This window comes from Streptomyces sp. NPDC041940, assembly GCF_055589465.1.
In genome coordinates, this window is sequence record NZ_JBVJBP010000001.1 from 851,380 (window position 1) to 907,019 (window position 55,640).

Annotated in this window: 54 protein-coding genes and 1 pseudogene (2 of these 55 only partly in view); 27 read left to right on the top strand and 28 right to left on the bottom strand. The window is 71.5% G+C overall.

Translation table 11 applies throughout. From position 1 onward, the window contains the following. Positions 1-186: the start of an RNA-binding S4 domain-containing protein gene (locus tag ACZ6I3_RS03680; protein WP_469411326.1), read on the bottom strand. It extends 339 nt beyond the left edge of the window; the window shows 186 of its 525 coding nt (coding positions 1-186); the start codon lies at positions 184-186; the stop codon falls past the left edge of the window. A gap of 122 nt (positions 187-308) precedes the next feature. Between ACZ6I3_RS03680 and ACZ6I3_RS03685 the strand changes: the two genes are divergently transcribed. The 3 genes from ACZ6I3_RS03685 to ACZ6I3_RS03695 are packed head-to-tail and all read left to right on the top strand — an operon-like array spanning position 309 to position 3,057. Further along, positions 309-1,022, top strand: coding sequence for a helix-turn-helix domain-containing protein (locus tag ACZ6I3_RS03685; protein WP_469411328.1), 714 nt, complete (start codon positions 309-311; stop codon positions 1,020-1,022). After that, positions 1,019-2,353, top strand: coding sequence for an MFS transporter (locus ACZ6I3_RS03690; protein ID WP_469411331.1), 1,335 nt, complete (start codon positions 1,019-1,021; stop codon positions 2,351-2,353). The genes ACZ6I3_RS03685 and ACZ6I3_RS03690 overlap by 4 nt, the downstream gene beginning before the upstream one ends. Further along, a complete protein-coding gene (locus tag ACZ6I3_RS03695; RefSeq protein WP_469411332.1) occupies positions 2,353-3,057 on the top strand; it encodes a uracil-DNA glycosylase in 705 nt (234 codons plus the stop codon). Before ACZ6I3_RS03690 ends, ACZ6I3_RS03695 begins: the two co-directional genes overlap by 1 nt. On the opposite strand, the gene ACZ6I3_RS03700 is transcribed toward ACZ6I3_RS03695, so the two are convergent. After that, positions 3,054-3,707, bottom strand: coding sequence for a GntR family transcriptional regulator (locus ACZ6I3_RS03700; protein ID WP_469411334.1), 654 nt, complete (start codon positions 3,705-3,707; stop codon positions 3,054-3,056). The genes ACZ6I3_RS03695 and ACZ6I3_RS03700 overlap by 4 nt on opposite strands. Positions 3,708-3,892: 185 nt before the next feature. Between ACZ6I3_RS03700 and ACZ6I3_RS03705 the strand changes: the two genes are divergently transcribed. Then, positions 3,893-5,368, top strand: coding sequence for an NCS1 family nucleobase:cation symporter-1 (locus tag ACZ6I3_RS03705; protein ID WP_469411336.1), 1,476 nt, complete (start codon positions 3,893-3,895; stop codon positions 5,366-5,368). A gap of 5 nt (positions 5,369-5,373) precedes the next feature. After that, positions 5,374-6,102: an aspartate/glutamate racemase family protein gene (locus ACZ6I3_RS03710; protein ID WP_469411338.1), complete on the top strand. Its 729-nt coding sequence runs from the start codon at positions 5,374-5,376 to the stop codon at positions 6,100-6,102. On the opposite strand, the gene ACZ6I3_RS03715 is transcribed toward ACZ6I3_RS03710, so the two are convergent. Together ACZ6I3_RS03715 and ACZ6I3_RS03720 are read right to left on the bottom strand one after the other, a co-directional pair. Next, the gene (locus ACZ6I3_RS03715; RefSeq protein WP_469411339.1) at positions 6,097-6,702 is read right to left on the bottom strand and encodes a gamma carbonic anhydrase family protein; all 606 of its coding nucleotides are present in this window, start codon (positions 6,700-6,702) and stop codon (positions 6,097-6,099) included. The two genes, ACZ6I3_RS03710 and ACZ6I3_RS03715, sit on opposite strands and share 6 nt — an antisense overlap. Positions 6,703-6,712: 10 nt before the next feature. Continuing rightward, positions 6,713-7,126 carry a RidA family protein gene (locus ACZ6I3_RS03720; RefSeq protein WP_469411341.1) on the bottom strand — a complete coding sequence of 138 codons (414 nt, stop codon included), beginning with the start codon at positions 7,124-7,126 and terminating at the stop codon, positions 6,713-6,715. A gap of 175 nt (positions 7,127-7,301) precedes the next feature. Between ACZ6I3_RS03720 and ACZ6I3_RS03725 the strand changes: the two are divergent. From ACZ6I3_RS03725 to ACZ6I3_RS03735, 3 genes and pseudogenes are all read left to right on the top strand, one after another. Beyond that, a pseudogene (locus ACZ6I3_RS03725) lies at positions 7,302-7,850 on the top strand (nucleotidyltransferase domain-containing protein); the annotation flags it as partial. A 165-nt stretch (positions 7,851-8,015) separates the two neighbouring features. Further along, positions 8,016-9,914 carry an FUSC family protein gene (locus ACZ6I3_RS03730; RefSeq protein WP_469411343.1) on the top strand — a complete coding sequence of 633 codons (1,899 nt, stop codon included), beginning with the start codon at positions 8,016-8,018 and terminating at the stop codon, positions 9,912-9,914. A gap of 244 nt (positions 9,915-10,158) precedes the next feature. Further along, positions 10,159-10,341: a hypothetical protein gene (locus tag ACZ6I3_RS03735; protein ID WP_189728827.1), complete on the top strand. Its 183-nt coding sequence runs from the start codon at positions 10,159-10,161 to the stop codon at positions 10,339-10,341. A 25-nt stretch (positions 10,342-10,366) separates the two neighbouring features. Here the strand turns inward: ACZ6I3_RS03735 and ACZ6I3_RS03740 are convergent, their stop codons facing one another. The 3 genes from ACZ6I3_RS03740 to ACZ6I3_RS03750 form a co-directional block, all read right to left on the bottom strand. Further along, on the bottom strand, positions 10,367-12,322 hold the full coding sequence (locus ACZ6I3_RS03740) for an ABC transporter ATP-binding protein (RefSeq protein ID WP_469411345.1): 1,956 nt from the start codon (positions 12,320-12,322) through the stop codon (positions 10,367-10,369). A 515-nt stretch (positions 12,323-12,837) separates the two neighbouring features. After that, positions 12,838-13,272, bottom strand: a complete 435-nt coding sequence (locus tag ACZ6I3_RS03745; protein ID WP_469411347.1) for a hypothetical protein — start codon at positions 13,270-13,272, stop codon at positions 12,838-12,840. Continuing rightward, positions 13,269-13,928 (bottom strand): ATP-binding protein, encoded by a 660-nt coding sequence (locus tag ACZ6I3_RS03750; RefSeq protein WP_469411349.1) that lies wholly within the window; start codon positions 13,926-13,928, stop codon positions 13,269-13,271. The genes ACZ6I3_RS03745 and ACZ6I3_RS03750 overlap by 4 nt, the downstream gene beginning before the upstream one ends. A 245-nt stretch (positions 13,929-14,173) precedes the next feature. Between ACZ6I3_RS03750 and ACZ6I3_RS03755 the strand changes: the two genes are divergently transcribed. From ACZ6I3_RS03755 to ACZ6I3_RS03765, 3 genes are all read left to right on the top strand, one after another. Then, entirely contained in the window at positions 14,174-15,034 is an 861-nt protein-coding gene (locus tag ACZ6I3_RS03755; RefSeq protein WP_469411351.1) for a helix-turn-helix domain-containing protein, read from the top strand. Then, positions 15,035-15,289, top strand: a complete 255-nt coding sequence (locus ACZ6I3_RS03760; protein WP_184596785.1) for a DUF397 domain-containing protein — start codon at positions 15,035-15,037, stop codon at positions 15,287-15,289. It abuts the gene before it with no gap. A gap of 107 nt (positions 15,290-15,396) precedes the next feature. Beyond that, positions 15,397-16,209 (top strand): SAM-dependent methyltransferase, encoded by an 813-nt coding sequence (locus ACZ6I3_RS03765; protein ID WP_469411353.1) that lies wholly within the window; start codon positions 15,397-15,399, stop codon positions 16,207-16,209. Between the two features lie 19 nt (positions 16,210-16,228). Here ACZ6I3_RS03765 and pdxR read toward each other — a convergent pair whose 3' ends face one another. Then, positions 16,229-17,641 (bottom strand): MocR-like pyridoxine biosynthesis transcription factor PdxR, encoded by a 1,413-nt coding sequence (gene pdxR, locus ACZ6I3_RS03770; RefSeq protein WP_469411355.1) that lies wholly within the window; start codon positions 17,639-17,641, stop codon positions 16,229-16,231. Positions 17,642-17,688: 47 nt separating this feature from the next. On the opposite strand from pdxR, the gene ACZ6I3_RS03775 reads away from it, so the two are divergent. After that, positions 17,689-18,189, top strand: a complete 501-nt coding sequence (locus tag ACZ6I3_RS03775; RefSeq protein ID WP_469411357.1) for a carboxymuconolactone decarboxylase family protein — start codon at positions 17,689-17,691, stop codon at positions 18,187-18,189. A 47-nt stretch (positions 18,190-18,236) separates the two neighbouring features. Here ACZ6I3_RS03775 and ACZ6I3_RS03780 read toward each other — a convergent pair whose 3' ends face one another. From ACZ6I3_RS03780 to ACZ6I3_RS03790, 3 genes are all read right to left on the bottom strand, one after another. Then, positions 18,237-19,727, bottom strand: coding sequence for a glutamate synthase subunit beta (locus tag ACZ6I3_RS03780; protein ID WP_469411359.1), 1,491 nt, complete (start codon positions 19,725-19,727; stop codon positions 18,237-18,239). 105 nt (positions 19,728-19,832) lie between these two features. Next, positions 19,833-20,312 (bottom strand): anthrone oxygenase family protein, encoded by a 480-nt coding sequence (locus tag ACZ6I3_RS03785; protein WP_469411360.1) that lies wholly within the window; start codon positions 20,310-20,312, stop codon positions 19,833-19,835. A 182-nt stretch (positions 20,313-20,494) separates the two neighbouring features. Next, positions 20,495-21,178 carry a DUF2293 domain-containing protein gene (locus tag ACZ6I3_RS03790; RefSeq protein WP_469411362.1) on the bottom strand — a complete coding sequence of 228 codons (684 nt, stop codon included), beginning with the start codon at positions 21,176-21,178 and terminating at the stop codon, positions 20,495-20,497. A 159-nt stretch (positions 21,179-21,337) separates the two neighbouring features. Here ACZ6I3_RS03790 and ACZ6I3_RS03795 point away from each other — a divergent pair, with 159 nt between their 5' ends. Together ACZ6I3_RS03795 and ACZ6I3_RS03800 are read left to right on the top strand one after the other, a co-directional pair. Beyond that, on the top strand, positions 21,338-21,979 hold the full coding sequence (locus tag ACZ6I3_RS03795) for a nucleoside/nucleotide kinase family protein (RefSeq protein ID WP_469411364.1): 642 nt from the start codon (positions 21,338-21,340) through the stop codon (positions 21,977-21,979). A 150-nt stretch (positions 21,980-22,129) separates the two neighbouring features. Then, positions 22,130-22,555: a CBS domain-containing protein gene (locus ACZ6I3_RS03800; RefSeq protein ID WP_469411366.1), complete on the top strand. Its 426-nt coding sequence runs from the start codon at positions 22,130-22,132 to the stop codon at positions 22,553-22,555. 15 nt (positions 22,556-22,570) lie between these two features. Here the strand turns inward: ACZ6I3_RS03800 and ACZ6I3_RS03805 are convergent, their stop codons facing one another. Next, entirely contained in the window at positions 22,571-23,698 is a 1,128-nt protein-coding gene (locus tag ACZ6I3_RS03805; RefSeq protein WP_469411367.1) for a magnesium and cobalt transport protein CorA, read from the bottom strand. Between the two features lie 240 nt (positions 23,699-23,938). On the opposite strand from ACZ6I3_RS03805, the gene ACZ6I3_RS03810 reads away from it, so the two are divergent. Then, on the top strand, positions 23,939-24,733 hold the full coding sequence (locus ACZ6I3_RS03810; RefSeq protein WP_469411369.1) for a methyltransferase domain-containing protein: 795 nt from the start codon (positions 23,939-23,941) through the stop codon (positions 24,731-24,733). Positions 24,734-24,816: 83 nt separating this feature from the next. Here ACZ6I3_RS03810 and ACZ6I3_RS03815 read toward each other — a convergent pair whose 3' ends face one another. Both ACZ6I3_RS03815 and ACZ6I3_RS03820 read right to left on the bottom strand, forming a co-directional pair. After that, the gene (locus tag ACZ6I3_RS03815) at positions 24,817-25,770 is read right to left on the bottom strand and encodes a carbohydrate kinase family protein (protein WP_469411371.1); all 954 of its coding nucleotides are present in this window, start codon (positions 25,768-25,770) and stop codon (positions 24,817-24,819) included. After that, the gene (locus ACZ6I3_RS03820; RefSeq protein ID WP_469411374.1) at positions 25,767-26,675 is read right to left on the bottom strand and encodes a pseudouridine-5'-phosphate glycosidase; all 909 of its coding nucleotides are present in this window, start codon (positions 26,673-26,675) and stop codon (positions 25,767-25,769) included. The genes ACZ6I3_RS03815 and ACZ6I3_RS03820 overlap by 4 nt, the downstream gene beginning before the upstream one ends. Before the next feature lie 99 nt (positions 26,676-26,774). Here ACZ6I3_RS03820 and ACZ6I3_RS03825 point away from each other — a divergent pair, with 99 nt between their 5' ends. Next, positions 26,775-27,203, top strand: a complete 429-nt coding sequence (locus ACZ6I3_RS03825; protein ID WP_469411375.1) for a VOC family protein — start codon at positions 26,775-26,777, stop codon at positions 27,201-27,203. 39 nt (positions 27,204-27,242) lie between these two features. On the opposite strand, the gene ACZ6I3_RS03830 is transcribed toward ACZ6I3_RS03825, so the two are convergent. Together ACZ6I3_RS03830 and ACZ6I3_RS03835 are read right to left on the bottom strand one after the other, a co-directional pair. After that, positions 27,243-27,797 (bottom strand): methylated-DNA--[protein]-cysteine S-methyltransferase, encoded by a 555-nt coding sequence (locus tag ACZ6I3_RS03830; RefSeq protein WP_469411377.1) that lies wholly within the window; start codon positions 27,795-27,797, stop codon positions 27,243-27,245. 74 nt (positions 27,798-27,871) lie between these two features. Next, complete coding sequence (locus tag ACZ6I3_RS03835) at positions 27,872-28,744, bottom strand: glycerophosphodiester phosphodiesterase (RefSeq protein ID WP_469411379.1); 873 nt, start codon at positions 28,742-28,744, stop codon at positions 27,872-27,874. A 285-nt stretch (positions 28,745-29,029) separates the two neighbouring features. Between ACZ6I3_RS03835 and ACZ6I3_RS03840 the strand changes: the two genes are divergently transcribed. The 6 genes from ACZ6I3_RS03840 to ACZ6I3_RS03865 all read left to right on the top strand — a co-directional run bounded on the left by ACZ6I3_RS03840 (position 29,030) and on the right by ACZ6I3_RS03865 (position 37,406). Beyond that, positions 29,030-29,902, top strand: a complete 873-nt coding sequence (locus tag ACZ6I3_RS03840) for an MHYT domain-containing protein (protein WP_469411380.1) — start codon at positions 29,030-29,032, stop codon at positions 29,900-29,902. A 40-nt stretch (positions 29,903-29,942) separates the two neighbouring features. After that, on the top strand, positions 29,943-32,090 hold the full coding sequence (gene uvrB / locus ACZ6I3_RS03845; protein ID WP_469411381.1) for an excinuclease ABC subunit UvrB: 2,148 nt from the start codon (positions 29,943-29,945) through the stop codon (positions 32,088-32,090). 139 nt (positions 32,091-32,229) lie between these two features. Beyond that, positions 32,230-32,808: a TerD family protein gene (locus ACZ6I3_RS03850; RefSeq protein WP_215122167.1), complete on the top strand. Its 579-nt coding sequence runs from the start codon at positions 32,230-32,232 to the stop codon at positions 32,806-32,808. Between the two features lie 76 nt (positions 32,809-32,884). Beyond that, positions 32,885-34,900, top strand: coding sequence for a TerD family protein (locus tag ACZ6I3_RS03855; protein ID WP_469411383.1), 2,016 nt, complete (start codon positions 32,885-32,887; stop codon positions 34,898-34,900). Between the two features lie 230 nt (positions 34,901-35,130). Beyond that, on the top strand, positions 35,131-36,132 hold the full coding sequence (locus ACZ6I3_RS03860; RefSeq protein WP_469411385.1) for a TerC/Alx family metal homeostasis membrane protein: 1,002 nt from the start codon (positions 35,131-35,133) through the stop codon (positions 36,130-36,132). 173 nt (positions 36,133-36,305) lie between these two features. Next, positions 36,306-37,406: a calcium:cation antiporter gene (locus ACZ6I3_RS03865; protein WP_469411387.1), complete on the top strand. Its 1,101-nt coding sequence runs from the start codon at positions 36,306-36,308 to the stop codon at positions 37,404-37,406. Here the strand turns inward: ACZ6I3_RS03865 and ACZ6I3_RS03870 are convergent. Next, entirely contained in the window at positions 37,396-38,694 is a 1,299-nt protein-coding gene (locus tag ACZ6I3_RS03870) for an MFS transporter (protein WP_469411388.1), read from the bottom strand. The genes ACZ6I3_RS03865 and ACZ6I3_RS03870 overlap by 11 nt on opposite strands. Before the next feature lie 93 nt (positions 38,695-38,787). After that, a complete protein-coding gene (locus ACZ6I3_RS03875) occupies positions 38,788-39,834 on the bottom strand; it encodes a S66 family peptidase (RefSeq protein WP_469411390.1) in 1,047 nt (348 codons plus the stop codon). 103 nt (positions 39,835-39,937) lie between these two features. On the opposite strand from ACZ6I3_RS03875, the gene aroQ reads away from it, so the two are divergent. Further along, positions 39,938-40,411 (top strand): type II 3-dehydroquinate dehydratase, encoded by a 474-nt coding sequence (gene aroQ / locus ACZ6I3_RS03880; RefSeq protein WP_469411391.1) that lies wholly within the window; start codon positions 39,938-39,940, stop codon positions 40,409-40,411. 85 nt (positions 40,412-40,496) lie between these two features. Here the strand turns inward: aroQ and ACZ6I3_RS03885 are convergent, their stop codons facing one another. From ACZ6I3_RS03885 to ACZ6I3_RS03905, 5 genes are all read right to left on the bottom strand, one after another. Next, the gene (locus ACZ6I3_RS03885; protein ID WP_469411392.1) at positions 40,497-41,249 is read right to left on the bottom strand and encodes an amino acid ABC transporter ATP-binding protein; all 753 of its coding nucleotides are present in this window, start codon (positions 41,247-41,249) and stop codon (positions 40,497-40,499) included. Further along, positions 41,246-42,148 carry an amino acid ABC transporter permease gene (locus ACZ6I3_RS03890; RefSeq protein WP_469411394.1) on the bottom strand — a complete coding sequence of 301 codons (903 nt, stop codon included), beginning with the start codon at positions 42,146-42,148 and terminating at the stop codon, positions 41,246-41,248. The genes ACZ6I3_RS03885 and ACZ6I3_RS03890 overlap by 4 nt, the downstream gene beginning before the upstream one ends. Continuing rightward, positions 42,145-43,017, bottom strand: a complete 873-nt coding sequence (locus ACZ6I3_RS03895; RefSeq protein ID WP_469411395.1) for an ABC transporter substrate-binding protein — start codon at positions 43,015-43,017, stop codon at positions 42,145-42,147. Before ACZ6I3_RS03895 ends, ACZ6I3_RS03890 begins: the two co-directional genes overlap by 4 nt. A 279-nt stretch (positions 43,018-43,296) precedes the next feature. After that, positions 43,297-43,953 carry an MBL fold metallo-hydrolase gene (locus tag ACZ6I3_RS03900; protein WP_469411397.1) on the bottom strand — a complete coding sequence of 219 codons (657 nt, stop codon included), beginning with the start codon at positions 43,951-43,953 and terminating at the stop codon, positions 43,297-43,299. A 50-nt stretch (positions 43,954-44,003) separates the two neighbouring features. Then, positions 44,004-44,693, bottom strand: a complete 690-nt coding sequence (locus ACZ6I3_RS03905) for a maleylpyruvate isomerase family mycothiol-dependent enzyme (protein ID WP_469411400.1) — start codon at positions 44,691-44,693, stop codon at positions 44,004-44,006. 222 nt (positions 44,694-44,915) lie between these two features. Between ACZ6I3_RS03905 and uvrA the strand changes: the two genes are divergently transcribed. Further along, positions 44,916-47,906, top strand: coding sequence for an excinuclease ABC subunit UvrA (gene uvrA / locus ACZ6I3_RS03910; RefSeq protein WP_469411401.1), 2,991 nt, complete (start codon positions 44,916-44,918; stop codon positions 47,904-47,906). Positions 47,907-47,991: 85 nt separating this feature from the next. Here uvrA and ACZ6I3_RS03915 read toward each other — a convergent pair whose 3' ends face one another. After that, complete coding sequence (locus tag ACZ6I3_RS03915) at positions 47,992-48,549, bottom strand: YceI family protein (RefSeq protein WP_469411403.1); 558 nt, start codon at positions 48,547-48,549, stop codon at positions 47,992-47,994. 101 nt (positions 48,550-48,650) lie between these two features. Here ACZ6I3_RS03915 and ACZ6I3_RS03920 point away from each other — a divergent pair, with 101 nt between their 5' ends. Next, positions 48,651-49,514, top strand: a complete 864-nt coding sequence (locus ACZ6I3_RS03920) for a helix-turn-helix domain-containing protein (protein WP_469411405.1) — start codon at positions 48,651-48,653, stop codon at positions 49,512-49,514. A 6-nt stretch (positions 49,515-49,520) separates the two neighbouring features. Here ACZ6I3_RS03920 and ACZ6I3_RS03925 read toward each other — a convergent pair whose 3' ends face one another. From ACZ6I3_RS03925 to ACZ6I3_RS03940, 4 genes are all read right to left on the bottom strand, one after another. Continuing rightward, the gene (locus ACZ6I3_RS03925; RefSeq protein ID WP_469411408.1) at positions 49,521-50,429 is read right to left on the bottom strand and encodes a carbohydrate kinase family protein; all 909 of its coding nucleotides are present in this window, start codon (positions 50,427-50,429) and stop codon (positions 49,521-49,523) included. Next, positions 50,426-51,505 carry a LacI family DNA-binding transcriptional regulator gene (locus ACZ6I3_RS03930; RefSeq protein WP_469411410.1) on the bottom strand — a complete coding sequence of 360 codons (1,080 nt, stop codon included), beginning with the start codon at positions 51,503-51,505 and terminating at the stop codon, positions 50,426-50,428. Before ACZ6I3_RS03930 ends, ACZ6I3_RS03925 begins: the two co-directional genes overlap by 4 nt. Before the next feature lie 139 nt (positions 51,506-51,644). Continuing rightward, positions 51,645-52,592: a hypothetical protein gene (locus ACZ6I3_RS03935; protein ID WP_469411412.1), complete on the bottom strand. Its 948-nt coding sequence runs from the start codon at positions 52,590-52,592 to the stop codon at positions 51,645-51,647. Between the two features lie 247 nt (positions 52,593-52,839). Further along, entirely contained in the window at positions 52,840-52,992 is a 153-nt protein-coding gene (locus ACZ6I3_RS03940; RefSeq protein WP_184597020.1) for a hypothetical protein, read from the bottom strand. Positions 52,993-53,256: 264 nt separating this feature from the next. On the opposite strand from ACZ6I3_RS03940, the gene uvrC reads away from it, so the two are divergent. Both uvrC and rapZ read left to right on the top strand, forming a co-directional pair. After that, positions 53,257-55,371, top strand: coding sequence for an excinuclease ABC subunit UvrC (gene uvrC / locus ACZ6I3_RS03945; protein ID WP_469411414.1), 2,115 nt, complete (start codon positions 53,257-53,259; stop codon positions 55,369-55,371). Then, positions 55,368-55,640 carry the beginning of an RNase adapter RapZ gene (rapZ, locus tag ACZ6I3_RS03950; RefSeq protein WP_469411416.1) on the top strand. The gene runs 687 nt beyond the window's last position, so the window shows 273 of its 960 coding nt (coding positions 1-273); the start codon lies at positions 55,368-55,370; its stop codon lies off the right edge, out of view. The genes uvrC and rapZ overlap by 4 nt, the downstream gene beginning before the upstream one ends.

Consider the following 55,640-nt stretch of genomic DNA (forward strand, 5'->3'; position numbering starts at 1 on the left):
GCAGGCGGTGGCTCCCATGGAACGGGTCTTGACGAGACGTACGGACCAGATCCAGCTGTCGACGCGGACGGTCTCGCCGCTCTGCGGCCCGGCCGCGTCGGCGGCGGCGATCGCCTCGGCGACCTTCGGGTCGAGGGCCTTCGCCTCTCCGTCGCCGGTGTTGTTCGCCGCACCTTGTGAAGCCATGTCCCCGACCCTAGTCCTCCGAGTGGTCCGATCAGGTGGGGAATTCTCCTCCGACGGCATCTACAAAACAAGTTTTGCAAAATGTCTTTTGCTGAATGCCCGCGGCGGCCTACCCTCCCGGCATGGACAGCGACGAGCACAATCGCGTACTCGACCCCGAGCACGACACCGCCGCCCTGAAGGCCCTCACCCACCCCCTGCGCATTCGGCTGCTCGGGCTGCTGCGACAGGACGGGCCCGCCACGGCCAGTGAGCTCGCCGTGCGGACGGGGGAGTCGTCGGCGTCGGCCAGTTACCACCTGAGGGTGCTGGCGAAGTACGCCTTCATCGCCGAGGCCGAGCATCGTGACGGGCGGGAGCGGCGCTGGCGGGCGCTGCACACCGTGACGTCCTGGAGCAACGAGGCGATGGAGTCCTCCGAGGCGGGCCGGGCCTTCGTCAGCCTGGCGCGGCGGCGGCAGTTGGAGCACCTGGAGTCGTCCCTCGCCCGGCACGAGGCGGACATGGCCGGCGGGCGACTCGGTCAGGAGTGGGTGGAGGCGTCCGGGATCAGCGACCTCATGCCCCGCCTGACGGCCGGGTCGCTCACCGAACTGTGGGAAACGATCGCCGGGAAGCTGGAGGAACTGACCGCCCGGGACGCGGACGACCCGCGCGCCGAACACGTGGTGCTCCTCACCGCCGGCTTGCCGCTCGCCCCGCACGACCGTGAAGACGTAGACCCGCACGACCGTGAGGACGCAGGCCCGCACGACCGTGAGGACGCAGGCCGGCAAGGCCGTGCGGATGCAGACCGGCAAGGCCCTGCGGGCGGGGCCCGCGAGGGCACCTCATGACGCATCTCGTTGCCGAGGTGCCCGGGATACGGGCCGCTCGTCGCCGTTACGCCACCGTCTGCGCGCTCTTATGGCTGCCGCCGGGCCTCGGTATGGCCTCGATGGTCCTCCTGTTCAGCGAGCGCGGGATGTCCCTCGCCGCGGTGGCGGGCCTCTTCGCCGTTCACTCACTGACCGTGGCCGTGCTGGAGCTGCCCACCGGCGGGCTCTCCGACGTCCTCGGGCGGCGGCCGGTCCTGGCCGTGGCCGGTGTGCTCAACCTCGTCGCCGCGCTCCTGGTCGGCCTCGGCACCACCGCCTGGGTGCTCACCGCCGGCATGGTGCTCATGGGCGTGGCCCGGGCCTTGGCCAGCGGTACCGCGGAGGCCTGGTACGTCGACACCGTGCAGGAGGTGTCCGGCCCCGACGCCGAGCTGCGGACGGGGCTGGCCCGGGGCGGATCCGCGACCTCCGCCGCGCTCGCGGTCGGCCTGCTGCTCGGCGGGGCCCTGCCCTGGCTGCTCGGCATCGGACCCGACCTCGGTGCCAGGCTGAGCGGGGCGACCTCCGGGGCGGTGCCGCCCCTGGCCGTTCCCGTGCTGCTCGGAGCCGTGGTCAGGGTCGTCTTCGTCTTCTATGTGCTCGCCGTCCTGCGGGAGCCGCCGCGACCGCCGGCCACCCTGCGATCTGTGCTGCGCGGCGTGCCGGTCACCGTCCTGGGCGGGCTGCGGCTGGGCGGACGGGACGCGCTGGTCCGCCGGGTCGTGCTCAGCGCCGCGGCCGCCGGAAGTGCCCTGGCCGTCATCGAACTGCTCATACCGGGCCGTACCGTCGCGCTGACCGGGGCGACCGGGTCCGGGGCGCTGGTCTACGCCGTGCTCGCCTGTGCGGGTTTCGCCTGCTCCGGCGTCGGCAGCCACCTCGCCCCGCTCGCCGCCCGGGTCGCGGGCGGCGGCGAGCGGGCCGTGCTGGTCTGCCTCGGGGCGGCGGCGAGCGGCCTGCTCCTGCTCGGTGTCACCGCGTCCGCCGTACACCCGGTGGCCACGACCCTCGCGGTCGCCGGCTTCTGCCTGATCTACCTCGGTCTCGGCGCGGCGGGCCCCAACGAGAACGAACTGCTGCACCGGCGCGTCTCTAGCGAGGGCCGCGCCACCGCCCTGTCCGTCCAGTCCCTCGCCCAGCAACTGGTCGGCGCGCTCACCGGCCTCATCGTCGGGGTGATGCGGCCGGGCCCGCTGCCATGGCTCCTGACGGGGGCCGTGCTGCTCGCCGGGGCGCTGCTGTGGCTCCGCCGCGGAGAGGAGCGGGCCGCGCAGCTCACCACCACCCGCCCCGCGCCTACCGTGGAGTGATGGACTCCAGCGGCCTTCCCCTCCTCGACCGGCGCATCGCGGACTGCCGGGCCTGTCCGCGGCTGGTCTCCTGGCGTGAGGAGGTGGCCCGTGCCAAGCGGGCCGCCTACGCGGACTGGACGTACTGGGGCCGGCCGGTGCCCGGGTTCGGGCCGGCGGACGCCCGGCTGCTGATCGTAGGGCTCGCCCCCGCCGCCCACGGCGGCAACCGCACCGGGCGGATGTTCACCGGCGACCGCTCCGGGGACGTCCTGTACGAGGCGCTGTACGACGTCGGTCTCGCCTCGCAGCCCACGGCCGTGCACGCCCACGACGGCCTGGAGCTGTACGGCGTACGTGTCACCTCGCCCGTGCACTGCGCCCCGCCCGCCAACAAGCCCACTCCCGAGGAGCGGGACACCTGCCGTCCCTGGCTCGTGCGGGAACTGGAGCTGCTGCGTCCGACCCTGCGTGCCGTCGTCGTGCTCGGCGCCTTCGGCTGGCAGGCCGCGCTGCCGGCGTTCGCCGAGGCGGGCTGGTCCGTGCCCCGGCCCCGCCCCGCCTTCGCCCACGGGGCCCGCTATGACCTCGACGGCCTGGAACTCTTCGGCTGCTTCCACGTCAGCCAGCGCAACACCTTCACGGGCCGGCTCACCCCCGCGATGCTGCGCGACGTCCTGCGAACGGCCGGGCAGGCGTCGGGCCTGCCCACCGACGGCGGCTAGGGAGCCTCTTCGCCGAACAGATGCCGCACCGTGGAGCGGTAGTTGGTGCGTACGTGCCTGAGCGCGTGCGCGCGGGCCCGGTCCGGGTCGCCCGAGGCGATCGCCTCGTACAACTCGCGGTGCTCGACGAGGAGCTGGGGCCACTCCTCGTTGCGCCGGGTCATCCAGCGCAGCCGGCCGGCGACCGGTTCCAGGGCCTCGGTCAGCAGGCTGTTGCCCGCCATCGCCATGATGCGGTCGTGCAGGCGGCTGTTGACGTCCGTGATCACCTCGGCGTCCTCGGCCTCGGTCGCGGCGGCGGCGCGGTCGATCAGTTCCTGGACCTCGGCCAGGTCCTGCGGGGTCGCGCGGGACGCGGCCAGTCCGGCGGCGTAGACCTCCAGCGCCTCGCGCAGTTCGAACAGTTCCTTGACATCGGTCGGGGTGAGGCGGCGTACGACCGTACGGCGCGGGGTCTCGAAGTGGACGAAGCCCTCGGCGACGAGGGCCCGGATCGCCTCCCGTACCGGAACGCGCGAGACGCCGAAACGCTCCGCCAGCTCGCGTTCGACCAGGCGGTCGCCGGGGCGGAGGCTGCCCGCGATGATCTCCTGCCGCAGCTCGGAGGTGACGCGTTCGCGTACTGCGCCCAGGGGTTCGATCTTCGTCATGCAGCCCATCTTCGCCGAGGCGAGGTGTCTTTTACCCAGCGTTAACAACAGCGACATCGGTCAGAACGGTTGACGGGGAGACCATGACGCAGTTTGGTATACCAAACACCCGCCCGCTGAGCAGTTTCCACCGAACAGTTGCCATCGAGCAGCCCTCCGTCGTCCCCTTGCTCATGGAGGTCCCCGTGTCCCTCGCCGACCGTGCCGCAGAGACCGGCACCCCAGCGTTCGTCCCCGATCCCCGCCTCACCAACGAAGACCTCGCGCCCGCCAAGAAGCGCAACTGGAAGGTCTTCGACCTCTTCGCCATGTGGATGTCCGACGTCCACAACCTCGGCAACTACACCTTCGCCGCCGGACTGCTCTTCCTCGGCATGAACGTCTGGCAGATCTTCACGTCCCTGCTCGTCGGCTTCGTGATCATCTACATCGGCATGAACTGGATGGGGAAGATCGGGCAGCGCCACGGCGTCCCCTTCCCGGTGGTCAGCCGTATCGCCTTCGGTGTCTGGGGCGCCAACATCCCGGCGCTGATCAGGGCCGTGATCGCCATCATGTGGTACGGCATCCAGACCTATCTCGCCTCCGTCGCCGTCAACGTGATGCTGCTCGCGGCCTGGCCGGGCCTGCAGTCGTGGACGCACAACTCCTTCCTGGGCCTGGACGCACTGGGCTGGGTGTCCTTCGTCGCCCTGTGGCTGGTGCAGGCGGCGATCATCAGCCGGGGCATGGAGTCGGTCCGCAAGTTCCAGGACTTCTGCGGTCCGGCGATCTGGCTCGTGATGATCGCGCTGGCCGGGTGGATCCTCTACAAGGCCGGCTGGACGATCTCGCTCACCTCCACCCCGCACCCGGTCTCCGTGGGCGAGCAGTGGCGCCAGTGGTTCGGCGCGATCGGCCTGGTCCTCGCCACGTACGGCACCCTGATGCTCAACTTCTGCGACTTCTCCCGCTTCGCCCCCGACTACAAGTCGGTCAAGCGCGGCAACTTCTGGGGCCTGCCCATCAACTCCACGGCCTTCGTGATCGTCTCGGTCATCGTCACCGCGGGCGCCTACGAGGTCTTCGGCAAGGAGATCACCGACCCCGCCTACCTCGTCGCCGAGATCGGCAACACCTGGGTGCTGGTGCTGGGCGCGCTGACCTTCGCCATCGCCACCATGGGCGTCAACATCGTCGCCAACTTCGTCTCACCTGCGTACGACCTGGCCAACGTCTGGCCGCAGAAGATCACCTTCAAGGTCGGCGGCATGATCAGCACGGTCGCGGCCCTGCTCGTCACCCCGTGGAACCTCTTCTCCAACCCGACGGTCGTGAACTACTTCCTCGGCGGCCTCGGCGCCTTCCTCGGCCCGCTGTTCGGCGTGATCATGCTCGACTACTACTGGGTCAAGCGCGGCCGTGTGAACGTGGACGAACTGTTCGACGCGACCCCCGGCACCCGCTTCTACTACCGCAAGGGCGTCAACCCCAAGGCGCTGTGGGCGTTCCTGCCCGCGGCCGGTGTCGCAGCCATCCTCGCGCTGGTGAAGACCTTCAGCGATGTGGCGCCGTACTCCTGGTTCATCGGCACGGCACTCGCGGCCGGGCTGTACGCGGTCCTGTGCCGTAGCGAACGCACTGCCGAACCCACCGCCGAGCGCCCTGCCATGGAGGTCTGAGAGACGTGCGGATCGTCGTCACCAACTGCAACACCACGCAGGAGATGACCGAGGAGATCGTACGAGGTGCCCGGGCCGCCGCAGGCCCGGGCACCACCGTGACCGGACTGACCCCCGCCTGGGGGCCCGAGTCCGCGGAGGGCTGGCTCGACAGCTACCTGTCCGCCGCGGCCGTCCTGGACACGCTGCGGACCTACGACGGACCGCCGTACGACGCCGTGGTCATGGCCGGCTTCGGGGAGCACGGGCGGGAGGGCGTGCGGGAACTGGTGGACGTACCCGTCGTCGACATCACCGAGGCCGCCGCGCATCTCGCCTGCCTGCTGGGCCGCCGCTACGGCGTCGTCACCACCCTGGAGCGGTCGCGCGGCCAGATCGAGGACAGCCTGGAGACGGCGGGCGTCGCGCGGAACTGCGCCGCGGTCGTCGGCACGGGCCTGAACGTGCTCGACCTCGGCGACGACGAGCGCACGGAGACGGCGTTCCTCGCCGCCGCCGAACGGGCGTGTGCGGCCGGGGCGGAGGTGCTGGTGCTGGGCTGCGCGGGGATGACCGGGCTGCAGCGGGCGGTCGGGGAGAAGCTGGGCCTGCCGGTCGTCGACGGGGTCGCGGCGGCGGTCAAACTCGCGGAGTCGCTGGTGGCATTGGGGCTGACGACCAGTCGGGTGGGGAGCTATGCGGAGGCGCTGCCGAAGCGGAGGGTGTGGGGCGGCCCGAACGGCGGTGGCTCATGACGGGCCGTCGAGGGTGACGTCGTCGCGGTGAGCCCCGTAGAACGTCACCTGGCGGGCCATGACCTCCCGCATCGACGTGCCGCGCGGGATGCCGTACACCGTGCCGGGGAAGTCCAGCGCCTCCTGCATCTGCCACAGTTCGTCGTGCTCGCCGGGGGCGAAGAGCCGGGCGCGGGGCGCTCCCGCCGCGATCCAGCCGATGGGCAGGACCGTGCCGGGCGGCAGTACGGAGTTGACGTGCAGCACGCTGTGGATCCGCAGCTCGGAGCCGGTGCTCGCGACGGCCCCCGGGAAGACGCAGGCGCCGGTGGCCACGAAGACCTCGTCCTCCAGGGTCGCCCCGTTGACATGGGCGTGCGGGCCGACGAGCACGGCGTCACCGATCACGGCGGGGTGCCCGGCCCGCCCCCGCACCAGCGCGTTCTCCATCACGACCACGTCCGAGCCCACCCGTACCTCCCCGTCCTCGGCGGTGAGCACGGCCCCGTGCAGCACCCGGCTGCGCTCACCGAGGACGACCGCCCCGCACAGGACGGCCGTCGGAGCGACGTACGCGGACTCGGGGACGACGGGGCGCCGCCCGCGGTGCTCGATCAGCATGGAGTTCTCCTCAGGTCGGCGCCCCGTCGGGCACGACGGCTGTCGCCGTAATCTCCACCAGCTGCCCCGTGTATCCGAGGCACGCCACGCCGATCAGCGTCGACGAGTGCGGACCGGCGCTGAGCCCGGACGCCTCGACGACCTCCCACACGGAGGACAGCGCGGTCGGTTCACTGCCCACGACATACACGTCGGTCGCCACGACATGCGCCAGATCGCTCCCCACGGCGCTCAGTTGCTCCTTCAGGTTGGCGATCACCTGCTCGGCCTGCCGCACGGGATCTCCCGGACCGACGAGCTCACCCCGGGCATCCAGCGGCACGGCGCCGGCCAGGAACGCCAGTCTCGTGCCGGCTTCCACGACGGACGCGTGGGAGTAGGTGGGCGGCGGGAACAGGCTCGGGACGGTGACGCGCTGGATCACGGAGTCTTCCGATCTACGGTCGGCGACAGGACAACCCACCGATCATGCGAGGCCCCGGCAGGCGAGCGCACCCGTATTTCGTTTCACGACGCCCGAACGGTTCCCCTACGCTGCCCCAGCCCCGCACCCTCCGCCCGCCCTGGAGCCGTCTCGTGCCGCCCTTCCTCGACACCACCCGGCCGATCTCCGCGCGGTCGGCTGGGAGGGCGAGGTGTCCGCGATCGGCGCCTGGGGCGGCGGTGTCTTCAACGGAGGTGCCTGGCTGACGATCGACGGCAGGCGGGTGGACGTCCACTACCGGGATCTGGACCTGGCGGGCATCCCGACGTATCTGCTCGTCGCCGAACTCGCGGTCAACAAGGTGCTGCGAGGCGGCCTGCCCCGCGCCGGCACCTACCCACCGGCCCTGCGCGAGACCGCCCCGGCCCACTGGCACGGCATGGCCACCGCCACCCTTGCCTACGCCAGGGCCGGCCACGCGCCGAAGAGCGCCCTCACCCAGGTCGCGGGCGCGATCGCCCTCGCCACGACCCAGACCGCGCACGCGGTGCTGGCGGCGCGTGGGGAGTGGGTCACGAACGAGAAGGGGCTCGTCGCGCGGGCGGGTCTGCGTGACGTGGACGGGCTCGTAGGGAGCCTGACGGACGACCCGGCCGCGCTGGCCCGGACGATCACCGACGCGGAGACGGTCCTCGGGCGGGCCGTGGAGGCGGCGCGGAGCTGACCGCGGTCGCCGATTGCGTTCATAAAGAACCCGGCCCTCCCGCACTCCGTCACGTTCCGGAAACCTTTCCTCCAGGAACCCCGCTTACCGTGGACACCCACACCCCGCCCCGGCCACCGTCGCCCGAAGGCCCACCCCTGCCCTCGACGAGACGACAGGAGCCCTGTGTCCCGGTCCCGCCGTTTTCCCCTCGTGCTGCCGCCCTGGCTCGCGCACGCCCTGCGCGCTCAGCGGGGGCCGGTGCCCTGGAGCGCGGTGACGCGGGGGGCCCTGTCCGCCGGGCCGTTGTTGCTGGTGGCCGTGGAGACGGGGCGTACGTCGCTCGGTGTCGTCGCCGCCATCGCCGCCATGCTCGCCGGGATCAACGACCGGCCCGGGAGCCGGCGGGTCTCGGTCAAGCGGCTCGGCGTGCCCGCGCTGGGCGGTGCCCTGGGGCTGGTGATCGGGACGTATGCCGGGGACGAGACCGGCGCGGTCGTGCTGACCGTGGTCCTCACGCTCGTCGGGCTCGTCGCCGGTGGCATCAGTGCCATCGGGCCCGTGGCGTCCGCCGTCGGTACGCAACTGCTCGTCGGAGCGGCGATCGGCGCGGGGATGCCCCTGCCCGAGTCGGGGTGGCAGCGCGCGCTCGCCTTCCTCGCCGGGGCCGGCTGGCTGCTTGTGCTCCGGCTCGTGCTGCCCACGCCCGGCTCCCTCGCCGGTGACTTCCGCTTCGACGGGGAGCGGGCCGCGGTGGCCGGTGTGTACGACGCGGTCGCCGCGCTCCTCGACGCCGTCGGCGGGCCGGACGCCATCCGCCGCCGTGCCGCGCTCACCGCCGCCCTCGACCACGCCCAGGACGCGCTCGCCGGGCCACGGCTGCGGCGGTACGCCTCCTCCTCCACCGAGCGGCGGCTGCACGCGCAGTACGCAGCCGCGCTGCCCCTCGCCGAGGCCGCCACCGCGCTGGCCTGGGCCGAAGAGGCCGTTTCCGAACGGGCCTCCGAAGGCCCCCGGCGGCTCGCCGCCGCCGTACGCGACAACACCCACACCGGGCCGCTGCCCGCCCCCTCCCGCTCGGTGCCCGCCCTGCGCGCCCTCGACGACGCCCTGCTCCAGGCCGCCGAGGTGTTCGACCAGGGCGGGGGCGGCGATCTGCACACCCGGCCCCGTACCGCCAGGGACCGGCTGCGCGCCGCCTTCGGTACCGCCGGACGCGAGTACGGACTGCGCGTCGCCCTCTGCTTCGGGGTCAGTTCCGCGGTCGCCCAGGCCCTGCACCGGAGCCAGTGGTACGGGGAGCACGAGCACTGGTACTGGCTGCCCGCCACCGCCGTCTTCCTCGTCAAGCCCGACCTCGGGCCGCTGGCCTCACGGGTGCTGAACCGGGCCGCCGGGACCGTCCTCGGCGCTCTCCTCTTCGCCGGGCTCGCCATCGTCCTGCCCCGGCCGGAAGGGCTCATCGCGCTCGTCGCCCTCAGCGGGGCGCTGATACCCGTCGCCACCCGGCACTTCGCCGCCCAGACCGCCGTCGTCACCGTTCTCGTCCTCGCCCTGGTCATGGTCGGCGGCGAGGCACAGGCCTCCGCGGGCCGGATCGGCGAAACGCTGCTGGCCTGCGCGATCGTGCTGATCGTCGGGCATCTGCCGATGCCCGGCCGGCGCGGCGGGGGAGTGCACGCCCGGCTCGCGGCCGCGAGCCGAGCCGCGTACGCCTATCTCACCCACGTCCTCGACGAGGCCGACGCCCCGCGCATCGGCGGCTCCGGTACCCCCTCCGACCACCGCGCCACCCGCTGGACCCTGCGCCGCGAGGCCTACCGCACCCTCGCCGAGGCCCGCACGGCCATCTCCCTGTCCGCGCACGAACTGCCCGCCCTCGCCCGGCACACCGAGGGCGCGGACGAGGTGGCCGACCTCCTCGAACGCCTCGTCGACACCACCACCGCGTGTGCCGTGCACCTCGACGACACGGGCCGGATCGGCCCCCGCCACACGGAACGCCTCGCCGCGGTCCTCGACGAACTCACCGGCCCCGGCGAACGGGTGGGACTCCGACTGCCCCGGACACCCCTCGCCGGATAGCGCCCGCGCCGAGATGATCCGCGCCGGTGCCACCTGCTCGACGAGGAGTAGGCGAGCGCGTCCGCTATCACGACGAGTGCGACGAATGACACGCAAAGTGAACACATCCGCCAAGAGGCTGAGAGGTTGGTCACACTTGACGGTGAACGAGTGTCAACTACGTCTCAGAACCGTCACTTCGCGAGCCGTTCACCCCATGGTTGGCGTTTAACTCTACGAGTACAGCGCGACATGGAGGTGCAGGGTGAACGGGCGAACGGTGCTCGAGCGCTTTCCCGCCGGCGGGCCGCGTGGCTCCTGGCCGGCGGAGGAGTTCGCGCAGGCGCGGCGTCTGGAGGGCCTGCCTGCCGAGGTTGTCATGGACCTCGCGACGGACATGTTCCTGGTGATCGTGCGCAGCGGCGACAGCGCCGACGCCACGGCCTGACGGACGGCCCGGGGAAGGCGTGGGCTCAGCCCGCCTTCGGGGCCGGCACCTTCGCGACCGTCGTGGACGGCTTGGTGAACTGCTCCGCCTGGAGCGCGTACAGCTCGGCGTAGAGCCCGCCGGTGGCCAGCAGCTCGTCCGGCGTCCCGGACTCCACGAGCCGGCCCTGGTCCAGGACGTGCACCAGGTCGGCATGGCGTACGGACGCCAGCCGGTGCGTGATCAGTACGACCGTCTGGCCGCTGTCGGCCAGGGCGCGGATCCGCTCGAAGACCTCCAGCTCGGCCCGGGCGTCCAGGGCCGCCGTCGGCTCGTCCACGATCAGGATGCGGCCCCTGCGGTAGGCCGCCCGGGCGATGCCCAGTCGCTGCCACTGGCCGCCCGACAGCTCGTGCCCGCCGCTGAAGTTGCGGGCGAGCAGCGTGTCGAGACCGCGCGGCAGGTCCGCGACCACCGTCTCCGCTCCGGCCTCGGCGATCGACTCGGCCAGCCGCTCCTCGCACACGGGTGCCGACGTCCGTCCCAGGGCGACGTTCACCCGGGCCGTGAACGGCCACCGCTTGAAGTCCTGCGCCACCATCGCGATCCGCTCGGCCAGCAGGTGCCGGTCGGCGGTCGCCGCGTCCACGCCGTCCCACAGGATCCGCCCCCGCTCCGGGGTGTACAGCCCGGCGAGCAGCTTCACCAGGGTCGTCTTGCCGGAACCGTTCTCGCCGACCAGCGCCACGATCCGGCCCAGCGGGAGGGTGAGCGTCACGTCGTCGAGAGCGGGGCGGGCCGAGTCGCCCGGGTAGCGGAACGTGACGTTCTCGAAGCGGATCTCGCGCGGGTCCTCCGGCAGGGCCAGGCCGCCCGCCGGGATCGCGCGCTGCGCCGCCTCCGTGTACAGCCGTTGCAGGTCGCCGACGAAGAGCGCCTCCTCGTGCAGCGCGTTGACCTCCACCACGAGCGTGTCGAGGCTCTGCGAGCCGGTCCGGATCGCGATCACGGCCGTACCCGCCACCGACAGGGCCATCGAACCCGCCAGCAGCAGTCCGCCGAGCGTCGCGTACGTCGCCACCGTCGCCAGGCCCGTCCACGCCGCCGCGATCAGGCCGGTGCGGGCGGCGAGCCCGGCCAGGCGGGCCTGCTCGGCCTCGGCCGTCTCCGACATCGCGCGGAAGTGCCGCAGCAGGAACGCGCCCACGCCGTGCACCCGGATCTCGGGGGCCGCCTCGGGTTCGATCAGCAGGTTGCCCAGCAGCCGGCCCGCGCGGGCGTGCTGCACCCAGGCGTGGAAGGACTCGTAGCGCCGCCGGGCCACGGTCAGCGCGCTCCAGGCGCTCGGCAGCGTCATCGTCACCAGCAGCGGCAGCAGGGCCGGATGTAGCACGGTCAGTACGCCGGCCGCCGCGACCAGGGAGATCATCGCGTTGATCACACGCGTCCCGTACATGATCATCCGGCGGGCGGAGGCGGCGCCGTACTGCGCGGTGTCCAGCAGCTTGTGGAAGGCGTGGTCCTCGATCGCGGCCAGTTCCACGGTCGCGGCCCGCTCCAGGTACCGCTCGGTCGCCACCCGCTCCACCTTGGGCTCCAGGCGGCCGGTGGCGTAGGTGCTCGCGGCTCGCAGCAGTGCCGCGAGCAGCATCACGAGGGCCACCGTGACCAGTGCGGGGACGGCTCCGCGCAGCCGGTGGTCGATCGGCCCGCCGCCCATCAGCCGGGCCAGCACGCTGTTGACCGCGAGCAGGCTCACCGCCTGCGCCGCGCCCCGTCCCGCCTCGCAGGCCAGCACGATCCGCGCGGCGCTCCGGTCGGCCTGCCGGGCGAGCCGGAGGCTGGACGACAGCAGGGACGGCAACCGGGTGATCATGGCGCGGAAGTTCAGTTCCAGGAACGCGTCGGCGTGCTGGCTCCAGCCCATGTCGTAGCGCAGCGGCCCGCCGAAGAGCAGCCGCTCCGACTCGGACACCTCCGGCGCGGTCCGCTTCTTCCCCACCGTCGACCGACCTCCCCGCTCAGGCCCCGCTCGCGAACGAACGGCCACTATCGCGGCGGCGGAGCCCGCCCGGGCAGGGCGCAGCCCGGGGCGCCGGATGCGCGCGGGCGCACGACCGGACCGGGGGAGGTGTGGGGCGGCGCGGGGTGGTGGGGGTGGTGCGTGTGCCTCGACCGGGATGTGCTCGGCGGGTCCTGCGCGCGGGAGGGGGCACGAAGGGCTGCGCGTGCGTGTCGGTCGGGTGGTGCGTGATGGGTGCTGCGCGCCGGCTGGGTTGTGCCTGACGGTGCTGCGCGTCGGCTGGGTTGTGCCTGACGGTGCTGCGCGTCGGCCGGGTCGGGCTCGGCTGGCTCTGAGGGGCGGCCGGCGTGTGCTTCGAGAGGTGCTGTGCGTCGGCCGGGTCGCGCTTTACGGGTGCTGCGCGCCGGGCCTGGCCGTGCTTGGTGAGTGGTGCGTGCCGGGCCTGGCCGTGCATGGTGAGTGTTGCGTGCCGGCTGAGCGGTGCTCGACGGGTCCTACGCGCTGACCGGCCGCGACCAAGCCGGTGCCGTCCCCGTCACGCGGCACAGGGCCAGGTACAGCGGTATCGGCGGGGTGTACGGGAGCCTGCCGTCCGGGCGGTGGATCAGTTCGGGGAGTTCCGGGGCGTCCGGGACGACCGCGCCGGTGGCGTACCGCGCGGGAGCCGGCCACTCCAGGGCGTGGTCGGAGTCGGCCGGCACCAGCCACCACCAGTGCGTCCCGTCGGCGTAGACACAGCCCGCGCGGGGCAGCCGGGGCATCACCAGCCGGCCGAGACGGGCGGGAACCGCGACCGCGTCGCAGCCGAGCGGCGCGGTCATGCCGTCGGGTACGGGCAGGCGCAGGGCGGGACCCGGCGTACGCAGCCCGCGCCGGAGGCGGGCCAGTGTGTCCAGGTTCAGTACGCGGCCACCCTGGGCGGACGTCATGCCGCCCCCTGCTCTCGGCGTCGCCCCTGAGGGGGGACCTGCGGCGCGCTCCTCGTGTGACGCGCCTGGTGGGCTCCGTCCCCGTCGCCCGAGTCGTCGGACGGCCCCGGCTTCGGGCGGGCGCCCCAGCCCAGGTCGTTCCGGGGCTCCGGCGAGTCGCACGGGGTGTCCGCCGTGCGCGGCAGCTCGGCCCAGACCAGCAGCCCGAGGTCGTGCTCATGGGCACCCCAGGCCTCGCAGAGGGCGTCGACGAGAAGCAGTCCCCTCCCGTGCTCCTCCTCGGGCCGCGTCCGGCCGGCCGCGTGAGGCTGGCCAGGGGCGCAGCCTTCGTCACGCACCGCTATCCGCACCAGGTCGTCGCCGTCGTGCAGCTCGCACACTATGTGCGTGCTCGCCGTGTGCACGATGGCGTTGGTGACCAGCTCGGATACCACCAGGGCCGCGCTGTCGCACGTGTCCTCGCACACCGACCAGCCGGCCAGCCGGGCCCGCGTCAGGCGTCTGGCCTGTGCGGGGGAACCCGGATGTGCGGCCAGCTCGAAACGGAACCGGCGCTCGGCAGCGGCCCCGACGGGGCCGACTCCGGCGGCACCGAGGCCGAGAGGGCCTGCGGCGGCGTCTGTTCCTAAGGGCGCGGACGGAATCACGCTTGCCACTATCGCCCCGGCGTGAACACTTGGCAAGTGTCACTCTGAAAATTGCAGAGTGCGCTGTGACGGTCTGGAAGGCCGTGGCACACTGCATCGCAACAGCACCCCGCGCGGCGCCAGTTGAGATCGTCGAAGGTTCGTTCGAAACGTCAGTTCGGATCAGCTCTTCGAAAGGGTCTTCGCATGGCGCCGCCGGGCTGTCAGCGTTCTTTTCGTGGCCGGCTCGTCAGAATTCTTCGTGGAGGTGGAGCGTGAGCGAACCGCGGTCCGCGCCGACGGTCGGTCAGGTCGTCCTCGGCCGACGCCTGTTGGACCTGCGCGAGCGCGCCGGGATGAACCGCGAGGAGGCGGCCCGCATCCTCCGCGTCGCTCCCGCCACGGTCCGTCGTATGGAGATGGCCGAGGTCGCGCTCAAAATCCCGTATCTGCAACTGCTCCTGAAGGCCTACGGAATCTCCGACGAGGAGGCCGACGCCTTCGTCCAGCTGGCCGAGGACGCGAACAAGCCCGGCTGGTGGCAGCGTTTCCACGACATCCTGCCCGGCTGGTTCTCGATGTACGTGAGCCTGGAGGGCGCGGCCGGCGTCATCCGAAGCTACGAACCCCATTTCGTCCCCGGTCTGTTGCAGACCGGGGACTACGCGCGCGGAGTGCTCCGCTCCGGCGCCATCGGCCAGACCAGGCCCGACGACATCGAGCGCCATGTCGCCCTGCGCATGCGGCGCCAGGACCTGCTCACCCGCGAGGACGCGCCCCGGCTGTGGGTCGTGATGGACGAGACCGCGCTGCGGCGCCCGGTCGGCGGCCCGGAGGTGATGCGTGCCCAGATCGACAGACTGCTCGAGGCCACGAAGCTGCCCAACGTGACGCTCCAGGTCGCCCCGTTCGCCAATGGGCCGCACCCGGGCACATACGGGCCGTTCGTGCTGTTCCGGTTCGCCATGCCCGAACTGCCGGACATGGTCTACAGCGAGTACCTGACCGGCGCGGTCTATCTCGACGCGCGCGCCGAGGTGGCGACCCACCTCGAGGTCATGGACCGCATGGCGGCGCAGGCCGCTACGGCACATCGCACGAAGGAGATCCTCCGGGATCTCCGCAAGGAGCTGTGAATGGATCGCATCAAGCCGCGCAAACAGGTCTACAACGGCATGCCCGCGCGTGACTTGGGCAGCGAAGGCTGGCACAAACCGTGGAGCGGCGGGAACGGCGGGAACTGCCTGGAGGCGATGAAGCTCGCCGACGGCCGGATCGCCGTCCGCCAGTCCACCGACCCCGACGGTCCGGCGCTGATCTACACCACCGACGAGATGACGGCCTTCATCGAGGGGGCGAAGGCGGGGAAGGCGGACTTCCTGCTGTCCTGACGTGATCGCCTTTGCTGACGCTCGACTTCTGAAGCTTGGTTTTCTGAAGCTCAACTTTTTGACGCTGGTGCTGAATTGACCACCCTTTGCGCCTTACGGAGTGCCTCATGACCGGGCAGGACCCCATCACGGCCGTCCAGATCGACACGACCAGACCCCATCCGGCGCGGATGTACGACTGGTACCTCGGCGGCAAGGACAACTACCCGGTCGACGAGGAGATGGGCCGGCAGATGCTCACCCTCGACCCGAGGGTGCCGGTGATGGCGCGCGTCAACCGCGCCTTCATGCACCGCGCCACGCGCTGGCTGGCCCGGAACGGCGTACGGCAGTTCCTGGACATCGGCACCGGCATACCGACCGAGCCCAACCTCCACCAGGTCGCCCAGGAGATCGCCCCCGACGCCCGGGTCGTCTACTGCGACAACGACCCCATCGTCCTGGCCCACGCGGCGGCCCTGCTGCGCGGCACGGACGAGGGCGCCACCGAGTACCTCCAGGCCGACGTGCGCGACCCGGACGCCATCCTGGAGGGCGCGCGCAAGGTCCTGGACTTCTCCCGGCCCGTCGCGCTGTCGCTCATCGCGCTGCTGCACTTCGTCTCCGACGAGGACGGCGGGCACGACCTGGTCCGCCGGCTGCTCGCCGAACTGCCCTCCGGCAGCCACCTGGTGATCACCCACGCCACGGCCGACTTCACACCGGAGGAGTCCCGGGCGGCGACCGAGAAGCTCCGCGCCGCCGGCGTCACCCTGGCCCTGCGCTCCCGCGAGGAGTTCACCCGCTTCTTCGACGGCCTCGACCTCGTCGAACCCGGCGTCGAGGTGCCCCACCACTGGCACCCCGAGCTGGGCGAGCCCGTGCCCGGGCAGGACGACGGGGTGATTCCGGGATACGGGGCGGTGGCGCGCAAGCCCTGAGGGGCTTCCGGCGGGCCGGTCACGGCGGCGGCAGCGCACCGCAGAGCGCCTCCACGGCCGGCCCGTAGGCATGCTCGGAGGGAGTCGCGTATCCCACGACGAGGCCGTCGCTCACCGCCATGTCCGTGTCCGGGTGCCGGAACGCGCCGAGGCCGTCGAGGGCGATGCCCCGCCAGGCGGCGGCCTTGACCGCGGACGCCTCGGTGCCCGGCGGCAGCCGCAGCACCGCGTGCAGCCCGGCCGCGATGCCCGTGACCTCGATCTGCGGCGCGTGCTCGGCGAGCGCCGCGACGAGCCGGTCCCGGCGGCTCCGGTACCGCTGCCGCATCCGCCGTACATGACGGTCGTACGACCCGGAGACGACGAAGTCGGCGAGGCTCAGCTGGTCGAGGACGCTCACCCACGCCTCGCGCTCGCCCTTCACGGCGAGTACGTCCTCGACATACCGCTCCGGGAGCACCATCCAGCCCAGCCGCACCGCCGGTGACAGGCTCTTGCTGACCGAGCCGATGTGGATCACGCGCTCCGGGTCGAGCCCCTGGACGGCGCCGACCGGCCGACGGTCGTAGCGGAACTCCCCGTCGTAGTCGTCCTCCAGAACCAGTCCGCCACGCGCGCGTGCCCAGTCGATCACGGCGGCCCGGCGCGCGGGATGCAGCGGCCCGCCGGTCGGGAACTGGTGCGCCGGCGTGAGCAGCACGGCACGCTCCCGCCCCAACCGGTCGACCCGGGCGCCGTGTTCGTCGAGGGGCAGCGGCACGGTGCGCACCCCGGCGGCGGCGAGGACCTCCCGGTGGAATCCGAGCCCGTACGCCTCCACGGCCAGGGGCCCGCGCAGGACGCCGCCTCCGAACAGCAGCCGCAGCGCGTGCGCGAAGCCGGAGCAGATCACGATCCGGCCGGGCTCGGTCCGCACCCCACGCGCACGGGCCAGGTACTCGGTCAGCGCCTCCCGCAGTTCGGCCCGGCCGGCGGGGTCGCCCGGGCCGAACACCTCGTTGGGCGCTTGCTGGAGTGCCCTCCGGTAGGAGGCCAGCCAGGCCGCGCGCGGGAACGCCGAGACGTCCGGTGTGCCCTGCAGCAGGTTGTGCCGGGGGCCACGCGCGCGTGGGGGTGCCTTCTTGGGCACGCGAGCGGCGGGACGCAGCGGCTCGGCACGCTCCGCGACCCGGGTGCCCGAGCCCTGACGGGCGGTGAGCCAGCCCTCCGCGACGAGTTCCGCGTAGGCGTCGGCCACCGTGTTGCGGGCGACACCGAGGTCGGCCGCGAGGGAGCGGTACGGCGGCAGCCGCGTCCCCGGAGCGAGCCGCCCGTCGCGCACGGCCTCGCGCAGCGCCCGGATCAGCGCCGTGCGCCGGCCGCCCGGCCCGGACAGCTCCAGATGCAGGTCGGACCCGATCCGCTCCGCGGAATTGACCCACGAATTCGCCATGGAAATGCACCCTACAGCGGGTCTTTGTGCCTCGTAGGTTGGGGGACATGACGACGAACACGACCACGAACACGACCACGACGCAGGCCCACTCCACGGGAACGGCCCGGCTGGAGTTCGCCAAGTCCGCCCCGAAGGCCTTCCGGGCCCTCATCGCCTTCGACGCCGCCGCCCGCGAGGGCCTCGACCCGGCCCTCGTCGAACTGATCCAGATCCGCGCCTCGCACCTCAACCACTGCGCGTACTGCCTCCACATGCACACCAACGACGCCCGCAAGGCCGGCGAGAGCGAGGACCGGCTGCACCTGGTCGCCCTCTGGCGCGAGGCCCGCCACTTCTTCACCGAGCGGGAGCAGGCGGCCCTCGCCCTCACGGAGGCGATGACCCTCGTCGCCGACGCCGGCGTCCCGGACGACGTCTACGCGCGGGCCGCGTCCCTCTTCGAGGAGCGGGAACTGGCTCAGATCCTCGCCGTGATCTGCACGATCAACACATGGAACCGGGTGGCGCTGTCCACGGCGAAGGTGGCGGGCACGGACGAGCGGTGACCGCCTTCCGGGCGGTCGTCCCTCCAGACCACCATGGGCCGGTCTCTCTAGACCACCATGGGCCGGTCGTACGGCCCGATCGGTGACGGCAGCCGCGAACTGCCCGTCAGATGACGGTCCACCGCGGCTGCCACGGCCCGCCCCTCGGCGATCGCCCAGACGATGAGCGACTGCCCCCGGGCGGCGTCGCCCGCGGCGAACACGCCGGGCACGTTCGTGGCGAAACCGGCGTCACGCGTGACGGTGCCGCGGGGCTCCATCGCCAGCCCCAGCTGGTCGACGAGCCCGTCCTGCCGGTCGGGCCCGGAGAAGCCGAGGGCGAGCAGCACGAGGTCGGCGGGGAGCGTCCGCCCGGTGCCGTCCACCGGGCGGCGCCGCGCGTCCACCTCGACCAGGTGCAGCGACCGCACATGCCCCTCCGCGTCTCCCTCGAAGCGCAGCGTGGACGCCGCGAACAGCCGCGCGTCCGCGTCGGCGACCGGAGCGGTCCGCAGATCACGGGCTTCCTCGTGCGCGGCGGACAGCCGGTAGATCCGTATCGGATACGTCGGCCAGGGCTCGGCGTCCTCGTCGCGCCGCGCCTCCGGCAGCGCGTAGATGTCCAGCTGCGTCACCGACGCGGCGCCCTCCCTGACGGCCGTGCCCAGGCAGTCCGCCCCGGTGTCGCCGCCGCCGACGATGACGACGTGCTTCCCGGCGGCCGACAAGGGGGAGGCCTCCAGATCGCCCGCGCACACCCGGTTGGAGAGCGGCAGGTACTCCATCGCCTGATGAACCCCCGCCAGCTCCCGCCCCGGCACGGTCAGTTCACGCCAAGCGGTCGCCCCCGTGGCGAGCACCACGGCGTCGTACCGGGTCCGAAGCTCGTCGGCCCCGATGTCCCGTCCGACCGACGTCGACGTACGGAACTTGGTCCCCTCGGCCCGCATCTGCTCCAGCCGCCGCTCCAGATGGTGCTTCTCCATCTTGAACTCGGGGATGCCGTACCGCATCAGCCCGCCGGGCCGGTCGGCCCTCTCGTACACGGCGACCGTGTGCCCGGCCCGGGTCAGCTGCTGGGCCGCGGCCAGCCCGGTGGGCCCCGAACCGATCACCGCGACCGTCTTGCCGGACAGCCGCTCCGGCGGCCTCGGCGGCGCGAAGCCCTCCTCCCACACCCGGTCGGCGATCGCGCACTCGACGTTCTTGATCGTGACGGCCGGCTGGTTGATCGCCAGCACACACCCCGCCTCGCACGGCGCCGGGCACAGCCGGCCGGTGAACTCCGGGAAATTGTTCGTCGCGTGCAGCCGGTCGGCCGCCGCCCGCCAGTCCTCCCTCGACACCAGGTCGTTCCACTCGGGGATCAGGTTGCCCAGCGGACAGGCGTCGTGGCAGAAGGGGATGCCGCAGTCCATGCAGCGATCGGCCTGCTTGCTGATGATCGGCAGCAGCGCCCCGGGGACGTAGACCTCGTCCCAGTCCCGCACCCGCTCCTCGACCGGCCGCCGAGGCCAGTCCTGGCGGGGCGTGGTCATGAAACCCTTGGGATCGGCCATGGCCGTCTTCCTTGCGTGCGCGTGTGACAGGCCGTGCGTCGTCGGGCGGTACCCCTCCGGCCACGATACGTCCGCCTCCGGGCCGGTGCCTGTCGCCGCGGACCGTCACGTGAGGGCCAGCACGTACGCCACCGCCGCCCCGGCCGAGGCGGCCGTACGGACGTGGTTCCACATCGTCCACTCGCGCACATACGCCGGCCAGTACGCGGCCGCCTCCGAGGAGCCCGGCTCCAGCTTGAGCAGCGCGTCGTTGCGCGGCACGTTCGCGACCATGGTGAGCCCGAACGAGCCGAACAGATACAGGGCGCTGCCCACCAGCAGCTCCACCGTCCCCTCCTCCGGCCACAGCACGAACGTCACCACGGCGATCACCGCGCACAGCACCGCCGACCCGAGGAACACGACCATGAAGGGCGGTGTCACCGCGGCCACGTTGATCGCGTTCATCGCGGCGACCCCCTGCGCGGGCGGCAGCGTGGCCAGGCCCCGCATGACGAAGGTCGAGAAGCCGCAGAACACCCCGGCCACCAGACCGGTCCCGAGCACCCCCAGCACCGTCAGCACGAAATACGGTCCGTCGATCATGTCAGCCTCTCCCGCCCGTCGAGCCGGGATCCTGCCCGGCACCCTTCCTCACCACAAGTGAATTCCCGTACGAGCACAGTGACCATGGCCGAGCGGCGCGGGGCCATAAGCGAACGTCCACGATCCCCCGAACGGCCGTGTCCACCCGTCGACACGGGACTGCCGGCCGACGCCCGGCCGGGTCACCCGGCGGAATCGAGCCCCGCCTCGGTCCAGCCCGTCAGCACCGTCCGCACCGCCGCCGCGATCCGCCGCCGCGCCTCGTGTCTCGGCACCCCGCTCATCAGCAGCCGGTCGTACGGCGTGTCCAGATGCCGCACGGACGCCACGACCGCCGAGGTCACCGCCGCCTCGGTCAGCGCCCGTCCCGCAGCGCTGCGGCCCACCCGCCCGCTGCCCCGCTCAGAGGCGTGGGCGGCGATGGCGTGTGCGCGGCCGACGGGGCATCCGGGATACAGCCGCCGTATCTCCGCCGCGAACGTCAGAGCGAACAGCTCGTCCTGAGCCACCCGCCGCCGCGCGTCCCGCACCCGGCGCCGCCGCCGTGCCTCGGCGTCCGCGAGACACCGCTGCTCGGCCCTCGCCAGCGCCGCCTCCTCGATCAGGACGCCCTGCCGTTCGTAACGGCTCTTGCGCCGGTTGAACCGCACGACCACCGCCGACAGCGTGCTCTCCTCCCGCGATCTGCGCGTCAGCGCGGTGTCGCCGCTCGGCAGGAACACCAGATGCCCGAGGTCGGCACAGTCGAGGCAGCGCGGGCTGCCGTCCTCCAGGACGAGCAGGGGCAGCGGCCCTCGCCTGCACTCGGCGCAGTACCGGCGCTTGAGAGGCTGGAAGACGAGGAGCCCTGTGAAGGGCGGAAGCATCGCGCGGGGGACCATACGTGGTTCATTCCCCCTGAGGACGGGACGAACTGCGTCCGCCACGACCGACCCCGGCCCTCGCGACGCCTCCCTGCGGCCTGTCCCTCCCCGGCGTCCGAAGAACCCGCGGGCGTGACAGCTCCTGCCCCGGCCTGTCGCATCATGGGCCGTGTGCGACTCGAAGCGATCACCTGGGACCGGCTCGGCGACCTGCTCGCCGAGCGCCTCCTCGACCTGAAGCCCGCCGACGGCGCTCCCTGGCCCCGCATCGCCTTCGACGGCGCCCCGGCCGCCCGCCCCGGGGATCTCGCTCAGCGCGTCTGCGAGGCACTGCGCATACGCGGCCGCCCGTCGCTCGTCGTGGGCACGGAGGGCTTTCTGCGCCCCGCCTCGGTGCGGCTGGAGTACGGCCACCGGGACGTGGAGGCCTATTACAACGGCTGGTACGACACCGGCGCCCTGTGGCGCGAGGTGTTCGGCCCCCTCGAAGCCGACGGCGACGGCTGCGTCCTGCCCGACCTCTGGGACCCGGCCGCCGACCGTGCCACCCGCAGCCCCTACACCCAACTCCCGCCCGACGGCGTCCTGTTGCTGCACGGCCCCTTCCTCCTTCGGCACTGGTTCCCCTTCGACCTGAGCGTGCACGTCCTGCTCTCCCCGGGCGCCCTGCGCCGCCGCACCCCCGACACCGAGCACTGGACCCTCCCGGCCTTCGAGCGCTACGAGCACGAGACGGACCCGGCCGGCACGGCCGACGTCCTGGTGCGGGCCGACGATCCGCGCCATCCGGCCTGGAGCGGTTGAACCCGCCGCTCGCCGCCGGGCGGGCGCGGGCGCGTTCCGTGTCCGGCGGGTTCCGTGTGCGGGCATCCGGTGGCGCGGCGAGAATGAAGGGCGTCGGGACTCGCGGTGCGTCCCGCGCCGCGCCGGCCGTCCGGCCTCGGGAGGTACTTCATGACCACCGCCGGAGACATCATGCACCGCGGCGCCCAGTGGATCCCCGCCCACGAGACCCTCGACCGCGCCGCCCAGCTCATGCGCGAACTCAATGTCGGCGCCCTGCCCATCAGCGACGAGAACGAGCGGCTCTGCGGCATCCTCACCGACCGCGACATCGTCGTCGGCTGTGTCGCCATGGGGCACGACCCCGCCCGGATCACCGCGGGCGAGATGGCCAAGGGCACCCCGCGCTGGATCGACGCGAACGCCGATGTCGGCGAAGTGCTCCGCGAGATGCGGGAGCACCAGATCCGCAGGCTGCCCGTGATCCAGGAGAAGCGACTCGTCGGAATGATCAGCGAAGCCGACCTGGCCCGGCACCTGGCGGACGACCAGATCGCCTCCTGGGCCGGGAGCGTCTACTCCACCACCACACGCTGACCGTCACGGCCCGCGTCAGAGCCAGCCGCTGCGCCGGAACGCCCGGTGCAGCGTCACGCACGCGACGGATATGACGCCGATGACCATGCCGTAGCCGTACCGCCAGTGCAGCTCCGGCATGTGCTCGAAGTTCATGCCGTACACCCCGCAGACCATCGTCGGCACGGCGATGATCGCGGCCCAGGCGGTGATCTTCCGCATGTCCTCGTTCTGCGCGACCGTGACCTGCGCGAGGTGCGCCTGCAGGATGGAGTTGAGCAGTTCGTCGAAGGAGGCGATCTGCTCCTTCGCCCGCAGCAGATGGTCCGAGACGTCGCGGAAGTACGCCTGTATCTCCGGGTCGACCGCTCGGATCGGCCGGGTGGCGAGATCCTCCAGCGGGCGGCTGAGCGGAACCACGGCCCGCTTCAGCTCGAGGAGTTCACGCTTGAGCTGGTAGATGCGCCCCGGGTCGGCGCGCGCACCGGTCTCCGCGAAGACATCCGTCTCGACCTGGTCGATGTCCGCCTGCATCGAGTCTGTGACGGTCAGGTAGTCGTCGACCACGTGGTCCGCGATCGCGTGCAGCACCGCGGACGGGCCCTTGGCCAGCTGGCCGGGATCGGACTCCAGCTCCTCGCGCAGCGGGCCCAGCGAGCCGTGCCGGCCGTGCCGCACCGTGATCACGAAGTCCTCGCCGACGAACACCATGATCTCGCCGGTGTTCACCACCTCGCTGGTGGCAGTGAGTTCCTCGTGCTCGACGTAGCAGACCGTCTTGAACACCGCGAAGAGCGTCTCCCCGTACCGCTCCAGCTTGGGGCGCTGGTGAGCCTCGACAGCGTCCTCGACGGCCAGCGGGTGCAGGTCGAAGAGCTCGGCGATACCCGCGAACTCCTGGTCGGTCGGCTCGTGCAGCCCGAGCCAGACGAAGCCCTCCCGGCGCTTGCGCACCCGCTCCACGACATCCACCAGATCCCCGCGCACGGGGGTGCGGACACCGTCCCGGTACGTCACGCAGTTCACCACCGAGGAGCCCAGCGGGGAGCGGGCCGGGTGACTCAGGTCGACGCGCGGGCGCCGCCTGGCCAGCCGAGCCACCTTGCGCAGGCCGCCGACCCCGCCGAGGCTCGTGACCTTCCGCAGATTCCCTGCCATGGACATCCGGATCTCCTTGCGTGAACTCCTCGCGCCGTTCCTGCGCCTTGGCGCGCAAGTCTGCCAGGCCCACGTGAGCTGCGGGTAAGGCTGTGGAAACGACTCATTCCGCTTTGTTCCCGGCTGTGGACGAACGACTCTCCGATGCCGTTGTCCTGAGACATCGACGCACGCGGGTGCGGTGCGGTTCTCCTTACCGGAGCGTCGACCAATACGGATAAGTCGGACAACTGGGATGATCGCGGCATGACGCGAACCGATGGGTACCTCCTCGACAACCGGCAGACCGAGGCGGCAGAGCATTACAGCGCCTTCGCCGCTCTCTTCGACCCGACGACGTTCCGGCATCTCGAGGCGCTCGGCGTCGGATCCGGCTGGCGCTGCTGGGAGGTCGGCGCCGGCGGCCCGTCCGTGGTGTCCTGGCTGGCGAAGAAAGTCGGCCCGACCGGACGCGTCGTCGCGACCGACACCGACATCTCACGGCTCGCCCGGGCCGGCCGGCCGTCCGTCGAGGTCCGCGTCCACGACCTCGGCGTACAGGACCCGCCGGGGGAGGGCTTCGACCTGGTGCACGCCCGCCTCGCCCTCGTCCACGTCACCGACCGGCAACGGGCGTTGCGGTCCATGGCCGGCTCTCTGCGCCCCGGCGGGCGACTCCTCGTCGAGGACGTCGACCCCGCCCTTCAGCCCCTGCTCTGCCCCGACGAGTACGGCCCCGAGCAGCAGCTCGCGAACCGGCTGCGGCACAGCTTCCGCAAACTGCTCGCCGACCGCGGGACCGACCTCCCCTGCGGCCGCACCCTTCCGCGCCTGCTCCGGGAGGCCGGCCTCACCCGCGTCCACGCCGACGCCTACTTCCCCCTCGCCTCACCGGCCTGTGCGGCCCTGGAGTCCGCCACGATCCGCCAGATCCGCGACCAGCTGGTCACCGCGGGCCTCGCCACGGACCAGGACATCCAGCGGCACCTCATGAACGTCACGTCCGGCGCGCTCGACCTCACGACGCCACCGATGATCTCGGCGTGGGGGCGCAAACCTTAGCCAGGGTGGAGCGGGCGCGGGACATCAGCCCGCCTCGGAGGCGGTCTGCCCCGCGTCAGCCGGGCAAGGGCGTCTGCCCCGCATCAGCCGGGCAGAGGCGGCCTGCCGCCCACTCGCTCCACAGCCCGCGCACCCGCCCGGCAGCCCTCCTCCGCCGCCTCCTCCGGCCCCGCGCCCGCGAGCAGGGCGCCGAGGAACGTGCCGGTGAAGGCATCACCGGCGCCCGTGGTGTCCCGCGGCGTCGCCCGCACGGCGGGAACGCGGGCGCACACCTTCCCCGAGCGGGCCACGAGTGCTCCCTCGCGCCCCTGCTTCGCGACGACCAGCGGGATGCGCAGGCTCAGCTCGGCCGCCGCGTCGGCCGTGTCGGTCAGCCCCGTCAGCAGGCAGGCCTCGTCCCGGCTGGGCAGCAGTACGTCCACGCCCTCCACGAGCGCCAGGAATCGCTCGGCGCCCAGGTCGGTGAGGAACCCGGCCGACGCCGGGTCCAGACTCACCGGCACGCCACGCGAGCGTGCGGCCTTCAGAGCCACCGACACCAGGGCGCGACCCGGTTCGGAGAACAGGAGGTAGCCCGACAGATGCAGCCGGGCCACCCCGTCGAGCAGCGCGTCCGACCAGTCCGCGGGTTCGAGCCGCAACGCCGCTCCGCTGTCGGTGAGAAACGTCCGCTCCGCCGAAGCCTCCCCGTCCACCAGACAGATCACCGTGCCGGTCGGCGCCCGCGGGTCGACGACGAGCCGCGGGCGCACGCCGTGGGCCGCCAGTTCACGCTCGTGCCACGCGGCCGTATCCGCGCCCACACGCCCGAGCAGCCGTACCTCCGCCGCACCCCGGTGTGCCGCCCAGCACGCCACGTTCGCGCCCGCCCCGCCCGGCACCGTCCGGATCGAGGCAACCGTGTCCGTGCCCGCCGCGAGCGGCCCCCGGTGCCGCGCGACGACATCGGTGATGACGTCCCCGACGACCAGCAGCGCCGCCCCCTCCACGGAGCGCTCCTCACCACCCGCGGGGCGGCCGGCCCCGGTCCCGGTCACCCCCGGGCCCAGGCCGCCGCGATCCGCGCCGCCAGACGCACATTGCCGCGGACCGCCGCCAGGTTGGCGCTCAGGGAGGCCCCGTCGGTGTGCCGCACCAGATGGTCGAGCAGGAACGGCGTGACCGCCTGGCCGATGACCCCCTCCTCATCGCACGCGTGCAGCGCGTCCGCGAGCACACGCGCGTGCAGCTCCGGATCGAGCTGCTCCTCCTCGGGGACGGGATTGGCGACGATCAGGGCCGACTCCGGCTCGCCGAGCGCGTCCTGGGCCCGCATGACGCCCGCCACCTGCTCCGGCGTCCGCAGCGTCCAGTCCACCGGATGCCCCGAGTCGGACAGATAGAAGCCCGGGAACCGGTCGGTGCCGTACCCGGCCACCGCGACACCCAGCGTCTCCAGCCGCTGCAGGGTCGCCGGCACGTCCAGGATCGACTTCACCCCGGCGCACACCACGGTGATCCGCGTCCGCGCCAGCAGCCCCAGATCGGCCGACTCGTCCTGCGTCAGAGTCCACTCCCGGTGCACTCCGCCGAGCCCGCCGGTCGCGAACACCCGGACGCCCGCCAGCGCCGCCAGCAGCGCGGTAGCCGACACCGTGGTCGCCCCGCTCGCCCCCAAGGCCAGCGCGAGCGGCAGATCACGGTGGCCCAGCTTGCGGATCCCGTCCTCGTTCGCGACCCGCTCCAGCTGCTCCTTGTCCAGTCCGACATGGGGCCGCCCGTCCAGCACGGCGATGGTCGCGGGCACCGCCCCCTCCTGCCGCACGGCCGTCTCCAGCTCCAGGGCCACCTGGAGGTTGCGCGGCCGAGGCAGCCCGTGGGCGATGATCGTGGACTCCAGGGCCACCACGGGCTGCCGCGCCTCGAGCGCCGCCCGCACCTCTTCCGACATCACCAGCACCACGCGTCTGCCTCCTGTCAGCCGGTCCTCTCTCATCTCTGGCGGGCGGCGCGCCGGGCCAAACCCTTGCGGGCTGTCACGGAGGTCACGAGCCTTAAGTGCATGACGGACCACACAGCACGTCTCGACCACGTCGTCCTCTGGGTGCGCGACCCGGTCGCCGCCGCCGACTTCTACGAGAAGGCCGTCGGCATGGAGCCGCTCAGGCTCACCGAGTTCGCCGCGGGCCAGGTGCCGTTCCCCTCCGTGCGCGTCAACGACGAGACCATCCTCGACCTCATGCCGCTGACCTTCGCGGAACGCATGAAGATGCTGCCCGGCGCCGCCGACAGCGCCGGCCACCCCGTCAACCACGTCTGCCTGTCCCTGCCCCACGGCGACTTCGACGCCCTGCTCGGCCGCCTCGAGGAACGCGCCGTACCGGTGTCGGAGCTCTCGTACGACTCCTTCGGAGCCCGGGGCAAGGCCACCCGCAGCTTCTACTTCCGGGACCCGGACGGCAACGTCTTCGAGGCGCGGCACTACGACTGACCTCGAGGCGCGGCACTACGACCGACCGGGCCCGAGACCTCAGAAGAGAGGCTCGGGCAGCACCCCTTCCAGGGCGAGCAGCTTCCGCTTGGTCTCCAGGCCGCCCCCGAAGCCGCCGATCCCGCCGCCGCTCTCGACGACCCGGTGGCAGGGCACCACCACGGGCAGCGGATTGGCGCCCATCGCCATGCCCACGGCCTGCGCGGCGCCGGGCTGCCCCACCCGGCCGGCCAGATCGCCGTACCCCACGACCGTGCCGTACGGCACGCCCGAGGCCAGTTCGCGCAGGACCTCCCGGTTGAAGCCGGAGATCAGCGACCAGTCCAGCGGCAGGTCGAAGTCGCGCCGCTCACCCGCGAAGTACGCCGCGACCTGGCCTATCGCCTCGGCCAGCAGCGGGGAGCCGGGTGCCTCGACGGGCTCGGTGCCGAGGCGCGACGCAAGCCGCTCGACCGCCCGGTCCCGCACCGCGTCCGTGGCATGGAACACGACGCTGACCAGGCCCTCCCGGGTCGCGGCCAGCAGCAGCGGACCGATGCCGCTGTCGACGACGCACCACACGACCCGCTGCTCGATCTGCCCATGGCTGTCCATGCGCCCACCGTACGACCCACCACTGACAACGCCGCCGCGGCGGGACGACTGCCAGGGGGCGCCGGTGCGGGAGCTCACCCGCCGACGGCCTCCCGCACCACATCCGGCTTGTTCGTGATGATCCCGTCGACGCCGTACCGGGCGACCCGCTGGGCCGTGGCCGCGTCGTCGACCGTCCAGGTGAAGACCTCCAGGGGCGTGCCGTGGGGTCCGTCGAACGCCTGCACGGCGGAGACGTACGCCGTGGAGAGTGAGCCGTACGACGGGTTGATCTGGTCGGCGAAGCCGGCATAGGCCGACAGGTCCGACACCGGCGGCGTCCCCAGGAAGCCGGTCTTCACACCGGGCTTCAGCTCGTGCACCGTCCGCACGCTGTCCGCGCTGAAGCTCTGCACGATCAGCCGGCCCGCCAGATGCGACTTGTCGAGCCAGCCTTCGTTGCCGAGGACCTTGAGCGTCTGACGCTCTATGCCCGGATACAGCTCCGGGTTCTTGATCTCCAGGAGAAGCTTCTGGTGGTGCCGCTCGACGCGGTCCACGAACTGCTCCAGCGTCGGCACGCGCGCGCCCGCGTAGGCGGGGCCGAACCAACTGCCCGCGTCGAGACGGGCGATCTCGGCGGCGGTGAAGTCCTTCACCTTCCAAGGGGCCCGCCCGGGGAAGACCTCCTCGACATCGGTGGTGCGCCGCAGGTTGTCGTCGTGGACGACGACGAGCTCGCCGTCCCTGGTTTCCTGGACGTCGTTCTCCACCCAGGGGATGCCCAGCTCGGCCGCCTTGTCCACGGCTGCCAGCGTGTTCTCGGGCGCGTACGCGGAAGCGCCCCGATGGGCGATGACCTGCGGCGCCACGTCGGCGTCGACGGCCCCGGCGGGGGAGACGGGGACGAGGAGAGCGGCTGTCCCCAGGAGTGCGGTGGTGGAGGCGGCAACGGCGCGCGCGTGCATGCGTACTCCTCGCGTGAGCGTTCGACGACATCACAGACAGATCAACTGTGACAGCAGAGGGTCAACGCGAGAGGGGTGCAGGATGGCCACAGGTTGAACGCAGATCACCCAACTCCGGTCACTGGTGCCGCACAACTGAGGCAAGGCCGTGTTTCTTTGCCGGAAAGTCGTTCGACCATTCCGGTGGGGGTCATACTCTCTGCGTCAACCCTGACCGCTCGTGCGGTCCTGGGAGGGGGCACATCAGGAGTTCCGGGACGCAAAGGGCGGGAAGGACAGCCGCGCATGCAGGGCACGGTCGACGGATTCAGCTACGGCCTGGTCACACCCCTGGTGGCCTACCTCATGGCCTGCCTCGGCGGCGCCCTGGGGCTGCGGTGCACCACCAGATCCATGCTCGTCGCCCAGTCGTGGCGCCCCGGCTGGCTCGCCCTCGGCTCGGCCGCCATCGGCTCCGGGATATGGACCATGCACTTCGTCGCGATGATGGGGTTCACGGTCCAGGAGACCCCGATCCACTACGACAAGGCGATGACCTTCGCGAGCCTCGCCGTGGCGATCGTCATGGTCGGCGTGGGGGTCTTCATCGTGGGCTACAAGGGCGCCCGGGGAACGGCCCTCTTCACCGGAGGCACCATCACCGGTCTGGGCATAGCGTCGATGCACTACCTCGGCATGGCCAGCATGCGCCTGGACGGGAAGCTGGAGTACAACACCTTCACCGTCGGCATCTCCGTCGCGATCGCCATGTGCGCCGCCACCGCCGCGCTGTGGGCGGCCGGCCAGGTCAGGGGATTCCTCTGGAGCGTGGGTGCCAGCCTCGTCATGGGGCTCGCCGTCAGCGGCATGCACTACACCGGCATGGCCGCCCTCGACGTCCACCTCCACGGCACCTCCGCACCCACCTCGGGAGAGTCGCCCGCGGCCCTGCTCGCGCCCATGCTGATCGGCCCGCTCGCCTTCCTCCTGCTCGCCGGTGTCGTGGTGATGTTCGACCCGCTGATGGTCATGGGGAAGCCCGCCGTCGCCCCCGTCGAGCACAAGCCCGGCATCCCCGCCCACTCCCACGGTGCCGTCCACCACTCCGCGCACGGCATGCGGTTCCGCCCCCGCCGTCCCGTGGAGCACAGCCGCTCCCGAACCCCGCAGAAGCGCTGATCGGAGCCCGTTGTCAGTGCGGGGTCGTACGGTGGATTCCATGCGGCCCGTTTCCCAGATCGAACGCACGGTGGCGCCCTTCGAGGTCGTCAGCCCCTACCAGCCGAACGGCGACCAGCCGACGGCCATCGCCGATCTCGCCCGGCGCGTCCAGGCAGGCGAGAAGGACGTCGTCCTGCTCGGCGCGACCGGCACCGGCAAGTCCGCCACCACCGCGTGGATGATCGAGAAGCTTCAGCGCCCCACACTCGTGATGGCGCCGAACAAGACGCTGGCCGCCCAGCTGGCGAACGAGTTCCGCGAGCTGCTCCCGAACAACGCCGTCGAGTACTTCGTCTCGTACTACGACTACTACCAGCCCGAGGCGTACGTCCCGCAGTCGGACACCTACATCGAGAAGGACTCCTCGATCAACGAGGAGGTCGAGCGCCTGCGCCACTCCGCGACCAACTCGCTGCTCACCCGCCGCGACGTCGTGGTGGTCGCCTCGGTCTCCTGCATCTACGGCCTCGGTACGCCGCAGGAGTACGTGGACCGCATGGTCCCCCTCAAGGTCGGCGACGAGTTCGACCGGGACGAGCTGCTGCGCCGCTTCGTGGACATCCAGTACACGCGCAACGACATGGCCTTCACCCGCGGCACCTTCCGCGTCCGCGGCGACACCATCGAGATCTTCCCGGTCTACGAGGAGCTGGCCGTCCGCATCGAGATGTTCGGCGACGAGATCGAGGCGCTGTCCACCCTCCACCCGCTCACCGGCGAGATCATCAGCGACGACCAGCAGCTGTACGTCTTCCCGGCCTCCCACTACGTCGCGGGGCCCGAGCGCCTGGAGCGGGCGGTCAACGACATCGAGAAGGAGCTGGGCGAGCGCCTCGCGGAACTGGAGAAGCAGGGCAAGCTCCTGGAGGCCCAGCGCCTCAGGATGCGCACCACGTACGACATCGAGATGCTCCGCCAGATCGGCTCCTGCTCCGGCGTCGAGAACTACTCGATGCACTTCGACGGCCGCCTGCCCGGCTCCCCGCCCAACACCCTGCTGGACTACTTCCCGGACGACTTCCTCCTCGTCATCGACGAGTCGCACGTCACGGTGCCCCAGATCGGCGCCATGTACGAGGGCGACGCCTCCCGCAAGCGCACCCTCGTCGACCACGGCTTCCGGCTGCCCTCCGCCCTGGACAACCGCCCCCTGAAGTGGGAGGAGTTCCAGGAGCGCATCGACCAGACGGTCTATCTCTCGGCGACCCCCGGAAAGTACGAGCTCTCCCGCGGGGACGGCGTCGTCGAGCAGATCATCCGCCCCACCGGCCTGGTCGACCCGGAAGTCGTCGTCAAGCCCACCGAGGGCCAGATCGACGACCTGGTGCACGAGATCCGGACGCGCACCGACAAGGACGAGCGTGTCCTGGTCACCACACTCACCAAGAAGATGGCCGAGGACCTCACGGACTACTTCCTGGAGCTGGGCATCCAGGTGCGCTATCTCCACAGCGACGTCGACACCCTGCGCCGCGTCGAGCTGCTGCGTGAGCTGCGCGCCGGCGAATACGACGTGCTCGTCGGCATCAACCTCCTGAGGGAGGGCCTCGACCTGCCCGAGGTGTCCCTGGTGGCGATCCTGGACGCCGACAAGGAGGGCTTCCTGCGCTCCGGCACCTCCCTGATCCAGACCATCGGCCGTGCCGCGCGCAACGTCTCGGGCCAGGTCCACATGTACGCCGACAAGATCACCCCGGCGATGGAGAAGGCCATCGACGAGACCAACCGGCGCCGGGAGAAGCAGATCGCGTACAACACGGAACAGGGCATCGACCCCCAGCCCCTCCGCAAGAAGATCAACGACATCGTCGCCCAGATCGCCCGCGAGGACATCGACACCGAGCAGCTGCTCGGCTCGGGCTACCGCAAGGGGCGCAAGGACGGCGGGGGCGCCACGGCGCCCGTGCCCTCCCTGGGCGGCAAGGCCGCCGAGGGGGCCAAGCCCGCCAAGGGCAAGGGCAAGGCCAAGGAGACGGTGCCGACCGACCGCCCCGCGGCCGAACTCACCGAGCAGATCGAGGAGCTGACCACGCGCATGCGGGCCGCCGCCGCGGACCTCCAGTTCGAGATCGCGGCCCGGCTGCGCGACGAGGTCTCCGAGATGAAGAAGGAACTGCGCCAGATGAAGGAGGCGGGCCTGGCCTGACGGCGGACCGCGTACGCGCAGTGTTGCAAGACCGACACAAAGCGCCGACCGGGGTACGTCGCTGTCAGTGCCGCTGCGTAGGGTTCGGGTCAACCGCGAATGCGCGGCAACAGGGGACGTTCGAGAGGGGAATCAGCGCGTGACCGTCAACATGACCAAGGGTCAGGCCATCAGTCTGCAGAAGAACGACGGCGGCAGCCTGACCGCGGTGCGGATGGGTCTCGGCTGGCAGGCGGCTCCCCGGCGCGGCCTGTTCGGCTCACGGACGCGCGAGGTCGACCTCGACGCCTCCGCCGTCCTGTTCGCGGACAAGCAGCCGGTCGACGTCGTCTTCTTCCGTCACCTGGTGAGCGACGACGGCTCGGTGCGCCACACCGGCGACAACCTCGTCGGCGGTGTCGGCCAAGGCGGCGACGACGAGGCCATCCTCGTCGACCTCTCCCGCGTCCCGGTCCACATCGACCAGATCGTCTTCACCGTGAACTCCTTCACGGGCCAGACGTTCCAGGAGGTGCAGAACGCGTTCTGCCGCCTGGTCGACGAGACCAACGGCCAGGAGCTCGCCCGCTACACGCTGGCCGGCGGCGGCCAGTACACGGCCCAGATCATGGCGAAGGTGCACCGCTCGGGCTCGGGCTGGTCGATGACGGCCCTGGGCAACCCGGCCAACGGCCGTACCTTCCAGGACCTCATGCCGACGATTCTGCCCGTCCTCTAAGGCACCAGGGGAATCCGCTCGGGGCGGGCCGGCGGGGGCCCACGACTTCACACAACGACACAGGGGGACGAAGGCGATGACGGCCGAGCTGGTGCGGGGGCAGAACCACCCGCTCTCCCAGGCCCGTCTCGAGATCCGGGTCTCGGCCGGCACGCCGATCGTGACCGCGGCCGCGCTCAGCGACGAGACCGGCAGGATCCACGGCGTGGAATGGGTGGCCCACCCGGGTGCCCCCACCCAGCCAGGTCTCGAGGTCTCCCGGCAGGCCGCCGCAGACCATCGCCTCGCGGTGGACCTGGACGCCCTGCCGGAGGCCGTCCACCGTGTCGGAGTGCTGCTCGCCCTGCCCGCCGGTGGGGCGGGCCCGGTCCGCTTCGGCGCCGTCGCCGCCCCGTTCGTCGCCGTCACCGGCCTCGACGGCGGCGAGATCGCCAGCTACACCCTCACCGGCCTGGACACCGAGTCGGCCGTGGTCGCCCTGGAGCTCTACCGCAGGCAGGGCGCCTGGAAGGTGCGCGCCGTCGGCCAGGGCTACGCGGGCGGCCTGGCCGAACTCCTCACCGACCAGGGCCTGCCCCAGGCCCACCAGCTGGCCGGCAGTATCAACGAGGCGGTGGCCCAAGGGCTGGCCCGCTCGGTGCAGGCGCCCCCGCCGCGCACCGCGGACGGCGACCGTTCCCGCCAGACAGCGACCCCGGCCCTCGGCCAGGACCAGGGCGGCACCGCGCCCCAGGGCGCTCCCGGCCCCGTACCGCCCACGTCCCCGTACGGCGGGCAGCCGCCCGGCGTGCCGGGACAGCCCGCGCCGCAGCCGGCGTATCCCGGGACGACGCCCGACCCTCCCGCCGTCACCCAGCCGTCCGTACCGACCGCGGGCAGCCCGATCGACTACAGCCATCCGCGCCGCCAGAACTCCGCTCCGCCCCCGCCTCCGCCCACCGCACCTCCGGCCGCGCCCGGGCAGCCCGCCCAGCCCGTCGCGGGCGACGCGACCGGCTGGTCCATGGAGGAGCGGCTGTACAACCAGGTGTGGGGCATGTTCGAGGACCTGGCCCGCACCACCGCCGCCTACCGCAGCGCCGTCGACTTCGCCGAGTCCCGCATGGACAAGGAGCTCGAGCAGGTCCTGTCCGACCCGCGCAGCCGGATCGGCGGGCAGGGTGACGCCGCGCGCGAGGCGGCCCGTGCCCGGCACGCACAACTCGTCGACCAGGCCAGGGATGCCCTCGACCGGGACATCGCCCAGCTCACGGCCGAGGCCGATGTCGTCGAACCGGCCCTGCCGCCGGCGTACGCCCGCTGGGACAACCCCGTGTGGCACGCCTACCGGCCGCCGATGGAGATCCCCATGGCGCTGCGTCTGGGCGACCTCCATCTCCCCGAGGCCGACGGGATCCGCATCCCGATGCTGGTCCGGCTGCCGCTGGAGCGTGGTCTGTGGATCGACAGCGGTCACACCGGGTCATCCGAGGGTCTTCTCACCGACTCGCACGCCCTGGGGCGTCTCGCCATGGACACGGCGGTCGCGCACGCGGCCCGGCTGCTCGCCGTCTATCCCGCGGGTGAGTTCACCGTCCATGTCATCGACCCGGCCGGCTCGGGGGCGCAGCCGCTGGCACCTCTCGTGCGGAGCGGTGTGCTCGCGGCCCCGCCCGCGCTCGGCGCCGCAGGGGTGGCGGACGTGCTGGGGCGGCTCACCCAGCGGGTCGACCTGGTGCAGATGGCGGTGCGCGGAGGCGCGGCCGACTCGCTGCCGCCCGGCTTCGACACCTCGCAGCAGCTGCTCATCGTCAACGACTTCCCGCACGGCTTCGACGACCGTGCCGTGAACCAGCTGCGCTACCTCGCCGACGAAGGCCCCGCCTTCGGCGTCCACTTGATGATGGTGGCCGACCGCGAGGAGTCCTCCGGATACGGGCCTTTGCTCGACCCGCTGTGGCGTTCGCTGTTGCGATTGACGCCGGTACCCGACGACCACCTCGCCGACCCGTGGGTCGGTCATGCCTGGACCTACGAGCCGTCACTGGTGCCGCCCGGCAGTCAGGTCCTCCAGCAGGTCCTCTCCCAGGTCGCGGCCGCCCGTACCAAGTAGTTGTAAAGCCTCCTGACCTGGGGTTTTGATCTTCCTTTTGCCAAACGCTTTACCTGTTCTTGGTGATTGGGGTACTGTTGACGGCACGGAGGGGAGTACTCCCTGTCTGCTGCGGCGTACCCGTCAATACGGATCAGGCCAGATCCCGGGGCGTCGGCCCATCTTTGGGTGGAAGAGACCTCCGGCAGCGACGACGCTGACATTTGCCGTTAACGACTGCCGGAGGCGCAGTGGATGTTTCCGTGACCCTATGGGTCCTGACTATCGTGGGTCTTGCCGCCCTGATCGCGGTCGACTTCTTCATCGGCCGCAAACCGCACGACGTGTCGATCAAGGAAGCCGGGATCTGGACGGTCGTCTGGATCGTGCTGGCCGCGCTCTTCGGGCTCGGTCTGCTGATGTTCGGCGGCGGCCAGCCCGCCGGTGAGTTCTTCGCGGGGTTCATCACCGAGAAGTCGCTGAGCGTCGACAACCTCTTCGTCTTCGTCCTGATCATGGCGAAGTTCGCGGTGCCTTCGCAGTACCAGCAGCGCGTTCTCCTGATCGGTGTCCTCATAGCCCTGGTCCTGCGGGCCATCTTCATCGCGGCCGGCGCGGCGATCCTCGCCAGTTTCGCGTGGGTGTTCTACATCTTCGGCGCCTTCCTGATCTGGACCGCCTGGAAGCTCATCCAGGAGGCCCGGGCCGACGAGGAGGACGAGGAGTTCGAGGAGAACAAGCTGCTCAAGGCCGTCGAGCGCCGGTTCGGTGTGGCCGACCGCTACCACGGCACCAAGCTGTGGATCCAGGAGAACGGCAAGCGGGTCATGACCCCGATGCTGGTCGTGATGCTCGCGATCGGCTCCACCGACGTGCTGTTCGCCCTCGACTCCATCCCCGCGATCTTCGGCCTGACCCAGGACCCGTACATCGTGTTCACGGCCAACGCGTTCGCCCTGATGGGTCTGCGCCAGCTGTACTTCCTCATCGGCGGCTTGCTGAAGAAGCTGGTCCACCTCAGCTACGGCTTGTCGATCATCCTGGGCTTCATCGGCGTGAAGCTGGTGCTGCACGCCCTGCACGAGTCCGGGGTGCACGTCCCCGAGATCAGCATTCCGGTCTCGCTCGGTGTGATCTGCTCCGTCCTGATCGTCACCACGATCACCAGCCTGCGCGCTTCCAAGAAGCAGGCGGAGGCCGAGGCGGCGCAGGGGCAGAGCGGAAGCGCTCCGAAGGACAGCATCGACGTCTGACCGCGTCGGACGTAGGAACCACCATCACCGGGACCGGTGGTCGGCGCATTGCCGACTGCCGGTCCCGGTTGAAGTTGGTGCAGATCATCGATGCGAGCGAGCTCAAGTAGGCCCCGGCTCGGGCCCCGCGCGACCGGAGTGCGGGGCCCCCGCACCTCTGCGACGATCACTGCATGATCGCTCGGCGCAGGCCGCTCACGGCACAGTGGACGACCCTGGTGCCCGTGCTCGCGGCGGTGCTGCTGGTCTTCACATGGGGGCGCGATCTGCCCGCGGCCGTCGTCGCGCTGGTGACCCTGGTCCTGGCGGGAGCTGTTCTGTCCGCCGTCCACCATGCCGAGGTGGTGGCGCACCGGGTCGGTGAACCGTTCGGCTCCCTCGTTCTCGCCGTCGCCGTCACGATCATCGAGGTCGCCCTCATCGTCACCCTGATGGTCGACGGCGGGGACAAGAGCGCGACACTGGCCCGCGACACGGTCTTCGCAGCCGTGATGATCACCTGCAACGGCATCGTCGGCCTGTGCCTCCTGGTCGCCTCACTGCGGCACGGCACGGCCGTCTTCAACCGCGAGGGCACCGGCGCCGCACTCGCGACCGTGGCGACCCTGGCCACGCTCAGCCTGGTGCTGCCGACGTTCACCACGAGCAAACCGGGCCCGGAGTTCTCCACCGTCCAGCTGACCTTCGCGGCGGTGTCCTCGCTGATCCTGTACGGCCTGTTCGTCGCGACGCAGACCGTGCGGCACCGGGACTACTTCCTGCCGATCACCCGGCAGGGCGACGTGATCACCGCCGAGGAGCACGCCGCGGCGCCGACCGCCCGTACTGCCCTGATCAGCCTGGGACTGCTGGGCCTGGCGCTGATCGGCGTGGTCGGCCTGGCCAAGGGCGTGTCGCCCACCATCGAGTCCGGGGTGGAGGCCGCCGGGCTGCACCAGGCCGTGGTCGGCGTGATCATCGCGCTGCTGGTACTGCTCCCGGAGACCATCGCCGCGCTGCGCTCCGCACGCCGCGACCGTGTGCAGACCAGCCTGAACCTCGCCTTCGGCTCGGCCATGGCCAGCATCGGCCTGACCATCCCCGCCGTCGCGCTCGCGTCCGTGTGGCTGTCCGGCCCGCTGGTGCTCGGCCTCGGCGCCACGCACATGGTGCTGCTCGCCCTGACCGTGGTGGTGGCCTCCCTGACGGTTGTCCCGGGGCGGGCCACACCGCTCCAGGGCGGGGTCCATCTGGTGCTGTTCGCGGCGTACCTGGAGCTGGCTATCAACCCGTAGGCGCCTCGGCCTCCGCCCCGGCCCCAGCCTTCGCCCCCGCCTCCACCGGCACCGGACGCGTCTCCGGCAGCAGCGCGAAGCACCCCAGGCTGACCAGCGCGATCGCCGTCAGATACGCGGCCACGCCCCAGGGCACCCGCCCGCCCTGCTCGGCGAGCGCCGTCGCCACGATCGGCGTGAGAGCGCCCCCGAGGACGCCGCCGAGGTTGTAGCCGACGGCGGCGCCGGTGCAGCGCACCCGTGGCTCGTACAGCTCGGGCAGATACGCGGCGATCACGGCGAACATCGTGATGAACGAGAGCATCGCGCCGAGGAAGCCGAGGAACATCGGCAGCGGCGTTCCGGTGGCGAGGAGCGCGACCATCGGGAACATCCACAGGGCGGCCGCCGCGCACCCGGCCAGGCACATGGGCCGGCGGCCGTAGCGATCCCCGAGCATCGCCACCAGCGGCGTGAGCGCGCCCTTCACGAGCACCGCGCCCATGATGCAGGTCAGCATGACGCTGCGGCTCACCCCGAGCCGTTCCGTCCCGTAGGCGAGGGACCAGGTCGTCACGGCGTAGAAGATCGCGTAGCCGATCGCGAGCGCTCCGCCGGTCAGCAGGAGGAGACGCCAGTGGTCGCGCATGACCTCGGCGATGGGCACGCGCGCGTGGTCGTCGAGTTCGAGGAAGCTGGGGCTCTCGGCGAGCGACGAGCGCAGCCACAGCCCCACGATCGCCAGCACCCCCGCCGCCCAGAAAGGCACCCGCCAGCCCCACGCGGCGAACTGCGCCTCGGACAGCGTCGTCGACAGCCCCAGCACCACACCGTTGGCAAGAAGGAACCCCAGGGCGGGCCCGACCTGCGGGAAGCTCGACCACAGCCCGCGTCGCTCGGCGGGCGCGTGCTCCACCGTCAGCAGCACCGCTCCGCCCCACTCCCCGCCGAGCCCCAGCCCTTGCAGGAAGCGCAGCACCAGGAGCAGCAGGGGAGCGGCCACGCCGATCGTGTCGTAGGTCGGCACACAGCCGACCGCGACCGTGGAGGCGCCGGTGAGCAGCAGGGAGGCGACGAGGACCGGCCGTCGTCCGCGCCGGTCGCCGATGTGCCCGAACAGCACCGACCCGAGCGGCCGCGCCACGAAGCCCACGCCGAAGGTGGCGAAAGCGGCCAGCGTCCCGGCCACCGGCGAGAAGGTCGGGAAGAACAGCGGCCCCAGGATGAGGGCCGCCGCGGTCCCGTAGACGAAGAAGTCGTAGAACTCGATGGCCGTGCCGGCGAGCGAGGCGGCCGCGAGGCGCGGCATGGAGGGTGCCCTTACGGTGCGTACGTCGTGCATGCCGCGTCAACTACCCACGGTGACGGTGGGTTACGGGGGCGCGCGGGGGCTCGGGGGCCCTCAGTAGGTGACCGTGATGCGCCGGGCCGGTCCGTCCACGCGCACGGTGCCCCCGTACGGGATCACCAGTTGCGGATCGGTGTGCCCGAAGTCCACGTCGAAGACGATCGTGGTGTCGGGAGCGTAGGCCCGCATGGCGCGCAGGACCGCCTCACGCTGGTCGGACACGTAACGAGCGGCCTCCTCCGGGGTGTTGGGCCGCTCGAAGGACCAGGTCTTCGGGCGGCCCATCAGCAGGGCCGGGAAGCGCTGGAGCAGCCCCCGCTCGCCCATGTTGCGCAGAGTGCTGAAAACCTCCACGGCGCTCGGCATGTCCTCCGAGGTCTCCAGCAGCAGCACACCGCCGTCGTACTCGGACGGGTCGTGCGCGATCTCGCGGTCGGCCATCAGCAGCCACCCGATGATCTCCAGGCACCCGCCCCAACTGCGGCCCTCCACCACGCGGTCGGCGTTGACCCAGGTCCAGCCGGTCCCGGGCCGGGTCTCCGGCTCGGCGTCGAAGGTCGCCGGATCGGCCCAGTCCCGGTCGACGTCACGCCACCGCCCGGCGGGCCTCAGCTCGTACGGGCCGGAGGTGAACAGGGCCGCCCGCAGGGAGTCGGCGGTCTGCGGGTGCATGGCACCGGGGCGGCCCAGCTCGCACATGACGCTCGCGCCGTGGTAGCCGACGATGCCGCTGTTGCGCAGGAAGGCGAGGAGGTTGGTGTTGTCGCTCATCCCGAGGAACGGCTTCGGGTTCGCCCGGATCAACTCCCGGTCCAGCAGCGGCAGCACGGTGATCTGGTCGTCCCCGCCGATCGACGCGACGACCGCCTTGATGTCCGGGTCGGCGAAGGCGGCGTGGATGTCGCCGGCCCGTTCCCGGGGCGTCGAGCCCATCCTGCGCGTCGCCGGATACTCGACCGGCTCCAGCCCGTACTCCTCGCGCAGCCGCTCCAGCCCCAGCTCGTAGGGGAGCGGGAAGAGCCCCGGCAGGCCGGAGGAAGGGGAGATCACGGCGATACGGTCGCCGGGCGACGGCTTGGGCGGGTAGGAGAGGCTCGTCATGCCGGGAGGCTACGGCCCGGCGCGCTGTCGGCGCACCGTGATAAACCGGGTCCGAGCAGCGGTCCGTCACGGGCCGCCCGACCCTGAACGGACCGGAGGAACCGTGCCCCGCACCCTGGCCAACGCCCCGATCATGATCCTCAACGGCCCCAACCTGAACCTGCTCGGCCAGCGTCAGCCCGAGATCTACGGCTCCGACACGCTCGCCGACGTGGAGGCCCTGTGCGCCAAGGCGGCGGCCGCGCACGGCGGCACGGTCGACTTCCGCCAGTCCAACCACGAGGGCGAGCTGGTGGACTGGATCCACGAGGCGCGGCTGAACCACTGCGGCATCGTGATCAACCCGGGTGCCTACTCGCACACCTCCGTCGCCATCCTGGACGCCCTCAACACCTGTGACGGCATGCCGGTGTTGGAGGTCCACATCTCCAACATCCACAAGCGCGAGTCGTTCCGGCATCACTCCTACGTCTCGCTGCGCGCCGACGGAGTCATCGCGGGCTGCGGAGTCCAGGGCTATGTGTTCGGGGTGGAGCGCGTCGTGGCGCTGGCGGGGGCGGGACTGGCGGACACCTAGACCCTGCCCGCGATGTAAGCCCCGACGGCCACGGCGGGCGCCCCTTACACCCGCCTCGCCCCGACTACACCCGGCCTCGCCCCGACTACAGCCGCCCCGCCTCCACGATCCGCCGCAGGAAGCGCTGTGTGCGCTCCTGCCGCGGTTCCCCGAAGACCTGCGCCGCGGTGCCGCGTTCCAGCACCACGCCGCCCTCCAGGAAGCACACCTGGTCGGCGACCTCCCGTGCGAAGCCCATCTCGTGCGTGGCCAGCACCATGGTCATGCCCTCGTCCTTCAGGTCGCGGACGACGGTGAGGACCTCGCCCACCAGCTCGGGATCGAGGGCGGCGGTGATCTCGTCCAGCAGAAGCAGCCGGGGGCGTACGGCCAGGGCGCGCACGATCGCCGCCCGCTGCTGCTGGCCGCCGCTCAGCCGGTCCGGGTACTCGCCCGCCTTCCCGCCCAGCCCCAGCCGCTCTAGCAGCTCACGCGCGCGTGTCTCGGCCTCGGCGCGGGGCACGCCGTGCACCCGGCGCGGAGCGAGCGTGATGTTCTCCAGGACCGTCATGTGCGGAAAGAGGTTGTACGACTGGAAGACCACGCCGATCCGGCGGCGCACGGCGTCCTGGTCGACGCGCGGGTCGGTGATCTCTTCGTCGTCCAGCCAGATCGCCCCGTCGTCGATCTCCTCCAGCAGGTTCGCGCACCGCAGCAGCGTGGACTTGCCGGAGCCGGAGGCGCCGATCAGCGCGGTGACCGTGTGCGGGGCCACCTCCAGGTCGACGTCCCGCAGGACGACCGAGCCGCCGAAGGTCTTCCGGACGGACTCCATGCGCAGTACGGGCGTCTCGCTCATGTGGTTCCTCCCTGGGCCCGCCGACGGTCCATCCGCGCCGTCACCCAGTCCGTGAAGCGGGTCATCGGAATGGTCAGCGCGACGAAGACCAGCCCCGCGACGATGTACGGCGTGTAGTTGAGGCTGCGTCCGACGATGATGTCGGCGGCCCGTACGGCGTCCACCGCACCGCCGATCGAGACCAGCCCGGTGTCCTTCTGCAGCGACACCAGGTCGTTCAGCAGCGGCGGCACCTGGCGGCGCACCGCCTGCGGCAGTACCACGTGGCGCAGTGCCTGCCGGTTGCTGAGCCCGAGCGAGCGGGCCGCGGCGCGCTGCGAAGGATGCACGGACTCGATGCCGGCGCGGAACACCTCGGCGACGTACGCCGAGTACGTCAGGGTGAGCGCGGTGCCGCCGAGGAGCACCGGGTCGACCGTCACCCCCTGGAGCCGCAGCGCCGGGACGCCGAGGACCACGATCATCAGGTTGATGATGAGCGGCAGCCCCCGGAAGAAGTCCGTGTAGGCGGCGGCCAAGGCGCGCAGCGGGAAGAACACCGGGCCGCGCAGCGTCCGCGCGACGGCGATCAGCATGCCGAGGACGAGCACCGCGGCACCGCAGATCAGCAGCAGCCGGACGTTCAGCCACAGCCCTTCGAGGACCTTCGGGAACGCCTCGCGCGCGTACCCCCAGTCGAAGAAGGTCTCCTTGGTGGGCGGCCAGCCGGGGGCGTTGACGACGACCAGGTAGAGGACCGCTCCGGTGACGAGGGTCGAGAGCGCGCCGATCGCGGTGGCTCGGCGGGCACGGGCGCGCCGGTAGCGCTCACGGTCCAGGCGCCGCTGCGACGGGACGTACCCGTCCGCCGCGTCCTGCTCGCCCGAGTTCTCCGCCGGCTGCGCCTTGTTCAGCGTCACTTGAGCACCGGCGCGTCGACGGCGTCCGACAGCCACCGCTGCTCGAGCTTCGCGAGCGTGCCGTCCTCGCGCAGCGCGTCCACGGCCCGCGACACGCAGGGGGTGAGCGCGCTGCCCTTGTCGAGCACGAGGCCGAACTGCTCCGGCGTACCGCCCTGGTTCTCGAACTGGCCGACGATCGTCGCGTCCGTGATCTCGGCCCCGGTGATGTAGAAGGCCGTCGGCAGGTCCACCACGATGGCGCCGACCTGGCCGTTCTTCAGCGCGGACTTGGCCTGGTCGTTCTTGCCGTAGACGGCCGCCGCCTGCTTCGGCTTCACCACGTCGTCGATGGAGGCGAGGCTGGTGGTGCCGACCTGGGCGCCCAGCTTCACGTCCTTCAGGCCGGCGATGCTCTTCGCCTTCGCGGCCTTGGAGCCCTTCAGCGCGACGACGGCCTGGCGCACGTCGTAGTAGCCGGACGAGAAGTCCACGGCCCTCTTGCGCTCCTCGCTGACGGACACCTGGTTGATGTCGAAGTCGAAGGTCTTCTCGCCGGGCGCGAAAGCCTTGTTGAACGGGACGCTCTGCCAGGCGACCTTGTCCTTGCCGTACCCGAGCCGCTCGGCGACGGCGTACGCGACCGCCGACTCGAAGCCCTTGCCACTCGCGGGGTCGTCATCCTTGAACCAGGGCTCGTAGGCGGGTTCGTCGGTGGCGATGGTCAGCTTGCCCGAGTTCTCGGTGGCCAACTTGCCCTTCTCGCATGTGTCTCCGCCGGACGCCGACGGCCGGTCCGACGCCTCCGGCTGCGGAGCACAGCTCACGGCGGCGGCGAGAAGAACGACGACGGCGGCAGCGCGGCGCAGGGCGCGCGGGGCAGGATGCATGGCGGGAGATTGGCAGCCGACGGACCCGTTTGTCGAGGTCACGGCGACATGTTCCGCATGGTGGGAACGGGTGTTGCAATCTCGTGAACAGCCGGGGCCGCCGGCCGAGGGCGGGGATCGACAGGCCGGCGGCCCATCCGCCCAGGAGCCGTCATCCTGCGCGGGGCTCCCACCAGTTGACCGCGCAACTACGCGCACCGGGAGCGCACGCACGACACCGGCGTGTGTGAAGCGTTCACACGGGGCGCGTGCGCGGCTCACGCGCCCCGACGTGGCACTTCACCATCCGCGAGCGCGCCACTCCGGCAACTGCGGGCGCTCCGTGCCCAGTGTCGTGTCGTTGCCGTGCCCCGGGTAGACCCATGTCTCGTCCGGGAGGACATCGAAGATCCTGGTCTCGACATCGCGGAGCAGGCTGGCGAACGCCTTGGGGTCCTTGTGGGTGTTGCCCACACCGCCGGGGAACAGGCAGTCCCCGGTGAACACATGGGGATGCCCGTGCGGGTCGTCGTAGACGAGGGCGATCGAGCCGGGCGTGTGCCCGACCAGATGGCGCGCGGTGAGTTCCACGCGCCCCACCCGGATGGTGTCGCCGTCGTCGACCAGCACGTCGGTCCCTACGGGGATGCCGTCGGCGTCGTCCCGGCCCGCGTACGTACGGGCGCCGGTGGCCGCCACGACCTCGGCGAGCGCCTGCCAGTGGTCGCCGTGCTGGTGGGTCGTGACGACGGACGCGATGCCGTCGCCACCGATCATGCCGAGCAATGTGTGCGCCTCGTTCGCGGCGTCGATCAGCAACTGCTCGTCCGTGGCCCGGCAGCGCAGCAGATAGGCGTTGTTGTTCATCGGACCGACCGCGATCTTGGTGATCATCAGGTCCTTGAGCTCGTGCACGTCGGCAGGCCCGCCGACCGTCACCTCTCCGCTGTACGTCATGTCCGCCAGCCTATAGCGGGGGAGTGGCCCTGGTCCCGGAGCGCCGGGACCTAGAGCGGGGGCAGCGCCGGAAGCGGGCCGCCGGCCACCTCCAGGGCAGATCCGGCACGCCGGCCTGCGAGCCAGCCCAGCAGATCGGCCGGGGGACCGGTGACGGTCATCTCGGGTCCGTCTGCGGACCGCCGCCCGGTGCTCCACGCGCGCGTGCCGTCCGTGAGGCGCGTGGGCGGTACGCCGGGATGCCCGGCGAACCGGTCGGCCAGGAAGACGATCTCCCGCTCGGTGAACTCCGCCGGCAGATCCTCCAGCTCGTACCCGATCCCCAGGTCCACGTGATGCAGCTCCACCTCCACCCACCGCCGGAACGGCACCCGGGACGCGGAGTCCGTGACCCCGTTGCGCAGCTCCACCGTGCGCGACCAGTCCGCCGGAGCGGCCCCGGTCCCCTGGAAGCGGGCCGCGCTCTCGCGCAGGTCGGCGAGTTGGACGTCGAGGGCGCGCGGGGCGTCCCGCTCGATGTCGCTGTCCCGGGCCTCGCCGGAGACGTACATGGGACGCCCCTCGAGGACGTTCACGAGGGCGTCCGCGTTGCGGGCGAGGTGGGCGAGGACATGGCCGCGGGTCCAGCCGGGAAGCCGTGACGGCTGCGTCACAGACGCGTTGTCCAGTTTGCCGACTGCGATGAGCAGCCGCTCCGTAGCGTCATGTACAGACGCCAGGTCATGACCGTGATCAATCATGGTGCTGACCCTAGCCGCGCCACACCTTTGGGTGAAGGTGGTGAACGAGTGCCGTAAATCGAATGCACGTGCTATATGGTCGGACGTGGCGTCGGGCATGCTGGAGAGCCGGGGTTTGTTGGCAACCCGTGAATCCGACCGGCGTTGTCAGTGGCTCCCCCTAGTCTGAGAAAGACGGGGGCCCCGCCCCTGTCACTTCTCTCAAGAAAGGTGCGGACCGGCGTGGCCGACCGTCTCATCGTTCGTGGAGCGCGCGAGCACAACCTCAAGAACGTCTCGCTCGACCTCCCGCGCGACTCGCTCATCGTCTTCACGGGCCTGTCGGGGTCGGGCAAGTCCTCGCTGGCCTTCGACACCATCTTCGCCGAGGGACAGCGGCGCTACGTGGAGTCGCTCTCCTCCTACGCCCGGCAGTTCCTCGGCCAGATGGACAAGCCGGACGTCGACTTCATCGAGGGCCTCTCCCCGGCGGTCTCCATCGACCAGAAGTCGACCTCGCGCAACCCGCGCTCCACGGTCGGCACCATCACCGAGGTCTACGACTACCTCCGTCTGCTCTTCGCGCGCATCGGCAAGCCGCACTGCCCCGAGTGCAGCCGCCCGATCTCCCGCCAGTCGCCGCAGGCCATCGTCGACAAGGTCCTGGAGCTGCCGGAGGGCAGCCGCTTCCAGGTGCTGTCGCCGCTGGTGCGCGAGCGCAAGGGCGAGTTCGTCGACCTCTTCGCCGAGCTCCAGACCAAGGGCTACTCCCGCGCGCGCGTGGACGGCGAGACCATCCAGCTGTCGAACCCGCCGACGCTGAAGAAGCAGGAGAAGCACACCATCGAGGTGGTCGTCGACCGCCTCACGGTCAAGGAGGGCGCCAAGCGCCGCCTCACCGACTCCGTGGAGACCGCGCTCGGCCTGTCCGGCGGCATGGTCGTGCTCGACTTCGTCGACCTCCCCGAGGACGACCCCGAGCGCGAGCGCATGTACTCGGAGCACCTGTACTGCCCGTACGACGACCTCTCGTTCGAGGAGCTGGAGCCCCGCTCCTTCTCCTTCAACTCGCCCTTCGGCGCCTGCCCGGACTGCTCCGGCATCGGCACGCGCATGGAGGTCGACGCGGAGCTGATCGTCCCGGACGAGGACAAGAGCCTCGACGAGGGCGCCATTCACCCCTGGTCGCACGGCCACACCAAGGACTACTTCGGCCGCCTCATCGGAGCGCTCGCCGACGCGCTGGGCTTCCGTACGGACATCCCCTTCGCGGGCCTGCCGCAGCGCGCCAAGAAGGCCCTGCTGCACGGCCACAAGACCCAGGTCGAGGTCCGCTACCGCAACCGCTACGGACGCGAGCGCCGGTACACCACGGCCTTCGAGGGCGCCATCCCCTTCGTCAAGCGGCGGCACAGCGAGGCCGAGAGCGACTCCAGCCGTGAGCGCTTCGAGGGCTACATGCGTGAGGTGCCCTGCCCCACCTGTGAGGGCACGCGCCTCAAGCCGATCGTCCTCGCGGTCACGATCATGGACAGGTCCATCGCCGAGGTCTCCGCGATGTCGATCAGCGACTGCGCGGACTTCCTGGGCGAGCTGAAGCTCACGGCCCGCGACAAGAAGATCGCCGAGCGCGTGCTGAAGGAGGTCAACGAACGGCTGCGGTTCCTGGTCGACGTCGGCCTGGACTACCTCTCGCTGAACCGCGCGGCCGGCACCCTCTCCGGCGGCGAGGCCCAGCGCATCCGCCTGGCCACCCAGATCGGCTCCGGCCTGGTCGGCGTCCTGTACGTCCTCGACGAGCCGTCCATCGGCCTGCACCAGCGCGACAACCACCGCCTGATCGAGACCCTGGTCCGGCTGCGCGACATGGGCAACACGCTCATCGTCGTCGAGCACGACGAGGACACCATCAAGACCGCCGACTGGATCGTCGACATCGGCCCCGGCGCCGGTGAGCACGGCGGCAAGGTGGTGCACAGCGGCTCCCTGAAGGACCTGCTCGCCAACGCCGAGTCGCAGACCGGTCAGTACCTGTCCGGCAAGAAGGCCATCCCGCTGCCCGACATCCGGCGCCCGCTGGACCCGTCCCGGCAGCTCACGGTGCACGGCGCCCGGGAGAACAACCTCCAGGACATCGACGTGTCCTTCCCGCTGGGCGTGCTCACCGCCGTCACCGGCGTGTCCGGCTCCGGCAAGTCGACGCTGGTCAACGACATCCTGTACACACACCTGGCCCGCGAGCTGAACGGCGCGAGGAGCGTGCCCGGGCGGCACACGCGCGTGGACGGCGACGACCTCGTCGACAAGGTCGTGCACGTCGACCAGTCGCCCATCGGCCGCACCCCGCGCTCCAACCCGGCCACCTACACCGGCGTCTTCGACCACATCCGCAAGCTGTTCGCCGAGACCACCGAGGCGAAGGTCCGCGGCTACCTGCCCGGCCGCTTCTCCTTCAACGTCAAGGGCGGCCGCTGCGAGAACTGCTCGGGCGACGGCACCATCAAGATCGAGATGAACTTCCTCCCGGACGTGTACGTCCCGTGCGAGGTCTGCCACGGCGCCCGGTACAACCGGGAGACCCTGGAGGTCCACTACAAGGGCAAGTCCATCGCCGACGTCCTGAACATGCCGATCGAGGAGGCCACGGAGTTCTTCGAGGCGGTCCCCGCGATCTCCCGCCATATGAAGACCCTGAAGGACGTCGGCCTCGGCTACGTCCGGCTCGGCCAGTCCGCGACCACCCTGTCCGGCGGTGAGGCCCAGCGCGTCAAGCTCGCCAGCGAGCTCCAGCGCCGCTCCACCGGCCGCACGGTCTACGTCCTGGACGAGCCGACCACCGGTCTGCACTTCGAGGACATCAGCAAGCTGCTGACGGTCCTGTCCGGGCTGGTCGACAAGGGCAACACGGTCATCGTCATCGAGCACAACCTCGACGTGATCAAGACCGCCGACTGGATCGTCGACATGGGCCCCGAGGGCGGTGCGGGCGGCGGCCTGGTCGTCGCCGAGGGCACTCCCGAGCAGGTCGCCGCGGTCCCGACCAGTCACACCGGCAAGTTCCTCCAGGAGGTCCTCGGCGCCGACCGCATCAGCGACGCGTCCTCGGTACGGGCACCGCGCAAGGCGCCGGCGAAGAAGACGGCGGCGAAGAAGACGGTCCCGGCGCAGGCCAGGGCGAAGAAGACGGCGACGAAGACCGCCGCGAAGAAGACGACGCGGACCAGCAAGAGCTGAGAACCGCGCTGAGGCGCTGTGCCCCCACGGGATCATCGGTGACGATCCCCCGCGGGGCACAGCGCCTCGGCCGTCCTCACGACGTTCAGTCGTTCTTCGGCTCCACGAACTGCATGTCGAGCTGGATCTTCACCACTTCCCCGAGCAGACCGGGAGCGAAGTCGAGCCCGAACTCGCTGCGTCGGATCTCGCCCGTCGCCTCGAACCCGGCATGCCGGCTGCCGTCCATGGGCACCTCGACCAGCCCGCCGAACTCCACGGCGAGCGTCACCGGCCGGGTCACCCCGCCGATGGTCAGCTCACCCTCCATCGTCCAGTCCTCGCCCTCACCCGACACCCGCGTCGAGCGGTAAGTCATCGTCGGGCGCTTCTCGACATCGAGGAGGTCGGAGGCGCGGACATGCGCGTCCCGGTCGGCATTGCCCGTGTCGATCGAGGCCAGGTCGACGGTCGCGGAGACCCGTACGTCCTCCACCCGTTCCCCGACGGAGAGTTCGGCCTCCAACCGCTCGAAACGACCCCGGACCTTGGCGATGCCGAGGTGACGGATGGTGAAGTTCACGGAGGAGTGGAACGGGTCCAGGGCCCAGTCCCCCGGAGTCAGCGGCAGGGCGGTGGCGGCGGCAGCGATGTCATTCGTCATGTGTTCCACCCTGAGAGCCGGGCGGTCCGGGAGGGAGACCGTCCGGAGCCTGGTAGTGGCAGGGCCACGATCCCGGCCCGGGCGCGTTGTACGTTCGGCGGGTGAGCGACAACGAGTTGGGCACCTTCCTGCGCACCCGGCGTGAAGCCGTCAGCCCCGCCGAGGTGGGGCTGCCCACCGGGCAGCGGCGCCGCACCCCGGGTCTGCGGCGCGCCGAACTGGCCACGCTCGCCGGCGTCAGCGTCGAGTACCTCACCCGGCTGGAACAGGGACGCGACCGCAACCCCTCCGCCCAGGTGCTCGGCGCCCTCGCCGACGCCCTGCACCTGACGCTCAACGACCGGATGCTGCTGCGCCGCCTGACCAAGGAGGCGGACGGCGGCGACCCGCTGGTCTGCGCGGCGGCTCCGTCGCTCGGCCGCACCGCGCGCCCCACTGTCCGGTCCGTGCTCGACCGCCTGGAGCCGACCCCCGCGCTGGTGGTCAACTGGATCGGTGACATCCTCGCCCACACCGCGGGCTACGAGCGGCTGGCCGGCCCCATCGGCGTGCTCGACGACGAGCGGCCCAACCTGCTCCGGTACCTGTTCACCGACGAGCGGGCCCGGGTCGCCTACCGCGACTGGGACCGGGTGGCCGACGACCTCGTCGCCCGGCTCCGGCACGGGGCCCCGCTCCGGGATCCGCACGTCGCCGAGTTGGCCGACGAGCTGACGGTGACGGCGGGGGCGGACTTCGCCGACCGGTTCGCGGACCTCGCCCTGGCCCCGCGGCGGACGGTCTCCCAGCACATCGAGCACCCGGAGGCCGGATCGCTGCGACTGCTGCACGAGACGCTCGTGCTGCCCGACGAGGGCCAGCGCGTGATCGTCCATCTGCCCGCCGACGATGCCACGGCCGCCGCCCTGGACCGCCTCGACGGCCGCCGCCCCGGCGCGCTGCGGGCCGTGGGCGAGGCCGGCTGACCGGCTTCAGCCGTCCAGCTCGTGCGCGTACGGCGGCTCCGCCCCGGCCCGTGAGCAGGTGAGCGCGGCGGCGCGGGCCGCGAAGCCCAGCAGTTCCATCCAGCCCTCGGACCCCAGTGCGGCCAGTGCCCGCTCGCTGAGCGCGTCGCGTACCGCCAGCCCGTGCAGCAGCGCCGCGTTGACGGTGTCGCCCGCGCCGATCGTGTCCACGACCTCCACCCGCTCGCCCGGCACCGCGTACTCGCCGCCGTCGGCGGTGAAGACGGTCAGCCCGTCGCCGCCCCGGGTGATCACGACCGCTGCCGGGCCCGCCGCCAGCCACTCCTGGGGCGTGCCCCTGAGCCACTGGGCGTCCTCGGCGGACAGCTTCAGCAGCGACACCGACGGCAGCCAGCTCTTGAACCGCGCCCGGTAGGCGTCCGCGTTCGGGATCAGCCCGGCCCTGATGTTCGGGTCCAGCGCGGTGAACACGCCCCGCGCGGCCGCCGAACGCATCAGCTCCTCGTACGCGCTCGCCCCCGGCTCCAGCACCAGCGAGCAGGTGCCGAAGGAGACCGCACGGGTGCCCGAAGGCAGCGCGGAGGGCGCCGCGAACAGCCGGTCCGCCGTCCCGTCCACATAGAAGGAGTACGCCGCCGAACCGTCCACGCCGACCGTGGCGACGGCGAGGGTCGTCGGCTCGGCGCCGCGCTGCACCGACGACACGTCGACCCCGGTCTCGCGCAGCCGGTCCAGCAGCGCCTCCCCGAAGGCGTCGGACGACACCCGGGAGCAGAAGGCGGCGGGGGAGCCGAGACGGCCCAGCGCCACGGCCGTGTTGTACGGGCCGCCGCCGAGCGCCGGCTGCAGCGCCGCCAGGGCACCCGCGCCCCGCGGTACCAGGTCGATCAGTGCCTCACCGGCGACGACGATCATGCGACGGTTCCTCTCTCGGGCTGAGCGGACTGCTCGGACCGGACGGATCGCCCGGACTCGTCGGGGCAGCCGCACGAGGTGCGGTGGACGAAGGCGGAGGCGAGCCGCACGGTACGCGCCGGCCGGTCCGGCTCGGCGAGACGCTCCAGGAGCACGCGTACGGAGCGGGCGCCGATGTCCTTGCTGGGCTGCGCGATCGCGGTGAGCCGGGGCGAGAACAGATCCGCCCAGGCGAAGTCGTCGAAGCAGCACAGCGCGATGTCGCCCGGTACGGACAGGCCGCGGGCGCGCAGGGCACGCAACGCCCCGATGGTCATGGCGTTGTTGCCGGTGACCAGCGCGGTGGGCGGCACGGCGAGGGACAACAGGGCCGCGGTGGCCTGTTCGCCACCGGCCGACTCCGAGTCGCCGTGCACCAGGAGCCGTTCGTCGTACGCCAGTCCCGCGAAGGCGAGGCCGCTGCGGTAGCCGGTGATCCGCTCGCTCGTGGTGCTGAGCCCCGGCCGCCCCGCCACCAGCCCGATCCGCCGGTGGCCGAGGCCGGCGAGATGGGTGACCAGCCGGGACGTCGGTTCGGCGTTGTCGGCGCACACCTGGTCGAAACGCGGACCGCCGCCCGCCGCCGGGGCGTCCACCAGCCGGTCGAGGAACACCGCCGGTACGTCGTGCCGCCCCAGGTACGCCAGCAGCCCGCGCGGATCCGCCGAGGGTGCGACGATCATGCCGTCCACTCGGCGCTCGTGCAGCAGCCGGACGACCTTGCGCTCGTGCTCCGGGTCGTCGTGCGGATCGGCGATCAACAGGCTGTAGCCGTGTTCCAGGGCACTGGCCTCGACCCCCTGGAGGATCTCCGTGAAGTACGGATTACTGATGGCCGACACCGCAAGCCCGATGGAACGGGTGCGGGACGTCACCAGGGAACGGGCCAGCGTGTTCGTGGTGTAGCCGAGCTCCTCCACGGCGTCCAGGACCGCCTGGCGGGTGTGCGGCAGCACCGGCCGGGTGCCGTTCAGCACGTGCGAGACGGTCGCCACGGAGACACCGGCGCTCCGCGCGACATCGGCCATGGTCGCCATGCCGTTCCCTCCTCCGCTCCCGGTGGCCCGGCGGGGAACGTATCGCATCCGACGACAGACGTAAACGCTTGCGCAAACGTTTACGTCACGAGACCGTCATCGCGACCGCAGACCGGACACGGCTCCGCCGTCGTGACGCCTACTCCCAGTCCCAGCCGATCCCCAGAAACCCAGCCCGCACCCGCGGCTCGACCACGTGCACCGACCGGTGCCGTCCGCTCAGTGCCAGCTCCTGGCAGCCATTGCGCGGCGCCGCCGCCGAGTGCTGCGCGAACCGGTGACAGCGCACCGGGAGGGCCGCCGCGTCGAAACACACCTGGAGCGCGTACTGGCCGCCGGGGACGTCGAAACCGCGGACGTACTCGCGTGACTCGTCCGCCGTCCCGTCCTCGACGCCGTAGCGGAACAGGAAGGTGTCCCCGGCCCGCAGCCGGGTGTCGAAGAGCAGCTCGGCGGCGAGCACTCCGGTGTCGAGGTGCCAACGGACTCGTCCCGTACGACAGTTCTCCAGGGCATGCACCCGCATGCGCTCGGGCACGGCTCCCCGGTCGCCGTGGTGGACGGCGACGAAGCGGTCGATGCCGTCCCGGTGGGCGCGCACGATGTGGTGCGACTCGCGTTCGGCAAGCTCGCGCCGCGCCCCGATCCGCAGCCGCTCGTGGTGCCCGAGAGTGTGCAGGCCCCCGTCCGGCGGGCAGTCCAGCTCGGCCAGCAACTGGTCCAGCACCCCGGAGGCCTCGACGAGGGAGCGATAGGACCGGGCCGCTGACCGTTGCCCGGACGGGCCGTTGTCGGACTCGGCGAGCAGCCGGATCAGCGACTCCTCGGGAAGCTCCAGGATCTCTTCCAGCGCGCGGACCGCTCGCAGCGACTCGGGGCGCTGCGGACGCCTGGCCCCCTGCTGCCAGTAACTCAGGCTCGTGACACCGACCTTCACGCCGTGGCGGGACAGATGGTGCTGCACGCGTTGCAGCGGCAGCCCACGGGCTGCGATCGCCGCACGCAGGGCGACGTGGAAGGGGCCGCCTCGCAGGGCCGAGTCCAGGTCCGCGGTGGCGATGTCCGCGTGCTGTGTGGCGTGCGGCATGCAGGGGCCTCTCTCTGAGTCGGCAACGGCTGGTCAGACCGTTCGCACTGGCCGCCCGGGGCCGTCCCGCCGGCGCACGGCGGGTCTTCACATCCGTACGTCGTCGTTCAGGGCCCCGAGTTCCACCGCATTGAAGCGTGTTGACCTGGTCCCGACAACACCTGATGCCGGACAGTGATGTACGCCCGTCCGGACATGCGAACGCCCGGGGCGCACACCCCGGGCGTTCGCGGCAGACGGCGGGTTCCTAGGAGCGGTCGCTTCCGCCCTGTTCCTCGAGGGCGAGACGCTTGGCCCGGACTATGTCGGGGTCGCGCGGGTCCAGGGCGTCGCGCAGCGCGAACGCCTCGTCCGCGTACCGGCGGGCACGGACCGTCCGCCGGGTTTTCTCGATCCGCATCTGCTTCATCTGCGCAGCCCTCCGACCCGTGGCCCGCCCGCTCCGCGTGGAAGCGGCCGGTCCGCACTGACAACCTGTGCCTGCACCGACACGGCCCTCGTCCGCCGGACGCCGCCGTGTCCCCGTGGGAAGCCTGCATTCCCGCTACCGGCCCGCCGTAATCCCCGCGGCGGGACATGCCGTTGGAAACTGCCACCCGCCAAGCCCGTGATCGTGCCCCGCGCTCCCGTCGGACTGTCGGTGCTCGCCAGTAGGGTGTGAGACATGGCCGACCCCTCCAGCTACCGCCCCAAACCGGGCGAGATCCCCGACACGCCGGGGGTCTACAGGTTCCGCGACGAGCACCGCCGGGTGATCTACGTCGGAAAGGCGAAGAGCCTGCGCCAGCGCCTGGCGAACTACTTCCAGGACCTGGCGGGAATGCACCCGCGCACCCGGACCATGGTCACCACGGCCGCGTCCGTGGAGTGGACGGTGGTGTCCACGGAGGTCGAGGCGCTCCAGCTGGAGTACTCCTGGATCAAGGAGTACGACCCCCGGTTCAACGTCAAGTACCGCGACGACAAGAGCTACCCGTACCTCGCGGTGACGATGAACGAGGAGTACCCGCGCGTGCAGGTGATGCGCGGTCACAAGAAGAAGGGCGTCCGCTACTTCGGGCCCTACGGGCACGCGTGGGCCATCCGCGACACGGTCGACCTCCTGCTGCGCGTCTTCCCCGTGCGCACCTGCTCGGCCGGTGTCTTCAAGAACGCGGCCCGGACCGGCCGCCCCTGCCTCCTCGGCTACATCGGAAAGTGCTCCGCCCCTTGCGTGGACCGGGTGTCCGCCGAGGAGCACCGCGAACTGGCCGACGAGTTCTGCGACTTCATGACCGGCCGGACGAACACCTACATCCGCCGCCTGGAGAAGCAGATGGGCGAGGCGGCCGAGGAGATGGAGTACGAGCGGGCGGCCCGGCTGCGCGACGACATCGGGGCCCTGAGGAAGGCCATGGAGAAGAGCGCGGTCGTGCTGGCCGACGCGACCGACGCCGATCTGATCGCGGTCGCCGAGGACGAGCTGGAGGCGGCCGTCCAGATCTTCCACGTGCGCGGCGGACGCGTGCGCGGCCAGCGCGGCTGGGTCACCGACAAGGTGGAGGAGATCACCACCGGCGCCCTCGTGGAGCACGCCCTGCAGCAGCTCTACGGCGAGGAGACCGGCGACGCCGTCCCCAAGGAGGTCCTGGTCCCGGCCCTGCCCGACCCGGTGGAGCCCGTCCAGGAGTGGCTCACCGGGCGGCGCGGCTCGATCGTCTCCCTGCGCGTCCCGCAGCGCGGCGACAAGAAGGCCCTCATGGAGACGGTCCAGCGCAACGCACAGCAGGCGCTCGTCCTGCACAAGACCAAGCGCGCCTCCGACCTGACCACGCGCTCGCGTGCCCTGGAGGAGATCGCCGACGCCCTCGACCTGGACAGCGCCCCGCTCAGGATCGAGTGCTACGACATCTCCCACCTCCAGGGCGACGACGTCGTGGCCTCCATGGTCGTCTTCGAGGACGGCCTCGCCCGCAAGAGCGAGTACCGCCGCTTCCAGATCAAGGGCTTCGCAGGCCAGGACGACGTCCGCTCCATGCACGAGGTGATCACCCGCCGCTTCCGGCGCTACCTCGCCGAGAAGGAGAAGACGGGGGAGTGGACCGACGGCGAGGGCGCGGACACCCCCGAGGCCGACACCCCTGAGATCAACAGCAACGGCGAGATCGTCGGACCCGGCCTCACCGAGGACGACGGCCGCCCCAGGAAGTTCGCCTACCCGCCCCAGCTCGTCGTCGTCGACGGCGGCGCCCCCCAGGTCGCGGCCGCCCGGCGGGCCCTGGACGAGCTCGGCATCGACGACATCGCCGTGTGCGGCCTCGCCAAGCGCCTGGAGGAGGTCTGGGTGCCCGGCGACGACGACCCGGTGGTCCTGCCCCGCACCAGCGAGGGCCTGTACCTGCTCCAGCGGGTCCGTGACGAGGCCCACCGGTTCGCGATCACCTACCAGCGCGCGAAGCGGGCCAAGCGCTTCCGCTCCAGCCCCCTGGACGACGTGCCGGGACTCGGGGACACGCGGAAGCAGGCACTCCTGAAACACTTCGGTTCGTTGAAGAAATTGCGGTCCGCCACCATCGACCAGATCTGTGAGGTTCCCGGCATAGGCCGCAAGACCGCCGAGACCATCGCGGTGGCCCTCACGCAGGCGGCCCCGGCCGCACCCGCCGTCAACACGGCGACCGGAGAGATCATGGAAGAGGAACCCGGCACGGAAACCGGCGCGGAACCCGGCACCATGGGTGCCAGTGGGGAACCCGTGACGATGGGCGCCCCGGACGAACGACGGGGGCAGGAGACATGAGTGTGAACGAGCACGACGCGCAAGAACAGCAAGCCGGAGACGGAGCACAGGTGAGCACGGGCACACCCAACGACAAGGCCCCGGTCCCGGACACGGCCATCCCCGAGCTGGTGATCATCTCCGGCATGTCCGGGGCCGGCCGCTCGACGGCCGCGAAGTGCCTGGAGGACCTCGGCTGGTTCGTCGTCGACAACCTGCCGCCCGCGCTGATCCCCACCATGGTGGAGCTCGGCGCCCGCTCCCAGGGCAACGTGGCCCGGATCGCCGTC

Coding starts and splice junctions, on each gene's coding strand:
- ACZ6I3_RS03685 (WP_469411328.1), top strand. CDS start 309: ATGGACAGCGACGAGCACAATCGCGTACTCGACCCCGAGCACGACACC.
- ACZ6I3_RS03690 (WP_469411331.1), top strand. CDS start 1,019: ATGACGCATCTCGTTGCCGAGGTGCCCGGGATACGGGCCGCTCGTCGC.
- ACZ6I3_RS03695 (WP_469411332.1), top strand. CDS start 2,353: ATGGACTCCAGCGGCCTTCCCCTCCTCGACCGGCGCATCGCGGACTGC.
- ACZ6I3_RS03700 (WP_469411334.1), bottom strand. CDS start 3,707: ATGACGAAGATCGAACCCCTGGGCGCAGTACGCGAACGCGTCACCTCC.
- ACZ6I3_RS03715 (WP_469411339.1), bottom strand. CDS start 6,702: ATGCTGATCGAGCACCGCGGGCGGCGCCCCGTCGTCCCCGAGTCCGCG.
- ACZ6I3_RS03745 (WP_469411347.1), bottom strand. CDS start 13,272: ATGACGTCCGCCCAGGGTGGCCGCGTACTGAACCTGGACACACTGGCC.
- ACZ6I3_RS03760 (WP_184596785.1), top strand. CDS start 15,035: ATGGATCGCATCAAGCCGCGCAAACAGGTCTACAACGGCATGCCCGCG.
- ACZ6I3_RS03765 (WP_469411353.1), top strand. CDS start 15,397: ATGACCGGGCAGGACCCCATCACGGCCGTCCAGATCGACACGACCAGA.
- pdxR (WP_469411355.1), bottom strand. CDS start 17,641: ATGGCGAATTCGTGGGTCAATTCCGCGGAGCGGATCGGGTCCGACCTG.
- ACZ6I3_RS03775 (WP_469411357.1), top strand. CDS start 17,689: ATGACGACGAACACGACCACGAACACGACCACGACGCAGGCCCACTCC.
- ACZ6I3_RS03780 (WP_469411359.1), bottom strand. CDS start 19,727: ATGGCCGATCCCAAGGGTTTCATGACCACGCCCCGCCAGGACTGGCCT.
- ACZ6I3_RS03785 (WP_469411360.1), bottom strand. CDS start 20,312: ATGATCGACGGACCGTATTTCGTGCTGACGGTGCTGGGGGTGCTCGGG.
- ACZ6I3_RS03790 (WP_469411362.1), bottom strand. CDS start 21,178: ATGCTTCCGCCCTTCACAGGGCTCCTCGTCTTCCAGCCTCTCAAGCGC.
- ACZ6I3_RS03795 (WP_469411364.1), top strand. CDS start 21,338: ATGGGCCGTGTGCGACTCGAAGCGATCACCTGGGACCGGCTCGGCGAC.
- ACZ6I3_RS03800 (WP_469411366.1), top strand. CDS start 22,130: ATGACCACCGCCGGAGACATCATGCACCGCGGCGCCCAGTGGATCCCC.
- ACZ6I3_RS03805 (WP_469411367.1), bottom strand. CDS start 23,698: ATGTCCATGGCAGGGAATCTGCGGAAGGTCACGAGCCTCGGCGGGGTC.
- ACZ6I3_RS03810 (WP_469411369.1), top strand. CDS start 23,939: ATGACGCGAACCGATGGGTACCTCCTCGACAACCGGCAGACCGAGGCG.
- ACZ6I3_RS03825 (WP_469411375.1), top strand. CDS start 26,775: ATGACGGACCACACAGCACGTCTCGACCACGTCGTCCTCTGGGTGCGC.
- ACZ6I3_RS03830 (WP_469411377.1), bottom strand. CDS start 27,797: ATGGACAGCCATGGGCAGATCGAGCAGCGGGTCGTGTGGTGCGTCGTC.
- ACZ6I3_RS03835 (WP_469411379.1), bottom strand. CDS start 28,744: ATGCACGCGCGCGCCGTTGCCGCCTCCACCACCGCACTCCTGGGGACA.
- ACZ6I3_RS03840 (WP_469411380.1), top strand. CDS start 29,030: ATGCAGGGCACGGTCGACGGATTCAGCTACGGCCTGGTCACACCCCTG.
- uvrB (WP_469411381.1), top strand. CDS start 29,943: ATGCGGCCCGTTTCCCAGATCGAACGCACGGTGGCGCCCTTCGAGGTC.
- ACZ6I3_RS03855 (WP_469411383.1), top strand. CDS start 32,885: ATGACGGCCGAGCTGGTGCGGGGGCAGAACCACCCGCTCTCCCAGGCC.
- ACZ6I3_RS03865 (WP_469411387.1), top strand. CDS start 36,306: ATGATCGCTCGGCGCAGGCCGCTCACGGCACAGTGGACGACCCTGGTG.
- ACZ6I3_RS03870 (WP_469411388.1), bottom strand. CDS start 38,694: ATGCCGCGCCTCGCGGCCGCCTCGCTCGCCGGCACGGCCATCGAGTTC.
- ACZ6I3_RS03875 (WP_469411390.1), bottom strand. CDS start 39,834: ATGACGAGCCTCTCCTACCCGCCCAAGCCGTCGCCCGGCGACCGTATC.
- ACZ6I3_RS03885 (WP_469411392.1), bottom strand. CDS start 41,249: ATGAGCGAGACGCCCGTACTGCGCATGGAGTCCGTCCGGAAGACCTTC.
- ACZ6I3_RS03895 (WP_469411395.1), bottom strand. CDS start 43,017: ATGCATCCTGCCCCGCGCGCCCTGCGCCGCGCTGCCGCCGTCGTCGTT.
- ACZ6I3_RS03900 (WP_469411397.1), bottom strand. CDS start 43,953: ATGACGTACAGCGGAGAGGTGACGGTCGGCGGGCCTGCCGACGTGCAC.
- ACZ6I3_RS03905 (WP_469411400.1), bottom strand. CDS start 44,693: ATGATTGATCACGGTCATGACCTGGCGTCTGTACATGACGCTACGGAG.
- ACZ6I3_RS03915 (WP_469411403.1), bottom strand. CDS start 48,549: ATGACGAATGACATCGCTGCCGCCGCCACCGCCCTGCCGCTGACTCCG.
- ACZ6I3_RS03925 (WP_469411408.1), bottom strand. CDS start 50,429: ATGATCGTCGTCGCCGGTGAGGCACTGATCGACCTGGTACCGCGGGGC.
- ACZ6I3_RS03930 (WP_469411410.1), bottom strand. CDS start 51,505: ATGGCGACCATGGCCGATGTCGCGCGGAGCGCCGGTGTCTCCGTGGCG.
- ACZ6I3_RS03935 (WP_469411412.1), bottom strand. CDS start 52,592: ATGCCGCACGCCACACAGCACGCGGACATCGCCACCGCGGACCTGGAC.
- ACZ6I3_RS03940 (WP_184597020.1), bottom strand. CDS start 52,992: ATGCGGATCGAGAAAACCCGGCGGACGGTCCGTGCCCGCCGGTACGCG.
- uvrC (WP_469411414.1), top strand. CDS start 53,257: ATGGCCGACCCCTCCAGCTACCGCCCCAAACCGGGCGAGATCCCCGAC.